General features: G+C 72.3%; 53 protein-coding genes, 2 tRNA genes and 1 pseudogene (1 of these 56 only partly in view). 24 read left to right on the plus strand and 32 right to left on the minus strand.

The annotated features are described in order from the left end of the window. A partial coding sequence (locus tag ACIQFU_RS33820) for a thiamine pyrophosphate-dependent enzyme (protein ID WP_402556762.1) occupies nt 1-779 on the minus strand: 779 nt, incomplete at its 3' end. A 323-nt stretch (nt 780-1,102) separates the two neighbouring features. On the opposite strand from ACIQFU_RS33820, the gene ACIQFU_RS33825 reads away from it, so the two are divergent. Continuing rightward, a complete protein-coding gene (locus ACIQFU_RS33825; protein ID WP_402556764.1) occupies nt 1,103-1,759 on the plus strand; it encodes a response regulator in 657 nt (218 codons plus the stop codon). 108 nt (nt 1,760-1,867) lie between these two features. Beyond that, nucleotides 1,868-2,275, plus strand: coding sequence for a pyridoxamine 5'-phosphate oxidase family protein (locus tag ACIQFU_RS33830; protein WP_402556766.1), 408 nt, complete (start codon nt 1,868-1,870; stop codon nt 2,273-2,275). A 72-nt stretch (nt 2,276-2,347) separates the two neighbouring features. Here ACIQFU_RS33830 and ACIQFU_RS33835 read toward each other — a convergent pair whose 3' ends face one another. Then, on the minus strand, nt 2,348-3,988 hold the full coding sequence (locus ACIQFU_RS33835) for a protein kinase (RefSeq protein WP_402556768.1): 1,641 nt from the start codon (nt 3,986-3,988) through the stop codon (nt 2,348-2,350). 346 nt (nt 3,989-4,334) lie between these two features. Between ACIQFU_RS33835 and ACIQFU_RS33840 the strand changes: the two genes are divergently transcribed. Further along, a complete protein-coding gene (locus ACIQFU_RS33840) occupies nt 4,335-5,996 on the plus strand; it encodes a protein kinase (RefSeq protein WP_402556770.1) in 1,662 nt (553 codons plus the stop codon). Nucleotides 5,997-6,085: 89 nt separating this feature from the next. Here the strand turns inward: ACIQFU_RS33840 and ACIQFU_RS33845 are convergent, their stop codons facing one another. Further along, the gene (locus tag ACIQFU_RS33845; RefSeq protein ID WP_003975113.1) at nt 6,086-6,625 is read right to left on the minus strand and encodes a bacterial proteasome activator family protein; all 540 of its coding nucleotides are present in this window, start codon (nt 6,623-6,625) and stop codon (nt 6,086-6,088) included. A 181-nt stretch (nt 6,626-6,806) separates the two neighbouring features. Here ACIQFU_RS33845 and ACIQFU_RS33850 point away from each other — a divergent pair, with 181 nt between their 5' ends. Further along, nucleotides 6,807-7,553 carry a hypothetical protein gene (locus tag ACIQFU_RS33850; RefSeq protein ID WP_402556771.1) on the plus strand — a complete coding sequence of 249 codons (747 nt, stop codon included), beginning with the start codon at nt 6,807-6,809 and terminating at the stop codon, nt 7,551-7,553. Nucleotides 7,554-7,618: 65 nt separating this feature from the next. Here ACIQFU_RS33850 and ACIQFU_RS33855 read toward each other — a convergent pair whose 3' ends face one another. Then, the gene (locus tag ACIQFU_RS33855) at nt 7,619-8,599 is read right to left on the minus strand and encodes an NAD(P)H-quinone oxidoreductase (RefSeq protein WP_402556772.1); all 981 of its coding nucleotides are present in this window, start codon (nt 8,597-8,599) and stop codon (nt 7,619-7,621) included. Between the two features lie 141 nt (nt 8,600-8,740). Here ACIQFU_RS33855 and ACIQFU_RS33860 point away from each other — a divergent pair, with 141 nt between their 5' ends. Further along, a complete protein-coding gene (locus ACIQFU_RS33860) occupies nt 8,741-9,769 on the plus strand; it encodes an ATP-binding cassette domain-containing protein (protein ID WP_402556773.1) in 1,029 nt (342 codons plus the stop codon). Further along, on the plus strand, nt 9,766-10,614 hold the full coding sequence (locus ACIQFU_RS33865; RefSeq protein ID WP_402556775.1) for an ABC transporter permease: 849 nt from the start codon (nt 9,766-9,768) through the stop codon (nt 10,612-10,614). Before ACIQFU_RS33860 ends, ACIQFU_RS33865 begins: the two co-directional genes overlap by 4 nt. Nucleotides 10,615-10,696: 82 nt before the next feature. Here the strand turns inward: ACIQFU_RS33865 and ACIQFU_RS33870 are convergent, their stop codons facing one another. From ACIQFU_RS33870 to pdhA, 6 genes are all read right to left on the minus strand, one after another. After that, the gene (locus ACIQFU_RS33870; RefSeq protein ID WP_402556777.1) at nt 10,697-11,794 is read right to left on the minus strand and encodes a potassium channel family protein; all 1,098 of its coding nucleotides are present in this window, start codon (nt 11,792-11,794) and stop codon (nt 10,697-10,699) included. Beyond that, nucleotides 11,791-13,155, minus strand: coding sequence for a molybdopterin molybdotransferase MoeA (locus ACIQFU_RS33875; RefSeq protein WP_402556779.1), 1,365 nt, complete (start codon nt 13,153-13,155; stop codon nt 11,791-11,793). The genes ACIQFU_RS33870 and ACIQFU_RS33875 overlap by 4 nt, the downstream gene beginning before the upstream one ends. Continuing rightward, on the minus strand, nt 13,152-14,186 hold the full coding sequence (locus ACIQFU_RS33880) for an NTP transferase domain-containing protein (protein WP_402556781.1): 1,035 nt from the start codon (nt 14,184-14,186) through the stop codon (nt 13,152-13,154). The genes ACIQFU_RS33875 and ACIQFU_RS33880 overlap by 4 nt, the downstream gene beginning before the upstream one ends. A gap of 103 nt (nt 14,187-14,289) precedes the next feature. Next, nucleotides 14,290-15,777, minus strand: a complete 1,488-nt coding sequence (locus ACIQFU_RS33885) for a dihydrolipoamide acetyltransferase family protein (RefSeq protein WP_402556783.1) — start codon at nt 15,775-15,777, stop codon at nt 14,290-14,292. Then, the gene (locus ACIQFU_RS33890) at nt 15,777-16,781 is read right to left on the minus strand and encodes an alpha-ketoacid dehydrogenase subunit beta (RefSeq protein WP_402556785.1); all 1,005 of its coding nucleotides are present in this window, start codon (nt 16,779-16,781) and stop codon (nt 15,777-15,779) included. Before ACIQFU_RS33890 ends, ACIQFU_RS33885 begins: the two co-directional genes overlap by 1 nt. Next, nucleotides 16,778-17,944, minus strand: coding sequence for a pyruvate dehydrogenase (acetyl-transferring) E1 component subunit alpha (gene pdhA, locus ACIQFU_RS33895; RefSeq protein ID WP_402556786.1), 1,167 nt, complete (start codon nt 17,942-17,944; stop codon nt 16,778-16,780). The genes ACIQFU_RS33890 and pdhA overlap by 4 nt, the downstream gene beginning before the upstream one ends. A gap of 190 nt (nt 17,945-18,134) precedes the next feature. Between pdhA and ACIQFU_RS33900 the strand changes: the two genes are divergently transcribed. Further along, nucleotides 18,135-18,638, plus strand: coding sequence for an Lrp/AsnC family transcriptional regulator (locus tag ACIQFU_RS33900; RefSeq protein ID WP_402556788.1), 504 nt, complete (start codon nt 18,135-18,137; stop codon nt 18,636-18,638). 40 nt (nt 18,639-18,678) lie between these two features. Here ACIQFU_RS33900 and ACIQFU_RS33905 read toward each other — a convergent pair whose 3' ends face one another. Then, nucleotides 18,679-19,281, minus strand: coding sequence for a TetR/AcrR family transcriptional regulator (locus ACIQFU_RS33905; RefSeq protein WP_402556790.1), 603 nt, complete (start codon nt 19,279-19,281; stop codon nt 18,679-18,681). Further along, nucleotides 19,278-20,795 carry a 3-hydroxyacyl-CoA dehydrogenase gene (locus tag ACIQFU_RS33910; protein WP_402556792.1) on the minus strand — a complete coding sequence of 506 codons (1,518 nt, stop codon included), beginning with the start codon at nt 20,793-20,795 and terminating at the stop codon, nt 19,278-19,280. Before ACIQFU_RS33910 ends, ACIQFU_RS33905 begins: the two co-directional genes overlap by 4 nt. Before the next feature lie 193 nt (nt 20,796-20,988). Between ACIQFU_RS33910 and paaN the strand changes: the two genes are divergently transcribed. Continuing rightward, on the plus strand, nt 20,989-22,680 hold the full coding sequence (gene paaN, locus ACIQFU_RS33915) for a phenylacetic acid degradation protein PaaN (protein WP_402556794.1): 1,692 nt from the start codon (nt 20,989-20,991) through the stop codon (nt 22,678-22,680). 10 nt (nt 22,681-22,690) lie between these two features. Here the strand turns inward: paaN and ACIQFU_RS33920 are convergent, their stop codons facing one another. The 6 genes from ACIQFU_RS33920 to ACIQFU_RS33945 form a co-directional block, all read right to left on the minus strand. Continuing rightward, entirely contained in the window at nt 22,691-23,461 is a 771-nt protein-coding gene (locus ACIQFU_RS33920; protein WP_402556796.1) for a TrmH family RNA methyltransferase, read from the minus strand. Beyond that, nucleotides 23,458-24,774, minus strand: a complete 1,317-nt coding sequence (locus tag ACIQFU_RS33925) for an HTTM domain-containing protein (RefSeq protein WP_402556797.1) — start codon at nt 24,772-24,774, stop codon at nt 23,458-23,460. The genes ACIQFU_RS33920 and ACIQFU_RS33925 overlap by 4 nt, the downstream gene beginning before the upstream one ends. After that, nucleotides 24,771-25,775 carry a DUF5819 family protein gene (locus ACIQFU_RS33930; protein ID WP_402556799.1) on the minus strand — a complete coding sequence of 335 codons (1,005 nt, stop codon included), beginning with the start codon at nt 25,773-25,775 and terminating at the stop codon, nt 24,771-24,773. The genes ACIQFU_RS33925 and ACIQFU_RS33930 overlap by 4 nt, the downstream gene beginning before the upstream one ends. A 195-nt stretch (nt 25,776-25,970) precedes the next feature. Continuing rightward, the gene (locus ACIQFU_RS33935; RefSeq protein WP_402556880.1) at nt 25,971-26,300 is read right to left on the minus strand and encodes a rhodanese-like domain-containing protein; all 330 of its coding nucleotides are present in this window, start codon (nt 26,298-26,300) and stop codon (nt 25,971-25,973) included. Nucleotides 26,301-26,349: 49 nt separating this feature from the next. Beyond that, nucleotides 26,350-27,165 (minus strand): hypothetical protein, encoded by an 816-nt coding sequence (locus ACIQFU_RS33940; protein ID WP_402556801.1) that lies wholly within the window; start codon nt 27,163-27,165, stop codon nt 26,350-26,352. Nucleotides 27,166-27,223: 58 nt separating this feature from the next. Further along, on the minus strand, nt 27,224-28,726 hold the full coding sequence (locus ACIQFU_RS33945) for a DUF2252 domain-containing protein (protein ID WP_402556803.1): 1,503 nt from the start codon (nt 28,724-28,726) through the stop codon (nt 27,224-27,226). A 450-nt stretch (nt 28,727-29,176) separates the two neighbouring features. Here ACIQFU_RS33945 and ACIQFU_RS33950 point away from each other — a divergent pair, with 450 nt between their 5' ends. Beyond that, on the plus strand, nt 29,177-30,061 hold the full coding sequence (locus tag ACIQFU_RS33950; protein ID WP_402556805.1) for a carbohydrate-binding protein: 885 nt from the start codon (nt 29,177-29,179) through the stop codon (nt 30,059-30,061). 85 nt (nt 30,062-30,146) lie between these two features. Here the strand turns inward: ACIQFU_RS33950 and ACIQFU_RS33955 are convergent. Continuing rightward, nucleotides 30,147-30,233: transfer RNA gene (locus tag ACIQFU_RS33955), tRNA-Leu, on the minus strand. A gap of 542 nt (nt 30,234-30,775) precedes the next feature. Between ACIQFU_RS33955 and fhaA the strand changes: the two genes are divergently transcribed. The 6 genes from fhaA (at nt 30,776) to pknB (ending at nt 38,990) form a co-directional block, all read left to right on the plus strand. Beyond that, a complete protein-coding gene (fhaA, locus tag ACIQFU_RS33960) occupies nt 30,776-31,645 on the plus strand; it encodes an antibiotic biosynthesis regulator FhaA (protein WP_402556807.1) in 870 nt (289 codons plus the stop codon). Between the two features lie 10 nt (nt 31,646-31,655). Further along, on the plus strand, nt 31,656-32,174 hold the full coding sequence (gene fhaB / locus ACIQFU_RS33965; protein WP_003975090.1) for an antibiotic biosynthesis regulator FhaB: 519 nt from the start codon (nt 31,656-31,658) through the stop codon (nt 32,172-32,174). Nucleotides 32,175-32,315: 141 nt separating this feature from the next. Beyond that, complete coding sequence (locus ACIQFU_RS33970; RefSeq protein ID WP_402556809.1) at nt 32,316-33,854, plus strand: Stp1/IreP family PP2C-type Ser/Thr phosphatase; 1,539 nt, start codon at nt 32,316-32,318, stop codon at nt 33,852-33,854. Nucleotides 33,855-33,881: 27 nt separating this feature from the next. Then, nucleotides 33,882-35,318 carry an FtsW/RodA/SpoVE family cell cycle protein gene (locus ACIQFU_RS33975; RefSeq protein WP_402556810.1) on the plus strand — a complete coding sequence of 479 codons (1,437 nt, stop codon included), beginning with the start codon at nt 33,882-33,884 and terminating at the stop codon, nt 35,316-35,318. Next, complete coding sequence (locus ACIQFU_RS33980) at nt 35,315-36,787, plus strand: peptidoglycan D,D-transpeptidase FtsI family protein (RefSeq protein WP_402556812.1); 1,473 nt, start codon at nt 35,315-35,317, stop codon at nt 36,785-36,787. Before ACIQFU_RS33975 ends, ACIQFU_RS33980 begins: the two co-directional genes overlap by 4 nt. Before the next feature lie 190 nt (nt 36,788-36,977). Continuing rightward, a complete protein-coding gene (gene pknB, locus ACIQFU_RS33985; protein ID WP_402556814.1) occupies nt 36,978-38,990 on the plus strand; it encodes a Stk1 family PASTA domain-containing Ser/Thr kinase in 2,013 nt (670 codons plus the stop codon). An 81-nt stretch (nt 38,991-39,071) separates the two neighbouring features. Here pknB and ACIQFU_RS33990 read toward each other — a convergent pair whose 3' ends face one another. The 5 genes from ACIQFU_RS33990 to ACIQFU_RS34010 form a co-directional block, all read right to left on the minus strand. Next, on the minus strand, nt 39,072-39,860 hold the full coding sequence (locus ACIQFU_RS33990; RefSeq protein WP_402556816.1) for a class E sortase: 789 nt from the start codon (nt 39,858-39,860) through the stop codon (nt 39,072-39,074). A 13-nt stretch (nt 39,861-39,873) separates the two neighbouring features. Then, entirely contained in the window at nt 39,874-40,932 is a 1,059-nt protein-coding gene (locus ACIQFU_RS33995; protein WP_402556817.1) for a class E sortase, read from the minus strand. Continuing rightward, a complete protein-coding gene (locus ACIQFU_RS34000; RefSeq protein ID WP_402556819.1) occupies nt 40,929-41,567 on the minus strand; it encodes an aminodeoxychorismate/anthranilate synthase component II in 639 nt (212 codons plus the stop codon). Before ACIQFU_RS34000 ends, ACIQFU_RS33995 begins: the two co-directional genes overlap by 4 nt. Continuing rightward, nucleotides 41,564-41,725: a hypothetical protein gene (locus ACIQFU_RS34005; RefSeq protein WP_402556820.1), complete on the minus strand. Its 162-nt coding sequence runs from the start codon at nt 41,723-41,725 to the stop codon at nt 41,564-41,566. The genes ACIQFU_RS34000 and ACIQFU_RS34005 overlap by 4 nt, the downstream gene beginning before the upstream one ends. An 81-nt stretch (nt 41,726-41,806) precedes the next feature. Continuing rightward, nucleotides 41,807-42,586: a DUF881 domain-containing protein gene (locus ACIQFU_RS34010; protein WP_402556821.1), complete on the minus strand. Its 780-nt coding sequence runs from the start codon at nt 42,584-42,586 to the stop codon at nt 41,807-41,809. A 143-nt stretch (nt 42,587-42,729) separates the two neighbouring features. On the opposite strand from ACIQFU_RS34010, the gene crgA reads away from it, so the two are divergent. Then, nucleotides 42,730-42,984 (plus strand): cell division protein CrgA, encoded by a 255-nt coding sequence (crgA, locus tag ACIQFU_RS34015; protein WP_402556823.1) that lies wholly within the window; start codon nt 42,730-42,732, stop codon nt 42,982-42,984. Nucleotides 42,985-43,250: 266 nt separating this feature from the next. Here the strand turns inward: crgA and ACIQFU_RS34020 are convergent, their stop codons facing one another. Then, entirely contained in the window at nt 43,251-44,144 is an 894-nt protein-coding gene (locus ACIQFU_RS34020; protein ID WP_402556824.1) for a rhomboid family intramembrane serine protease, read from the minus strand. A gap of 103 nt (nt 44,145-44,247) precedes the next feature. Then, the gene (locus tag ACIQFU_RS34025) at nt 44,248-44,781 is read right to left on the minus strand and encodes a peptidylprolyl isomerase (RefSeq protein WP_402556826.1); all 534 of its coding nucleotides are present in this window, start codon (nt 44,779-44,781) and stop codon (nt 44,248-44,250) included. A 320-nt stretch (nt 44,782-45,101) separates the two neighbouring features. Here ACIQFU_RS34025 and ACIQFU_RS34030 point away from each other — a divergent pair, with 320 nt between their 5' ends. Next, the gene (locus ACIQFU_RS34030) at nt 45,102-45,803 is read left to right on the plus strand and encodes a DUF5324 family protein (protein WP_402556827.1); all 702 of its coding nucleotides are present in this window, start codon (nt 45,102-45,104) and stop codon (nt 45,801-45,803) included. A gap of 107 nt (nt 45,804-45,910) precedes the next feature. Here ACIQFU_RS34030 and ACIQFU_RS34035 read toward each other — a convergent pair whose 3' ends face one another. Continuing rightward, entirely contained in the window at nt 45,911-46,687 is a 777-nt protein-coding gene (locus tag ACIQFU_RS34035; RefSeq protein WP_402556828.1) for an isoprenyl transferase, read from the minus strand. Nucleotides 46,688-47,094: 407 nt separating this feature from the next. Beyond that, nucleotides 47,095-47,167, minus strand: a tRNA-Ala gene (locus ACIQFU_RS34040). Nucleotides 47,168-47,347: 180 nt separating this feature from the next. On the opposite strand from ACIQFU_RS34040, the gene ACIQFU_RS34045 reads away from it, so the two are divergent. Beyond that, the gene (locus ACIQFU_RS34045; RefSeq protein WP_402556830.1) at nt 47,348-47,896 is read left to right on the plus strand and encodes a helix-turn-helix domain-containing protein; all 549 of its coding nucleotides are present in this window, start codon (nt 47,348-47,350) and stop codon (nt 47,894-47,896) included. 84 nt (nt 47,897-47,980) lie between these two features. Beyond that, nucleotides 47,981-49,831 carry a protein kinase gene (locus ACIQFU_RS34050; RefSeq protein WP_402556832.1) on the plus strand — a complete coding sequence of 617 codons (1,851 nt, stop codon included), beginning with the start codon at nt 47,981-47,983 and terminating at the stop codon, nt 49,829-49,831. A 23-nt stretch (nt 49,832-49,854) separates the two neighbouring features. Here ACIQFU_RS34050 and ACIQFU_RS34055 read toward each other — a convergent pair whose 3' ends face one another. Beyond that, nucleotides 49,855-51,255, minus strand: coding sequence for a hypothetical protein (locus ACIQFU_RS34055; RefSeq protein ID WP_402556834.1), 1,401 nt, complete (start codon nt 51,253-51,255; stop codon nt 49,855-49,857). 137 nt (nt 51,256-51,392) lie between these two features. Then, the gene (locus ACIQFU_RS34060) at nt 51,393-51,521 is read right to left on the minus strand and encodes a DLW-39 family protein (protein ID WP_003999697.1); all 129 of its coding nucleotides are present in this window, start codon (nt 51,519-51,521) and stop codon (nt 51,393-51,395) included. 338 nt (nt 51,522-51,859) lie between these two features. On the opposite strand from ACIQFU_RS34060, the gene ACIQFU_RS34065 reads away from it, so the two are divergent. From ACIQFU_RS34065 to ACIQFU_RS34075, 3 genes and pseudogenes are all read left to right on the plus strand, one after another. Then, a complete protein-coding gene (locus ACIQFU_RS34065; RefSeq protein ID WP_402556835.1) occupies nt 51,860-52,237 on the plus strand; it encodes a DUF6344 domain-containing protein in 378 nt (125 codons plus the stop codon). 192 nt (nt 52,238-52,429) lie between these two features. Beyond that, nucleotides 52,430-53,217: pseudogene (locus tag ACIQFU_RS34070) on the plus strand (GntR family transcriptional regulator). Further along, nucleotides 53,214-53,999 carry a glycosyltransferase family 2 protein gene (locus ACIQFU_RS34075; protein WP_402556836.1) on the plus strand — a complete coding sequence of 262 codons (786 nt, stop codon included), beginning with the start codon at nt 53,214-53,216 and terminating at the stop codon, nt 53,997-53,999. The pseudogene ACIQFU_RS34070 and the gene ACIQFU_RS34075 overlap by 4 nt, the downstream one beginning before the upstream one ends. 101 nt (nt 54,000-54,100) lie before the next feature. On the opposite strand, the gene ACIQFU_RS34080 is transcribed toward ACIQFU_RS34075, so the two are convergent. Next, entirely contained in the window at nt 54,101-54,976 is an 876-nt protein-coding gene (locus ACIQFU_RS34080) for an FkbM family methyltransferase (RefSeq protein ID WP_402556882.1), read from the minus strand. Nucleotides 54,977-55,038: 62 nt separating this feature from the next. Beyond that, entirely contained in the window at nt 55,039-55,251 is a 213-nt protein-coding gene (locus ACIQFU_RS34085) for a ferredoxin (RefSeq protein WP_402556838.1), read from the minus strand. Here ACIQFU_RS34085 and ACIQFU_RS34090 point away from each other — a divergent pair. Next, entirely contained in the window at nt 55,250-55,621 is a 372-nt protein-coding gene (locus ACIQFU_RS34090; RefSeq protein WP_402556839.1) for a hypothetical protein, read from the plus strand. The genes ACIQFU_RS34085 and ACIQFU_RS34090 overlap by 2 nt on opposite strands. Next, on the plus strand, nt 55,576-55,803 hold the 5' portion of the coding sequence (locus ACIQFU_RS34095) for a hypothetical protein (RefSeq protein ID WP_402556841.1). It continues 48 nt past the right edge of the window; only the first 228 of its 276 coding nucleotides appear in the window; it begins with the start codon at nt 55,576-55,578; its stop codon lies off the right edge, out of view. Before ACIQFU_RS34090 ends, ACIQFU_RS34095 begins: the two co-directional genes overlap by 46 nt.

Raw genomic sequence — 55,803 nt, forward strand, 5'->3', positions numbered from 1 at the left:
TGCTTCTCGTTGGACTCGGAGATCGCCCACTGGTTGTTCTGGCAGAAGAACACCACCGGGGCGTTGTAGACGGCCGCGAAGTTGAACGCCTCGCTGACGTCGCCCTGGCTGGAGGCACCGTCGCCGAAGTACGCGATCACGCCCGAGTCGGCCCCGTCCTTGGCCACACCCATCGCGTACCCCGTGGCGTGCAGCGCCTGCGAGCCGATGACGATGGTGTACAGGTGGAAGTTGTTGCTGTTGGGGTCCCAGCCGCCGTTGTTCACCCCGCGGAACATGCCGAGCAGGTTGGTCGGGTCCACCCCGCGGCACCAGGCGACGCCGTGCTCGCGGTAGGTCGGGAAGACGTAGTCGTCCTCGCGGGTGGCGCGGCCGGAGCCGATCTGGGCGGCCTCCTGACCGAGCAGGGAGGCCCAGAGGCCCAGCTCGCCCTGACGCTGCAGCGCGGTGGCCTCGGCGTCGAAGCGCCGGGTGAGCACCATGTCGCGGTACAGGCCGCGCAGCTCGTCGGGGGTGATGTCGGCGACGTACGAGGCGTACTCGGCGTAGGCCGAGTCCTTGGCGGTCTCGACGCGCTCGCCCTCGGGCGTCAGCAACTGCACCAGCTCCGTCTCGGAGCCCTTCGGTGCAGCGGCACGGGTGGTGCTGGTGGTGCGAGTGGTGCGCTTGCCGGTGCCGGCCTTGGTGCCGGTGGTCCCGGCCGCCTTGGTGCCGGTGGTGCCGGCCGCCTTGCTTCCGGCGCTGCGTCGCGGCTTGCGCGCGGCAGTGCTCTCGGTCACGTGTGCTCCTCCGTCGGTCCGGCCCCCGGGTTCGCCGGAAGCCAGTGCGGCTCACCTGCGGCCCGGCGGACGCACAAGGGTGGGTGCGGCCCGATCGGGAACAGGCGTGACAGGTGCCCCGGCGAGCGCCCTGCGAACAGCACGTTACCCAGTGCTCCACATTTCTGTGAAACCCCTCCTGACCTGCGTTTTTACTCGGATTTCCAAGTAAATCGACGTAGGGCGGAAGTTTTACTGGTCACAGCCTTGCAGGGGGCCGGAACAACGGCACGTTATCCCGGCCACCCCGGGCACGGGAAGAGTCGGTGTGTGACACTGACCGCGTGCGCGAAGACGGAAAAATCCGGGTATTCCTCCTCGACGACCACGAGGTGGTCCGGCGCGGGGTGCACAATCTGCTCGCCGGCGAGGCCGACATCGAGGTGGTGGGCGAGGCCGGCACGGCCGCCGAGGCGCAGGCCCGGGTCGCGGCCACCCGCCCGGACGTCGCGGTGCTGGACGTGCGGCTGCCGGACGGCAGCGGCGTGGAGGTCTGCCGCGACATCCGTTCCCGGGACGAGTCCATCCGCTGTCTGATGCTGACCTCCTTCGCCGACGACGAGGCCCTCTTCGACGCGATCATGGCAGGCGCCTCGGGCTACGTCCTCAAGGACATCCGCGGCGCCGAGCTGCTCGGCGCCGTACGGGAGGTGGCGGCCGGGAAGTCGCTGCTCGATCCGGCGGCCACCGCGCGCGTGCTGGAGCGGCTGCGCGACGGCGGGGCGAAGACCGACGACCGGCTGGCCCGCCTCACCGACCAGGAGCGCCGCATCCTGGACCTGATCGGCGAGGGCCTGACCAACCGCGCCATCGGCGAACGGCTCCACCTTGCGGAGAAGACGATCAAGAACTACGTGTCGAGCCTGCTGGGCAAGCTCGGCATGCAGCGGCGCTCGCAGGCGGCCGCATTCGTGGCCCGGCTGGAGGCCGAGAACCGCTGACGGGCCCCGGGCGCGCGGGTCGGCCGCGGACTTATTCGGGACTTACGTCCCTGCCTGCCGGGGCGGGCGACTCTGTTCCGGTGCCCGCCGCTCCCGCACAGTGATGCCATGCCCTCCGACGAACAGCTCGCCGTCGGCCTGCTCGGCCGTACCGCCTACGGCCGGGCGGCCACCACCATGCGCGCCCTGCCCTTCCTCGCCCTCGCGCGCCACATCGTGGCCGACGGCCGGGTCCTCCTGCGGATGCCCAGGAGCTGGGGGTACCACCAGGTGTGCGCCGGGAGTGTGGTCGCGTACGGAGCGGACAACCTGACCTCCGCGCGGCCCGGCGAGCGCCATTGGACCGTGCAGGTCGTGGGCCGGTGCGAGGCCCACGAGCCGAACGCCGCCGAGCTGGAACGGTTCGGTCCCGCACCGAGCCGGGTGGACGGCGAACCGTTCGAGCCCGCCTACCTGCGCGTCGACCCGCAGTTCGGCACGGTCCACTTCTCGGACGGGGCGGCGGGACCCGCCTAGGCAAACGCAACGCGCGCGTGGAGCCCGTTTCCGGGCCGCACGCGCGCGGGGAGCACTCAGATGAGTACGGGGTCAGCTGTCGCCACCCTCGGAACCACCCGGGTTGCCGGTCGCGCCGCCACCCTCGGTGTCGCCGCCACCGCCCGGCGGGGTCTCGCCCCCGCTCGGATCGGTACCACCGGTCGGCTCACCGGTCGGATCGCCACCGCCCGTCGGCTCACCGCCACCGGTCGGCTCACCGCCGCCCGTCGGCTCACCGCCACCGGTCGGATCGCCCGTCTCGGGCTGCGACGGCGTGTACGACGGCGTGTACGGCCGGTTCCAGTCGCCACCGCCGTTGCCGCCGCCGCCCGAGCCCTGCTCCGTGCCCGGGTCCGTGTTCTCCTCGGTCTGCTCGTCGCTGGGCGACGAGCTGGGCGACTTCTCGCCGGTGCTCTGGGAGGTGGTCGCCGACGGGCTCTTGTCCGTCTCGGTGCCGCCCTTGCCGCCGTCGCCGTTGTTCAGGGCCAGCGCGACGCCGGCCGCGATGGCGATCACCGCGAGGACGGCCAGTATCCACAGCTTGCCGCGGCCGCTGCCCTTGTTGCCGCTGCCCTCGAAGCCGCCGTCGTCGCCCCCGCCGTAGCCGTTCGGCAGGATCGGCTGGGGGATCTGCTGCGTGCCCGACGCCCCGTGGTGATCGGGGTGCGGCAGCACCGTCGTGCCCGCGAGGCCGGCCGAGGGGGTGTGCCGGCCGTCGTGCGCGGCGACCGGGCCGGTGTTCCAGGTGCCGGTGTGACCGCCCTGCTCGTACAGCATCTGCAGGCCGTACTGGACCAGGCCGCGCATCTCCTCGGCGGTCTGGAAACGGTCGTCGGGCTCCTTGGCCAGCGAGCGCATCACCAGGCCGTCCAGCTCCGGCGGGGTGGCGTCGGAGACCTCGGACGGGGGCGTCGGGATGTCCTGCACGTGCTGGTAGACCACCGACAGCGGGGTCTCGCCGGTGAACGGCGGGCGCAGCGCGAGGAGTTCGTAGAGGAGGCAGCCCGTCGCGTACAGGTCGGAGCGGTGGTCGACGGCCTTGCCGAGCGCCTGCTCGGGGGAGAGGTACTGCGGGGTGCCCATGACCATGCCGGTCTGCGTCATCGTCGACTGGGCGCCGTGCAGGGCGCGCGCGATGCCGAAGTCCATCACCTTCACCGCGCCGGCGTTGGTGATGATGACGTTGGCGGGCTTGATGTCACGGTGCACGATGCCGTGCTGGTGGGAGTAGGCGAGCGCCTCCAGGACACCGGAGACGATGATCAGCGCCTGCTCGGGGCCGGGCGCCTCGGCGTTGAGGAGGAGGTCGCGGATGGTGCGCCCCTCGACGATCTCCATCACGATGTACGGCACGGACTGGCCGCCGACGACGTCCTCGCCCGAGTCGTACACGGCCACGATGGCATGGTGGTTGAGACCGGCGACCGACTGTGCCTCGCGCGTGAAGCGGGCCTTGGAGACCGGGTCCTCGGCGAGATCCGCGCGCAGCAGCTTGACCGCCACGGTGCGTCCCAGGCGGACGTCCTCGGCGGCGAACACCTCGGCCATGCCGCCCCGCCCGAGCCTGCGGGTCAGCCGGTACCGGCCGTCGCCGACCAGGCCGCCGTTGCCCCAGTTCTCCGGCGCGTCAGACATACCGCCGCCAGATGCCTCGGGTTCGGACGGGCCCTGGGCGCGCTGCTGCTGTGCCATCAGTCCTCGCCGTCGTTTCTGCCCGCGGTACGCGCGGTGTTGTTACGGTCTCCGTCGGCCACGCTACAGCCTTCGCGGGGGCCTCCGGTCCGAGATGGGCGCCGGGACCGGACATGAGACGGACCGGTCATGAAACCCTGGTTCCGTACTCTCGTGCAAATTCCGTGTACCGGCGGTAGGCCGGCTGTAACGCTTCCGCGACGCTTCTTTCGCGTACGGTCACGGAACGGGCACCGCGCTTGACGTGTCAGTGCCCTGGGGCAGACTTGGCCGGGAATAGCACTTTCGATCGCGAGCGCGCGTGCCGCTGCCACCGGCGCCCGCCGCCTATGGGGGACGCAGAGACATGAGCCAGGACGCCGGACAGGGACGGTATGCGGGGCGGGCGCTCGCCGGCGGCCGTTACCAGCTGCGCGACTTGCTCGGCGAGGGCGGCATGGCCTCGGTGCACCTGGCGTACGACTCGGTTCTCGACCGCCAGGTCGCGATCAAGACGCTGCACACCGAGCTGGGTCGCGAGCAGGCCTTCCGCGAGCGCTTCCGCCGCGAGGCCCAGGCCGTGGCCAAGCTCACGCACACCAACATCGTCTCGGTCTTCGACACCGGCGAGGACGAGCTGAGCGGCCTGACCACTCCGTACATCGTCATGGAGTACGTCGAGGGCCGGCCGCTGGGCTCCGTGCTCGACGAGGACGTGCGGCAGCAGGGCGCCATGCCCGCCGACAAGGCACTGAAGATCACGGCGGACGTGCTGGCCGCGCTGGAGATCAGCCACGAGATGGGCCTGGTCCACCGGGACATCAAGCCGGGCAACGTGATGATGACCAAGCGCGGCGTGGTCAAGGTCATGGACTTCGGCATCGCGCGCGCCATGCAGTCCGGCGTGACCTCGATGACGCAGACCGGCATGGTCGTCGGCACCCCGCAGTACCTCTCGCCGGAGCAGGCCCTCGGCCGCGGCGTCGACGCCCGCTCCGACCTCTACTCGGTCGGCATCATGCTGTTCCAACTGGTCACCGGGCGCCTGCCATTCGACGCCGACTCACCGTTGGCGATCGCGTACGCGCACGTGCAGGAGGAGCCGGTGGCCCCCTCCACCGTCAACCGCGCCCTGCCGCCGGCGGTGGACGCGCTGGTGGCCCGCGCGCTGAAGAAGAACCCCAACGAGCGCTTCCCCAGCGCCGAGGCGATGCGCGACGAGTGCCTGCGCGTGGCGGCCTCCTTCCAGGCCGCCCCGCCGAGCATCGTGCCCGGCGCCCAGACGGCGAGCGGCGCGGGCGTCGGCTCCGCGGTCTTCCCGCCGGTCGACCAGGGCACCCCGGCGCCCACCGGTCCCGTCCAGACGCCGTACCAGCCGACGCCGGCCCCCGGCCCGAACCCGTACGGCACCCCTGCCCCGGCCGGCCACCCGCCGGCGTACGGCTATCCGCAGCAGGGCGGCTACCAGACGCCCGTCCCCTCGCCGTACGGACAGCAGCAGGGCGCGTCCACGCCGCCGCCGTACAACATGACGCCGCCGGCCTCGGGCTCCGGTCCCGCGGGCGGGGGGAAGAGCAACAAGCCGGTGATCATCGGCTCGGTCGTGGTCGCCCTCGTGGCCGTCGGCGGACTGATCGCCGCGCTGCTGATCAACGGCGGCGGGGACGACGACCCGGAGGCCGGCGGTGGCGGCTCCGCGAGCGTGTCCGCGTCGCCGTCGAAGGCTGAGGGCTACCGCGGGCCGGACAAGACGAAGACGATCGAGTCGGACAAGTGCACCGAGCCGGAGGAGTCGTACAACGACCCGGACAAGATCAAGGTGCCGGACTTCACGTTCAAGTACATCGGCTCGGTCAAGGAGTGCTTCAACGCCGCGGGCTGGCAGATGCAGGTCGTCAACGTCGACGAGAACACGTACGGCCAGGGATCGGTCCGGGACCAGTTCCCCGTCGCCGGCACGGACGTCGACCCGGACAAGATGCCGAAGATCCAGCTCAAGGTCTCGACGGGCAACCCGGCCGGCGAGTGAGCCGGTGACGGTGTGACGGCCGGCTGACGACGAGGGGCCCGGCAGCGAGTGCTGCCGGGCCCCTCGCGGTCTTCAGGGTCTACAAGGGTTTACAGGTAGGGACCGCCGGAGCGGCCGCCCGGGTGCGGGGGCTCCTCGCCCTCCGGGACCGCGCCCGGCGGCAGCGCGCGGCGCATCTGCTCGAGCTGGGCCCGCGCGGCCATCTGCTGGGCGAACAGCGTGGTCTGGATGCCGTGGAAGAGGCCCTCCAGCCAGCCGACCAGCTGTGCCTGGGCGATCCGCAGTTCGGCGTCGGTCGGGGTGCCGTCGTCCGTGAAGGGCAGGGAGAGCCGCTCCAGCTCCTCCACCAGCTCCGGAGCCAGACCGTCCTCCAGCTCCTTCACCGAACTGGCGTGGATCTCCTTGAGCCGGACCCGGCTCGCCTCGTCCAGGGGCGCGACCCGCACCTCTTCGAGCAGCTGCTTGATCATGCTGCCGATCCGCATGACCTTGGCAGGCTGCTCCACCTGCTCGGTCACCGGAATCTCGCGGGAGTCGTCGTCCCCGCCGCCACTGAGCGCCATTCCGTCCTGGCCGACGACCAGGATCTGGGGGTTCTCCGGCGACCTGTCGTTCCTCGGCATTTCCATGCCGCCATTGTCTCCCACCCGTGGGCCGCGAACGGGTGCTGCCCCCGGGGAAACCGCCCCGCACGCGTTCGGCGGTGCCCGGAATGCCGGGATCGCCGACCGGTGTGAGGCTTGTTCCGTCGATTTCCACGACTGCTACGACGCTTTCCACGACTGGTATCACCGGGAGGGGGTCACGGACGTGACTCCATGGCTGCGCACACTGCGGACGACAGGGCTGGTGGGGGCCCTGGGGGTCGGCGCCCTGGTGTCGCCGTACGGGGCGGAGCCGGCCCAAGCCGCCGGCCCGGGGCAGACGGCGGTGAGGGCCCCGTCCCCGGCGTCCTCCGCGCCGGGGCACGACGCGGCGCCGGACGCGGCCGTCCCGGACGGCCCGGCCACCCATGACGGGCGGGGCGGTCACGAACGCCCCCGGCGCCCCGCCGGTTCCGACCGCCCGGAACGCCCGGACGCCGGGCCCGCCTCCAGGCCCGCCACGGAGTCCGCGCCCCCGGACGGTGCGGGGCGCGGTTCCGCCGAGCCCTCCCCCGCTTCCCCCGTTCCGTCGGCGTCCCACGCCCCGGCCGATCCCGAGCCCTCCCGGGCCGGGAACCCGCCCGGCAAGGGAAAGCAGCGGCCCGGTCACGCCGAGGAGCGTGAGCAGGACCACGACGGCACGGACGAGAACGTCGGCCGGCGCCAGGAGGGCGGCACCGCCGACGGTGTCCCCGAGGAACCGGCCACCGCCGCCACCGCCGCCCCGCCCGGACCGGCCGACTCCGCCCGGGCGCCCTCGGTCTCCCCGTCCCGGTCCGGCTCGCAGACCGGCACACCGACCCAGGGGACCGCCGAGCCCGTACTGCGGGTACTCCCGCTGGGCAGCGGGCTGGTCCTCATCGGACTCGGCCTGGCCCTGGGCCTCGTGGGGCTGCGCCTGCGCCGGGCGTAGGCCCCGCCGGTGCACCGCCCGCGATCCGTCCACGCACCCACCACAGGTGACCGGCAGCCCCTCGTCTACGCGGTGACCAGCAGCACCTTCCCGATGTGCCCGCTCTCCTCCACCACCCGATGTCCCTCCGCGGCCTCGCTCATCGGCAGCTCGCGGTCGACGACCGGGCGGACATGCCCCCCGGCGAACAGCGGCCAGACGTGCTCCCGTACGGCCGCCACGATGGCCGCCTTCTCCTCCAGGGGCCGGGCCCGCAGCGAGGTCGCGCTGACGGCGGCGCGCTTGGCGAGGAGCATGCCGATGTTCAGCTCGCCCTTCCGGCCGCCCTGCATGCCGATGATCGAGAGCCGGCCGTTCACGGCGAGGGCCTGCACGTTGCGGTCGAGATACTTCGCGCCCATGTTGTCGAGGACGACGTCGGCGCCCGCGCCGTCCGTCGCTTCCTTCACCTCGGCGACGAAATCCTGCTCCCGGTAGTTGATCAGAACGTCCGCGCCCAGCTCGGCGCAGCGCTCCAGCTTCCCCTTCGTCCCCGCCGTCACCGCGACCTTCGCGCCGACGGCCTTGGCCAGCTGGATCGCCATGGTGCCGATGCCGCTGGAGCCGCCGTGCACGAGCAGCGTCTCGCCGGGGCGCAGGTGGGAGACCATGAAGACGTTCGACCAGACCGTGCAGACCACCTCGGGCAGCGCCGCCGCCTCCTTCAGACCGACGCCCTGCGGCACCGGCAGCAGCTGGCCGGCCGGGACGACGACCTTCTCGGCGTAGCCGCCGCCCGCGAGCAGCGCGCACACCTCGTCGCCGACGGCCCAGCCGGACACCCCCGGGCCCAGCGCGGCGACCCGCCCGGAGCACTCCAGGCCGGGGTGGACGGAAGCGCCGGGCGGGGGGTCGTAGAAGCCCTGGCGCTGCATGATGTCGGCGCGGTTGACGGCGCTGGCCGTCACCTCGACCAGGACCTCGCCCTCGCCGGGCTGCGGGTCGGGGACCTCGGCCCACACCAGCGCCTCGGGGCCTCCGGGTTCGGAAATCGTGATCGCATGCATGAGGGCGACGCTACTCCTGTGCCCCGTCGTGGCCCTCCGCCGGAAAACCCCCGTGCGTCGCCGATGAGTTTGCGCGACGGTAAAGGTCTCCCCATGCGTAGCCCAAGAACGCGTACTCCAGCTCGCGGAAGGACCCACAGCATGAGCACGCACACGTCCGGACTCGCCATCGAGACCGCGGGACTGGTGAAGACGTTCGGTGAGACCCGGGCCGTGGACGGGGTGGACCTCGCGGTGCCCGCCGGCACGGTCTACGGCGTCCTCGGTCCGAACGGCGCCGGCAAGACCACCACGGTGAAGATGCTCGCCACCCTGCTGCGCCCCGACGACGGCCAAGCCCGCGTCTTCGGCCACGACGTCGTGCGCGAGGCGGACGAGGTCCGCGGCCGGGTGAGTCTCACCGGGCAGTACGCGTCCGTGGACGAGGACCTCACCGGTGCCGAGAACCTGGTCCTGCTGGGCCGGCTCCTCGGACACGGCAAGGCCGAGGCCCGCGAACGGGGCGGGCAACTGCTGGCCGCCTTCGGGCTGACGGACGCCGCGGAGAAGCAGGTCAAGCACTACTCCGGCGGCATGCGGCGGCGCATCGACATCGCCGCGTCCATCCTCAACACCCCGGACCTGCTCTTCCTCGACGAGCCGACCACCGGACTCGACCCGCGCAGCCGCAACCAGGTGTGGGACATCGTGCGCGCGGTCGTCGCCCAGGGCACCACCGTGCTGCTGACCACGCAGTACCTGGACGAGGCCGATCAGCTGGCGTCCCGGATCGCCGTGATCGACAAGGGCCGGGTGATCGCCGAGGGCACCAAGGGCGAGCTGAAGGCCTCCGTCGGCGCCGGCTCCGTCCATCTGCGGCTGCGGGACGCCGAGGAGCGGCCCGAGGCCGAGCGGGTCCTGCGGAACCTGCTGGTCGCCGAGGTGCAGCCGGAGCCCGACCAGGTGGCGCTGACCGCGCGCCTCGGGGTGGCCACCAGTGACACCGCCGCCGACCAGGCCGCCAAGGCACTCGGTGAGCTGGCCCGGACCGGCATCACCGTCGACAGCTTCTCCCTGGGACAGCCCAGCCTCGACGAGGTCTTCCTCGCGCTGACCGGGCACGACACCGGCCAGAGCGCCGGGCACGACGCCGGCCCCGGCACCGACGCGAAGGACGAGGTGGCGGCATGAGCACGGCCACGAGCACCGAGGACAAGGACCTCTCGCCGGTCAGCACCGAGTCGCTGGCGGCCCTGCTGGTCACCGGGGAGCGGCCGCCGCGCCCGAGCGCCCTGTCCACGTCCCTGACGTTCGGCTGGCGCGCGGTCCTCAAGATCAAGCACGTGCCCGAGCAGCTCTTCGACGTCACCGCGTTCCCGATCATGAACCTCCTGATGTTCACGTACCTCTTCGGCGGTGCGCTGGCGGGTTCGCCCGGTGACTACATCCAGTTCGTACTGCCGGGCATCCTCGTGATGTCGGTCGTGATGATCACGATGTACACCGGGGTCTCGGTGAACATCGACATCGAGAAGGGCGTCTTCGACCGCATCCGCTCGCTGCCGATCTGGCGGCCCTCGGCGATGGTCGGCTACCTCCTCGGCGACGCCCTGCGCTACACCATCGCGTCCGTCGTCATGCTCTCCGTCGGGCTGCTGCTCGGCTACCGGCCCGACGGCGGGTTCGTCGGCGTGGTCGCCGGGATCGCGCTGCTGCTGCTCTTCTCGTTCGCCTTCTCGTGGATCTGGACCATGTTCGGGCTGATGCTGCGCACCGAGAAGTCGGTGATGAGCGTGAGCATGATGGTGATCTTCCCGCTCACCTTCCTGTCCAACGTCTTCGTCGACCCGAAGACCATGCCGGGCTGGCTGCAGGCCTTCGTCAACAACAGCCCGATCACCCACCTGGCGTCCGCGGTGCGCGGCCTGATGGCGGGCGGCTGGCCCGGTGTCGAGATCGCCTGGACGCTGGGCTGGGCGGGTCTGCTCCTGCTGGTCTTCGGCCCGGTCACGATGCGGCTCTACAACCGCAAGTAGCGAGAGGCGGGGAGCGGGCCCGCGACCGGGTCGCGGCAAGCGGCTCGGTCGCACGGCAGCGGCTCAGTCGCGGGGCAGCGGCTCAGTCGCGGGGCAGCGGGCGGGCGTCGGGTGCCACGTGGGTGGCCGGGGTCGCCCGTACGATCGTGATCAGGCGGTCCGTCAGCTCCAGGCCGCCGACGGCCGGGTCGTCGTAGCCCAGGACCCGGTGCCCGCGCAGCACGCTGACCACGAGATCGTCCATCTCCCGCGGGTTCCTGCCCACCTCGGCCTTTATGACGGGCCGTTCGATGAGGTCGAGGCCGCTGCCCTGGCTGATGAGGTCCTCCATGACCATGCCCGCGGCGGGGCTGAGCACGGAGAGCCCGAGCAGCCGCCCGGCGGCACTGGCGCTGGTGATGACGGCATCGGCGCCGGACTGCTTCAGCAACGGCGCGTTCTCCTCCTCGCGGACCGCGACCACGATCTTCGCGCCACGGTTGAGCTGCCGGGCCGTCAGCGTGACCAGCACGGCCGTGTCGTCGCGCTGGGTGGCGATGATGATCTGCTTCGCCCGGTACACCTCGGCCCGGTTGAGCACGTCGCTGCGGGTCGCGTCACCGATCACGCCGGCGTAGCCGTGGGCCGTCGCGGCCTCGATGGCCTTTCCGCTGGGGTCGACCACGACCACCTGGTCCTTGCGCAGCCCGGTCGCGCAGACGGTCTGGATCGCCGACCGGCCCTTGGTTCCGAAGCCGACGACGACGGTGTGATCGCGCAAGGCGGACCTCCAGCGGTTCAGGCGCCACTCCTCCCGAGTGCGCTCGGTGAGGGCTTCCAGCGTGGTACCGACCAGGATGATCAGGAACAGCACGCGCAGGGGCGTGATGACGAAGATGTTGGTCAGCCGGGCGGAGTCGCTGACGGGTGTGATGTCGCCGTATCCGGTGGTGGAGAGGGTGACGGTGGCGTAGTAGAAGGAGTCGAGGAGGTCGACGGAACCGTCGGAGTTGTCGGTGTAGCCGTCGTGGTCGACGTACACGACGAAGGCCGTCACCACGAGGACCACCAGGGCGACGGACAGCCGCTTGGCGACCTGGCGGAACGGGTGCTCCACCAGTTTCCTGGGGAGTTTCACCTTGTGGGTCACCAGGTGCTCGTCCGCCTGGCGGGCGATCGCGTCCTGGCCCGGAAGTTTCACGTGAAACACACCCCGATTCCGCCGCTCGCCCAGGGCAGGTCGAGCAGCTCGGCCTCCTGCCCCGGCCGCGCTCCGCCCGGGGCCACCACCGCCAGCGCGTCGGCGGCCGCGACACCGCGCAGCATCGCCGGACCGTTGTAGTGCAGCGGCACGGCGCCCTCGCCACGCAGCACGACCGGCACGAGCCGGGTGTCGTACGGGTGCCCGTGCACCGCGTCCCGCAGCGGCAGCGTGTACGGCTCGGGCGCCGGACGGGCGGCGAGGGTGCGCAACAGCGGCTCGGCGAGGGTGAGCAGCCCGGAGACGGCGGCGAGGGGGTTGCCGGGCAGGCCGACGAGGTGCTGGTCGTCCTTGAGGCGGGCCAGCAGCATGGGGTGGCCGGGGCGTGCCTTGACTCCGTCCACGAGGAGTTCGGCGCCGATCCGGCGCAGGGTCGGGTGGACGTGGTCGACCGGGCCCGCGGCGGTGCCGCCGGTCGTGACGATCAGGTCGGCCTCGGAGTTCGTGACGGCGCGGTGCAGGGCCTTGGCGTCGTCGCCGATCCGGCGGACGGCGACGACCTCGGCGCCCAGCGCGCGCAGCCACGGCGGCAGCATCGGGCCGAGCGCGTCCCGGATGAGGCCGTCGTGCGGGAGGCCCTCGGTGAGCAGTTCGTCGCCGAGGACGAGGACGTCGACACGGGGGCGGGGGACCGCGGTGAGCGTGTCGTATCCGGCGGCCGCCGCCAGCCCGAGGACCGCCGGGGTCGCGAGGGTGCCGACGGGCAGTAGCTGGTCACCGCTGCGGCACTCCTGGCCGCGCGGGCGGATGTCCTGGCCGTGGACGACCTCGCGGGTGGGGTGCAGACGGCCGCGTTCGTCGGTGCGGCCGTGCTCGGTGCGCAGTACGGCGGTGGTGTCCGGGGGGATCCGTGCGCCGGTGGCGATACGGACGGCCTCGCCGTCGGTGAGGCGCCCCGGTTCCGCGTGTCCGGCCAGGACGCCCTCGTCGCGCACCGCCCAGGGGCCCGGCCCCGCGACGGCCCAGCCGTCCATCGCGGAGGTGTCGAAGGACGGCAGGTCGGTTAGGGCGGCCAGGGGAGCGGCCAGGGTGAGGCCGAGGGCCGCGTCGAGGGGCACGGAGACCGGGGTGCGGCGCACGGCGCGGGCGGCGGCGCGGGCGGCACGCTCGGCGGTCGTCCGGGCCTCGGACCACGGGGTCGCGCGGTGGTGGGAGCCCGCCGGGTCGTGCGCGGTGGGCGCGCCGTGACCGTCGTGGCCGCGGTGGGCGGCGGGGCCGGGCTTCTCCCTCACGAGGGCGAGCGCCTCCTCGACGTCGAGGTCCTCGGTGTCCGCGTCGGCCCGCGTGCCGGGGGAGGTCATCGCGTGTCCGGGCGGGTGTCGGGGGTGGCGTCCGGGGCCACGTCGGGCTCCCCCTGCGCGGGGGCGGGCGCGGCGTCGGCGGTCTCCTCCGCCCAGCGCACGGCCAGGGCCGCGGCCTTGCGGGCGGTCTCGGCGACGGCCTCGGGGCCTCCCTGGGCCCGCCCGGCCGCGTAACCGACGAGGAAGGTGGTCAGCGGGGCGGCCGGCCTGGCCACCCCGTGTGCGGCGTCGCGTGCGAGATCGAGCAGGACCTTGATGTCGACGTCCAGGTCGATGCCCAACTCGTCCTTGGCTGCGGAAATCCATTCATCCAACACGTGACCATGCTCCCTGATGCGTGCCCTAGCGGTGGCGATGTCGTCCCAGGTGTCGCAGTCGAAGGAGGCGACGGCGTCCGGGAGGCGGGTGAGGCGCAGAGCGCCGGTCAGGCGGCGCAGCGGCAGCCCGATCAGATGTGCCCCGTCCGCCGGTGCGCTCCGGTCGGCGCGGTCCCCCGCGAGAGCGGCCAGTTCGCGGCGCAGCGCGGAGGCGCGGTAGGCGGCGACGAGAGGCTGGTCGCGGCCGTCGGCGTCGGTGAGCAGGACCCCGTCGGCGTCGCCCGCTGCGAGGGCGGACAGCAGCCGCCCCACGGTCGGTCCGGCCAGGAACGGCAGGTCGGCGGAGACGACGACGACGTGCTCCGCGGTGGTGTGCCGCAGCCCGGCGGCGAGGGCGGCGAGCGGCCCACCGCCGGGCGGATCCTCGCGCGCCCAGGTCACGGGGCGCGCGGTGGGCCGGACGTCGGCGACGACGACGGTGGTCCGGGCTCCGGCGCAGGCGGCGAGCACCCGGTCGAGAAGGGCGCGGCCGCCCACCCGCAGGCCGGGCTTGTCCGCGCCCCCGAGTCGCCGGGCGGCCCCGCCGGCGAGCACGACGGCGTCGTACCGGGCGGGGCCGGAACCCGGCGCGGGATCCCGGCCGGGCGCGGGATCGGTACCCGGCGCGGGGTCGCGGCCGGAGCCTGGGTCGCCGACGGGCTCGTACGCGGTCACCCCCCGAGTATGGGCCCCGGCACGATCACAGGGAACGCAGGGGAGCCCGCGCAATCGGAGTGTGCGCGGACGCCCCGTCACCCAGGGGGCGGCGCCGGCTCCGTCACAGGGTCCGCAGGAGCACCGCCGGCTGTTCCACGCAGTCCGCCACGTACCGCAGGAATCCGCCCGCCGTGCCGCCGTCGCACACCCGGTGGTCGAAGGTGAGCGACAGTTGTACGACCTGACGCACCGCCAACTCGCCCTCGTGCACCCACGGCTTGGGGACGATGCGGCCGACGCCGAGCATGGCCGCCTCGGGGTGGTTGATGATCGGCGTGGAGCCGTCGACGCCGAACACGCCGTAGTTGTTCAGCGTGAAGGTGCCGCCCGTCAGTTCGCCCGGGGTCAGCCGGCCGGTGCGCGCCGCCTCGGTCAGCCGGGCGAACTCCGCGGTGAGCGACTCGGCGTCCCGCGCGTGCGCGTCCCGGACGACCGGCACGACGAGACCGCGGTCCGTCTGGGCGGCGAAGCCGAGGTGGACGCCTTCCAGCCGGACGATCTCCCGGGCCTCCGTGTCGACCGTCGAGTTCAGCTCCGGGAAGCGGGCCAGGGCGGCCGTGCAGATCCGGGCCAGCAGGGCGACCAGGGAGATCTTCGGCCCCCCGGAGGCGTTCATCGCGGTGCGCGCGCGCATCAGCTCGGTCGCGTCGGCGTCCACCCAGCAGGTGGCGTCCGGGATCTCGCGCCGGCTGCGGGAGAGCTTGTCGGCGACGGCTCCGCGCATTCCCTTGAGGGGGACGCGGGCGCCGTCCGCGACCGGGGCGGCGGAGGTGACGGACGCGGCCGGCACCCCGGTCGTCCCCGGCCGCCGCTCCGCCGTACGGCCGCCCTGCGCGGCGGCGGCCCGCAGCGCGTACTCCACGTCCGCCCGCAGGATCAGGCCGTCCGGGCCGGAACCGGCCAGCTCGCGCAGGTCCAGACCGTTCTGCCGGGCCAGCCTGCGCACCAGCGGGGAGATGACCGGAACCGGGCCGTCCACCGGGTCGGCCGTGCGGACCGGGCCGGCCACCGGGTCGGCCGTGCGGACCGGGCCGTCCACCGGCTCGGCCGTGCGAACCGGGCCGTCCACCGGCTCCACCGCACGGGCTCGGCCGTTCGCCCGACCGGACGGGCCGGTGGCCGCCGGCAGGCCGGGCCGCACCCTGCGCCGCCGCGCGGGCGCCTCGGAGGTGCCGTATCCGACCAGGACGTTGCCGGAGCCCTCCGTCCCGCTCTCCGTCTCCGCGACGGGCTGCTCGGCGGCCGGGGGCCGTGCGGCGCCCGCGGGCCCGCTGGCGACCGCCTCGTCGTCCCCCACCGCCACCGTCACCAGCGGCGCCCCGACGGGCAGTTCCGTGCCCTCCTCGCCGAAGCGGGCGGTGACCACACCGCCGTAGGGGCAGGGCACCTCGACCATCGCCTTGGCCGTCTCGACCTCGACGACCGGCTGGTCGACGGCGACCGTGTCGCCGACCTCGACCAGCCAGCGCACGATCTCCGCCTCGGTGAGCCCCTCACCGAGGTCGGGGAGCCTGAACTCCAGGCTGCGACCGTCACAAGCGTGTGCCATCAGCTCTCGGCCTCCCACTGCAGGCGCCCCACGGCGTCCAGGATGCGGTCCACACCGGGCAGGTGGTGACGCTCCAGCATCGGCGGAGGATACGGGATGTCGAATCCGGCCACCCGCAGCACCGGCGCCTCCAGGTGGTGGAAGCAGCGCTCCGTGACCCGGGCCGCGATCTCCCCGCCCGGGCCACCGAAGGAACCCGACTCGTGGACGACGACCGCGCGTCCCGTCCGCCGCACCGAGGCGCACACCGTCTCGTCGTCGAACGGCACCAGGGAGCGCAGATCGACGACTTCGAGGTCCCAGCCCTCGGCCCGGGCCGCCTCGGCCGCCTCCATGCAGGCGGCCACCGACGGCCCGTACGTGATGAGCGTGGCGCTCCGGCCGGAGCGCCGCACCACCGCGCGGCCCACGGGCTCGACGGGTGCCGGCTCCTCGGGGTTCCAGGTGTCCTTCGACCAGTACAGCCGCTTGGGCTCCAGGAAGACCACCGGGTCGTCGGAGGCGATGGACGCGCGCAGCAGCCCGTAGGCGTCGGCGACGGTCGCGGGCGTGACGACATGGAGCCCCGGAGTCGCCATGTAGTACGCCTCGGACGAGTCGCTGTGGTGCTCGACGCCGCCGATGCCGCCGCCGTAGGGGATGCGGACGGTCAGCGGCAGGGGCATCTTCCCGCGTGTGCGGTTGCGCATCTTGGTGACATGGCTGACGACCTGCTCGAACGCCGGGTAGGCGAAGGCGTCGAACTGCATCTCGACGACCGGGCGCAGCCCGTACATCGCCATGCCGACGGCGGTGCCGAGGATGCCCGCCTCGGCGAGCGGGGTGTCCGTGCAGCGGTCCTCGCCGAACTCCGCGGCGAGCCCGTCGGTGATCCGGAACACGCCGCCGAGGGTGCCCACGTCCTCGCCCAGGACGTGCACGCCCGGGTCGGCGGCCATGGCGTCGCGCAGCGCGCGCGTGAGGGCCTGCGCCATGGTGGCCGGCTTGACGGCGACGGTCGTCATCGACGTCCCCCTTCCGGTGTTCCGGTCTGCTGTGCCGCGGTCTCGGCCTCCGCGTCCAGCTCCGCGCGGAGCTGGTCCCGCTGCTCGCGCAGCTGCGGTGTGGGCTCGGCGTAGACGTGGTCGAACAGGTCCAGGGGGTTCAGCTCCGGGTCCTCGTTCATCCGGGCGCGCAGGTCGGCGGCCATCGTCTCGGCGTCCTCGCGGGCGGAGCGGATGCCGTCCTCGTCGAGCAGGCCGCGCTCGGTCAGCTCCCGCTCCAGCAGCTCGACCGGGTCGTGCCGGCGCCAGGTCTCCACCTCGGCGTCGCCCCGGTAGCGCGTGGCGTCGTCGGCGTTGGTGTGCGCGTCGACGCGGTACGTCACCGCCTCCACCAGTGTGGGGCCGCCGCCCGCGCGCGCGTGCCGTACGGCGTCGGACAGGACCTCGTGCACCGCGGCGGCGTCGTTGCCGTCGACCAGGCGGCCGGGCATGCCGTAGCCGACGGCCTTGTGGGCCAGCGACGGGGCGGCGGTCTGCTTGTCGAGGGGGACGGAGATCGCGAAGCCGTTGTTCTGCACCAGGAAGACGACCGGGGCCTGCCAGACGGCGGCGAAGTTCAGCGCCTCGTGGAAGTCGCCCTCGCTGGTGCCGCCGTCGCCGACCATGGCCAGCGCGACCACGTCGTCGCCCTTGAGGCGGGCGGCGTGCGCGAGACCGACGGCGTGCGGCAGCTGGGTGGCCAGCGGTGTGGACAGCGGGGCGACCCGGTGCTCGTAGGGGTCGTAGCCGGTGTGCCAGTCGCCGCGCAGCAGGGTGAGGGCCTCGACCGGGTCGACGCCGCGCGAGACGACCGCGAGGGTGTCCCGATAGCTGGGGAAGAGCCAGTCCCGCTCCTCGAGGACCAGCGCGGCGGCGATCTCGCACGCCTCCTGACCGGTGCTGGAGGGGTAGACGGCCAGCCGGCCCTGCTTGGTCAGCGCCGTGGCCTGCGCGTTGTAGCGGCGGCCACGCACCAGACGGGCGTACAGCGTGCGCAGCAGCTCGGTGTCGGCGCGGTCCGCGGCCTTCGTGCCGAGAACGCGGTGCGGCTCCGCGTCGGGCAGCAGCGGAGCGGGGTCGGTACGGGGCTGCCAGGCGGGCGGCGGTGTGGGCCGGTACGCGCCCCGCTGCTCCATGACCGTCATGACGGCACCTCCTCGTGGGAGACGGCTTCGGGCTCGCCACGGGTGTGACGGGCCTCACCTACCGATTGTTCGGTCGCCGGCACATTTTGGCTACAGGCGGCCCCAGGCTGTGGACAAACGGTTCTCCACAGCCTGTGATGGACGCAGTACGTCCATCGGGAGAAGGCGGGGGCACGTGGCATCTGAACAAATGGCCGATCGCCCCGGTGAAGGCGGCGGCGCGGACGAGGCCGGTGCCCCGCCGCCCCCGCGTCCGCTGGACGCCATCGACCAGGACATCCTGCGCATGCTCCAGGCGGACGGCCGCGCCTCCATACGGTCGGTCGCGGAGCGGGTGCACGTCTCGCGCGCGAACGCCTACGCGCGCATCAACCGGCTGGTCGAGGACGGTGTCATCCGCGGATTCGGCGCCCGCGTCGACCACGAACGCGCCGGGCACGGCACCTCGGCGTACATCACCCTGAAGATCGTCCAGAACTCCTGGCGCACGGTCCGCGCCGAACTGCGGAAACTGCCCGGGGCCTCGCACATCGCCCTGGTGGGCGGCGACTTCGACGTGCTGCTGCTGGTGCACACCCCCGACAACCGGGCGCTGCGCGAGCTGGTGCTCAGCCGCCTGCAGGCCATCCCGGAGGTGCTCAGCACCCGCACCCTGCTGGTCTTCGAGACCGAGGACCTCGAACCGCAGGGCTGACCGGCCGGGCACGCCGTCCGGCCCGGGGCGGCGCCGGGAGTCAGGACACCTTGCGCAGCCCACCGAACACCAGCCGCGCCACGGCGTCGACCACCTCGCGCTCGCCGGCGCCGGACCGGCCGTCCGGACCGTCGGGGCGGTACCACTCGACGATCGAGTTGATCATGCCGAAGACCAGACGGGTCGCGAGCCGCACCTCCACGTCGGCGCGCACGTCCCCCTCGGCGGCGGCGTCCTTGAGCAGGGTGGCGACCCGGTGGTCGAACTCGCGCCGCCGCTCCAGCGCCCACCGCTCGGTGGCGGTGTTGCCGCGTACCCGCAGCAGCAGCGTCACATAGGGCAGCTCCGCCATCAGCACCTCGACCATGCGCCGCACGACGTACTCCAGGCGCCCGGCGGCGGACCCCACGCGCGCGTGCTCCTCGTCGAGGATCCCGAAGAGCTCGTCCAGGGCCCGGCTCACGGCCCGGCGCAGCAGCTCCTCCTTGCCCGTGACGTGGTGGTATATCGACGACTTGGAGATCCCCGCCGCCTTGGACAGGTGCTCCATGGAGGTGCCGTCGTAGCCGCGCTCGATGAAGACCTGCACGGCGACGGACAGCAGCGTCTCGGGCGTGTACGTGTCGCGCTTGGCGGTGGTCATGGGCGGCTGCCTCCGGTTGCGTCGACTGCGTGCGCGTGGCGGTACAGCGCGAGGGACGGTGCGCAGCGGCCCGTGACGTCGCGCCGGTGCAGCTCGACGAGGAGCGCGTGAGCCCAGGAGCGCCCGAGCGTGCGGCCCCATTCGAGCGGCCCCAGCGGGTAGTTGACGCCCAGCCGCATCGCGGTGTCGACATCCTCCTCGGTGGCGGCTCCCTTGGCGACGGCGTCGTGCGCCAGGTCGACGATCCGCGCGACCGTGCGGGCGACGATCATGCCGGGGACGTCACCGATGACGCTGACCTGCTTGCCGAGCGCCTGGAAGAGGCCCGTGGCCCCGGCGAGCGTCCCGCGCGGTGTGCCGGTGCCGGCGGACAGGGCGACGCGGGTGGCGCGGCGGTAGTCGAGGGCGAGGTCGAAGTGGACACTGTCGCCGAGTTCCGCGGTGGTGCGGCCGTCGGCGAGCAGGAGCTGTCCGCCGCCGGGCAGGACGAGCCGCCCGCCGGTGCCGGTGGCCTTCTCACGGACCTCGACGCCCGCCTCGCGGATCAGCGCGGGCAGCTCGGCGGCCGGGCCCAGGTCACCCTCCACGACGACGTACGCGGGCGGATCGGCCGGTTCCGCGGTGTGCGGGCGCGGGCGCTCGGCGCCGTCCCGGTAGTCGTACCAGCCCTGTCCGCTCTTGCGGCCGAGCCGGCCCGACTCGACCAGGCGGCGCTGGGCCAGCGACGGGGTGAAGCGGACGTCCTGGAAGAACGCCTGCCACACGGAGTGCGTGACGGACTCGTTGACGTCCTGCCCGATGAGGTCGGTCAGCTCGAAGGCGCCCATCCTGAAACCGCCGGACTCGCGCAGCACGGCGTCGATGGTCGCCGGGTCCGCACCCTGGTCCTCGAAGACCGCGAGGGCCTCGGCGTAGAAGGGGCGGGCGATGCGGTTGACGACGAAGCCCGGGGTGTCGGCGCAGGCGACCGGGGTCTTGCCCCAGGCGCGGGCGGTCTCGTACGCGCGCGTGGCCGACGCGGGGTCGGTGGCGTATCCGGAGACCACCTCGACCAGCGGGAGCAGCGGCGCGGGGTTGAAGAAGTGCAGGCCGACGAAGCGGCCGGGCTCGCGCAGGGCGCCGCCGACTGCGGTGACGGAGAGGGACGAGGTGTTGGTGGCGAGCAGGCAGTCGTCGCCGACGACGTCCTCCAGGGCGCGGAACAGCTCCTGCTTGACGTCCAGCCGCTCCACGACCGCCTCGACGACGAGCGCGCAGCCGGCGAGGCCCGCGAGGCTCTCGGCGGGCGTGAGCCGGGCGCGGGCGGCGTCGCGTTCGGCGCCGGTGAGGCGGTCCTTCTCGACGAGCCGGTCGAGCCGGGCGCCGATCGCGTCGGCCGCTTCCCGGGCCCGTCCCGGGGCGGCGTCGTACAGCCGCACGGGATGGCCCGCGACCAGCGCCACCTGGGCGATGCCCTGGCCCATGGTGCCGGTGCCGACGACGGCCACGGGGCTGCTGAGGTCGAGTGCTGTCATGTGCGCGATCCTCCCGCACGGCGTTTTCCACAGATGCGGCGGACCCCCTTGTCCCGACCGATCGTTCGGTTACTCTAGCCGTGTCCGCCTGTATCTGCCCAGGTTTCCCCCCAGGTCCACGGACTCGACGAACGGCCGGCGGAGCGCCGGCGGGGAGTCGGCGGGTCCGTGAGAAACGAGGAGTTGGTCCCGCATGGCCGCCGAACTCACCGCACACCAGCTGATCGCCCAGCACCGGCCGACCCTGGACCTGGCGCTGGAGACGATCCGCACGCGCGCGTACTGGTCCCCCCACCCCGAGCACCCCAAGGCCTACGGGGAGAACGGCAGCCTGGACATGGCGGCGGGCAAGGCCGCCTTCGACGCCCTGCACGGCACCCGCCTCGACCTCGGTCAGCCCGGCACCGACGGCTGGGTCGGCGGCGAGGTCTCCCCGTACGGCGTCGAGCTGGGCGTGGAGTACCCGCACGCGGACCTCGACGTGCTGCTGCCCGCCATGAGGGCCGGACAGAAGGCGTGGCGGGACGCGGGCGCGGAGCTGCGCGCGATGGTCTGCCTGGAGATCCTGCGGCGGGTCTCCGACCGGACCATGGAGTTCGCGCAGGCGGTCATGCACACCTCCGGGCAGGCCTTCATGATGGCCTTCCAGGCCGGCGGCCCGCACGCCCAGGACCGCGGCATGGAGGCCGTGGCCTACGCGTACGTGGAGCAGTCCCGCACGCCGGACACGGCGGAGTGGACCAAGCCGCAGGGCAAGCGGGACCCGCTCGCGCTCACCAAGCAGTTCACGCCGGTCCCCCGCGGCATCGGCCTGGTCATCGGCTGCAACACCTTCCCCACCTGGAACGGCTATCCGGGCCTGTTCGCCTCCCTCGCCACCGGCAACGCCGTCCTGGTCAAGCCCCACCCCCGCGCGGTGCTGCCGCTCGCCCTCACCGTCCGGGCCGCCCGCGAGGTCCTCACCGAGGCCGGCTTCGACCCGAACCTGGTCGCGCTGGCCGCCGAGCGCCCCGGCGAGGGCATCGCCAAGACCCTGGCGACCCGCCCGGAGATCCGGATCGTCGACTACACCGGCTCCACCGCCTTCGGGGACTGGCTGGAAGCCAACGCCCGCCAGGCCCAGGTGTACACGGAGAAGGCCGGCGTCAACACGGTGATCGTGGAGTCGACCGACGACTACAAGGGCATGCTCGCCAACCTGGCCTTCTCGCTCTCGCTGTACAGCGGCCAGATGTGCACCACCCCGCAGAACCTGCTGATCCCCCGCGACGGCATCCGCACCGACCAGGGCGACAAGTCCTACGACGAGGTCACCGCCGACCTGGCCCGCGCCGTCGACGGCCTCCTCGGCGACGACGCCCGCGCGAACGCCCTGCTCGGCGCCATCGTCAACCCGGACGTCAAGGCCCGCCTGGAGGCCGCCGCCGGGCTCGGGGAGGTCGCCCTCGCCTCCCGCGAGGTGACCAACCCGGAGTTCCCGGACGCGGTCGTGCGCACCCCGGTGATCGTCAAGCTGGACGGTGCCAAGCCCGAGGACGAGGCCGCGTACACCAGCGAGTGCTTCGGCCCGGTCTCCTTCGCCGTCGCCGTCGACTCCGCCGGCCACGCGGTGGAGCTGCTGCGCGGCAGTATCCGCGAGAAGGGCGCGATGACGGTGGGCGCGTACACCACCGACCCGGAGGTCGAGGAGGCCGTGCGGGAGGTCTGCCTGGACGAGGCCGCCCAGCTCTCCCTCAACCTCACCGGCGGGGTGTACGTCAACCAGACGGCCGCCTTCTCCGACTTCCACGGCTCGGGCGGCAACCCGGCGGCCAACGCGGCCCTGTGCGACGGCGCCTTCGTGGCCAACCGCTTCCGCGTGGTGGAGGTCCGCCGCCAGGCCTGAGCCGACTCCCCTACGGCACCTGCGGTGCGCCCCCTGTGGCGCTCCAGTGGTACAGCGTCATGGCCACACTGGTCGCGAGGTTGTAGCTGGAGACCTGGGGGCGCATCGGCAGCGCCACCAGGTGGTCGGCCCGTGCCCGCAGCTCCCGCGAGAGCCCGCTGCGCTCGGAGCCGAACGCGAGGAGCGCGTCGTCCGGCAGCTTCAGCCCCCGGATGTCCTCGCCCTCCGGGTCCAGCGCGAACACCGGCCCCGGCGGCAGCTCGGCCGCCTCCAGCCGCTCCACGACGGTCGCGAAGTGCAGCCCCGCCCCGCCGCGCACCACCGTGGGGTGCCAGGGGTCGAGCGTGCCGGTGGTGACCACGCCGGTCGCCCCGAAACCGGCGGCCAGCCGGATCACCGCCCCCGCGTTGCCGAGGTTGCGCGGCTGGTCGAGGACCACGACGGGAGCGCGCCGGGGCAGGTGCGCCAGCGCCTGGAGCCCGGCCGCCCGCGCGGGCCGCACGGCCAGGGCGGCCACCGCGGTCGGGTGCGGCCGCGCGACGAGCGACGCGTAAGCCTCCTGCGACACCTCGGTCAGCAGCCCCGCCAGCACCCCGCGCAGGTCCGGCGCCAGCTCGTCGGCGAGGGCCAGGGCGCCCGAGCGGTCGCTGGTGACGGCCACCGGCACCTCGGCACCGAAGCGCAGGGCGTGCTTGAGGGCGTGGAAGCCGTCCAGCAGCACGCACCGGCCGGCGTGCGAGTGCCAGGCGGCCGGCGGGCCGGGGTCGGCGGGGTGGGTCATGTGCGGAAGCCTACGTGCGTGGGGCCGGGGTCCTTCCCGTCCACCGCGTCCGCTCCGGCCGCGGTGGACGGGACCTCGCCCTCCGGGGCCCGGCTCCGGGTGCGAGGCCCGGGCACCGTCGCCGTACGACCGGCGCCGTGCCCCTCCGCCGCCCCCGCGGGCACCAACGCGGCCCACCGGCCCGGCAGCCGGCCGCGCACCCGTGCCGCCCGGCCGCCCAGCCGGCGCAGGAACGAGGCCGGCAGGAAGACCGCGTCGGCGGCGATCATCGCCAGCGAGAAGAACGGCAGTCCCAGCGTCACCGCGATCACCGCGTGCTCGGTCATCATCACGGCGAGGAGCACGTTCTTGACCCGCCGGTTGAAGAGCGTGAACGGGAAGGCGACCTGCACGGCGACCGTGCCGTACGTGATGAGCATGACCAGCGTGCCGTTGGCGGCCAGCGCGTCGGACAGCGCGGGCCACGGCGAGAAGTAGTCCAGGTGCAGCGGGTAGTAGACGGCCGTGCCGTCCTGCCAGCGCGAACCCTGGATCTTGTACCAGCCGGCCGTCGCGTAGATCAGACACGCCTCGGCCATGATCACGAGCAGCGCGCCGTTGTGCACGATGTTGGTGATCACGTCCAGCAGGATCCGCGGCTGAGCGCCCTCCCCGCTCCGCCCCACGAGCCACCACAGGCCCAGCGAGACCCACACCATCCACAGCAGCGCCGGGACGAACCAGTCGCCGTCGAGCAGACCGGCCGTCGTCACCGCCACCAGCAGAAACCCCAGGGCGCACCAGAGCACCGGCCCGGCCCGGTCCACGACACGCTCTCCACGCGCGCGTGCGGCCGCAACGCGCCGGGCGCGGCGCGCGTCCAGCGACCACACCTGGCCGCACCGGGTGAGGACCAGATAGATGCTCATGAGGTGCACGACGTTGTCGCCGCCGTCCCCCATGAAGACGCTGCGGTTCTGCAGCGAGAGCACGCCGACCATGAACAGCACGGACATGGTGCGGGTGCGCCAGCCCAGCAGGAGCAGGACGCTGCTCAGGACGGCCAGTGCGTAGACGGTCTCGAACCAGGCCCGCCCGTCCGACCACATCAGTGCCGTGAAGGCGCCGTTGTCCGCGATCATCTGCTCGGCGAGGTCGTGGCCCCAGGGCCCGTCAGGACCGTACAGCTCGTTCCGGTGGGGCAGTTCGCGCAGCAGGAAGAGCAGCCAGGTGGCGCTGAAGCCGATGCGGACCACGGCGGTCTGGTACGGGCCGAGCGCGGCCTCCGTGACGCGGGCGATGGAGCGGGAGACCGAGAGGACGATGCCGTTCACGCGGCGCCACCTCCCTTCCCGGTCTTCCCGGCCGCCCCGGCCCCGGCGTCCGCGGTTTCCGGGGACACGGACCACCAGGGCAGCTCGCGGAGGGTCGGCCGGCCGGAGACCTTCTCGCCGCTCCACGAGGGCGGCTCGACGTTCGTGGTCCGGGAACGGTACTGGACGCGCTCGATCACGCCGCCGGGTGCGGCGGCGGGCTCGCGGTCCAGGCGCAGCAGCGCGATGCGGCGCAGATACGTCTCGGACAGGGAGCCCCTCAGGCCCACCGGGCGGTTCTCGGAGTCGTGGGTCGCGACGAAGAAGTCCCAGGCCCGGCGCAGTTCGTTCTGCTGGGTGTGGCTCGGCAGCGGATTGCCGTCGATGGCCCGGCCGTCCTCGGCGGACAGGTCGTACCAGCCGGTCGTCCGTATCCCGCCGTCCGCCGTGCCGACCTCGGCACGGACCTGGACGGAGACGTTCTGCTGGAGCGGGTTGGGCGCGAAGAGCTTCCAGTTCTGCTCGAACTCCGGGAAGACCCACTCGTCCACCGCGGCGCCGTGCTGCTTGGTGAGCGTGTTGGACGGGGCCACGTGCAGGAACACCAGGCCCATGTGGGCGCAGACGGCGACCGCGACCACCGCGAGGGCGACCACGGCACCGATCTGGTAGCGCGGGGAGAGCGCGGCGACGCCGGTACGGGGCTCGGGTGGCCGGGCGGCATGTGGTGCGCCGGCCTCCCCGGAGGCGGAGACACCGCCGGCCACGGCACCCTCGACCTCTCCGGACTCCCCGGACTCCCCGGACTCCCCGGACTCCCCGGACTCCCCGGCAGCCTTCACCGGCTCTTCCGGAACCTCGGCGGACCCAGCGGACCCAGCGGACCCAGCGGTCTCGGCCGACCCGGCCGACCCGGCGGACCCGCCAGACTCCTCGGCACCCGCTTCCCCGTCCGGCACGTCCTGCCCGTACGGCCCGCCCTGCCCCTGCCGGGCGTCCGAGTCCTTGTCGTGCGCGTCCATTCCGCCCCGTTCGGTCCCGATCCGTCCATCCGCCCGTCCCGTCACGGGACGCCCAGCGCCACCCGTGCGGCTGCTCGGCGACGTTCGAACGGGAACGGTACTCAGGACCGGCCGCCCGCACAGCCCCCCGGCGGACCGGCCGCACCGTGGCCGTCGCCACATCGGGCCGGACGGCAGGGCGCCGGCGGGGACGGTCTACAGAACGTGCCCGGGCTCTCCCTTGTCGTCGACCACGGGACGCCCGGCCGCGGCCCACTCCTGCATGCCGCCGTCGACGTTCACCGCGTCGACGCCCCGCTGGACCAGGTACATGGTGGCCTGTGCCGAACGGCCCCCGACGCGGCAGAGCACGTGCACCCGGCCGTCCTGCGGCGCGGCCTCGGCCAGCTCGCCGTAGCGGGCCACGAACTCGCTGAGGGGAATGTGCAGCGCCCCGGCGGCATGACCCGCCTGCCACTCGTCGTCCTCACGGACGTCCAGCAGGAAGTCGCCGTCCTTGAGGTCGTCGATCCCGACCGTGGGCACACCAGCTCCGAAACTCATGCCCCAGACGCTACCGGAGCCGCCACCGCGCTCAGTCCTCCGCGAGCGCCCCCGCCAGCTCCGCCTCCCGCTCGCGCACCTGGGTCGCCAGCTGCTCGGCGATCTCGTCCAGGAGCCGGTCGGGGTCGTCCGGGGCCAGCCTGAGCATCGCGCCGATCGCGCTCTCCTCCAGCTCCTTGGCGAGCAGGGTCAGCATCTCCTTGCGCCGGTCGAGCCATTCGAGCCGGACGTACAGCTCCTCGCCGCGGCTCGGGCGGCGCTCGGACACCGGCCCGGCGGCCCACTCCTCGGCCAGCTCCCGCAGCTCCGCCTCGTCACCGCGGGCGTAGGCGGCGTTGACACGCGTGATGAACTCCTCACGCCGGACCCGCTCGGCCTCCTCCTGCGCCAGGTCGGGGTGTGCCTTGCGGGCCAGCTCGCGGTAGAGCTTGCGGGCCTCCTCGCCGGGCCGGACCCGCTGCGGGGGCCGCACCGCCTGGTCCGTGAGCATCGCGGTCGCCTCGGGGAACAGCCCGTCCCCGTCCATCCAGCCGTTCAGCAGCTCCTCGACCCCGGGAATCGGCATCAGCCGGGCCCGCGCCTCGTCGGCCCGGCGCAGGTCCTCGGCGTCACCCGTGCGGGCCGCCCTGGCCTCGAGGATCTGCGCCTCCAGCTCCTCCAGCCGGGCGTACACCGGGCCGAGCCGCTGCTCGTGCAGCCGCGAGAAGTTCTCGACCTCCACGCGGAAGGTCTCCAGCGCGATCTCGTACTCGATGAGTGCCTGCTCGGCGGCCCGTACGGCCTGTTCCAGCCGTTCCTCGGGACGCGGCGCACCCTCCTGCTCGGGCTCAGCTTCCGGCGTCGTCACCCGACCAGCCTAGGGCCTGCGGGCAAGGGGGCCGCCCACGCGATCGCGGCCGCTCCCGTCACACCCCCGGCTCCGCCGCGACCCGTCCGGCCCGCACCGCGGCCACCAGCTCCGCGTGATCCGCCTCCGTACGGTCGGCGTAGGCGACGGCGAAAGCGGCCACGGCCTCGTCCAGCTCGCCGTTCTTGCCGCAGTAGCCCGCGATCACCCGCGGGTCGGCGCTGTGCGCGTGGGCGCGGGCCAGCAGGGCGCCGGTCATGCGGCCGTAGTCGTCCAGCTGGTCGGCGGCCAGGGCGGCGGGGTCGACGCTGCCCTTGCGGTTGCGGAACTGCCGCACCTGGAAGGGCCGCCCGTCGACCGAGGTCCAGCCCAGCAGGATGTCGCTGACCACCTGCATCCGCTTCTGCCCCAGGACCACCCGGCGGCCCTCGTGCGCGGTCCCGGGTGCCTCGAACCCGGCGGCGGCGAGGTGGGGCAGCAGTGCGGAGGGCCGGGCCTCCTTGACCTGGAGCACGAGCGGTTCGCCCCGGTGGTCCAGGAGCAGCACGACGTACGACCGCGTGCCGACGCTGCCGGTGCCGACGACCCGGAAGGCCACGTCGTGCACCGCGTACCGGGCCAGCAGCGGCAGCCGGTCCTCGGAGAGCGTGCCCAGGTACGCCTCCAGGGCCCCCGCGACCGTCGCCGCCTCGGTGTCCGTCACCCGGCGCAGCACGGGCGCCGCGTCCACGAAGCGCCGTCCGCCGTCCTCGGTGGACTCGGTCGACTTCGCGGCGAAGCGCCCGCTGGTGTTGGCCCGCGCCTTCTCGGACACCCGCTCCAGCGTGCCGAGCAGGTCGTGGGCGTCGGTGTGGGAGACCAGTTCCTCGTCCGCGATGGCGTTCCAGGCGTCCAGTGCGGGGAGCTTCGCAAGCAGCCGCATGGTGCGCCGGTAGGCGCCGGTCGCGTCGTGGGCGGCCTCGCGGCAGGTGTCCTCGTCGGCCCCGGCCTCCCGGCCCGCGAGGACGAGGGAGGCGGCGAGCCGCTTGACGTCCCACTCCCAGGGGCCGCGGACCGTCTCGTCGAAGTCGTTCAGGTCGATGACCAGGCCGCCGCGGGCGTCGCCGTAGAGGCCGAAGTTGGCGGCGTGCGCGTCGCCGCAGATCTGGGCGCCGACCCCGGTCACCGGCGTGCGCGCCAGGTCGTACGCCATCAGGCCCGCCGATCCGCGCAGGAAGGCGAACGGCGTGGCCGCCATCCGCCCGGCCCGGATCGGGGCGAGCCCCGGTATCCGGCCGCGGTTGGACTCCTCGACCGCGCTCACCGCGTCCGGCCGGGCGGCGTCCAGGTCGAGCGCGGCGTGCGCGGACCGCGGGACGCGCGTGCGCAGCGCCTTGCCCTCCGCCTTCGGGGAACCGGCCGCGGGCCACCGCGCGAACCCGGGAACGACCGGCATCCGCCCGCCCCGCGCCGCCCCGCCCGTTCCTCCCGCGTCCCCGCCCGCACGGGCCGCCGGCACCTCCGCGGCCACCGCCTCCCCGCTCGCCGCCCGCGTGCCCGTCCCCGCCGTCGCCCCGGTCATCCCGGCCGCCCTCCCCGTGCTCGTCGTACTCGTCCCGTACCTGCGTCTTCGTACCGCGTCGTTCGCTACCGCCGCCGTGCCCGTGCGGCGGGCGTACCCGCGCCCCGCACCCGAGTCCGCGCACTCCGCGCGCCAGTACGCACCCGCGCCCCGCGCGCCGAGCCGCTCCCCGCCCCGGCGCGCCACGACCGTACCCCCGGCCGCACCGCCCGTACACGGGCCCCTGCCCGCCGCCCGCATAACGCCGGGCAGGGGGCGGAACAGGAGGTGCCCCCGCCCCCCGCGGCGCGCCTACGGTAGCCAGCGATCACCACGGAGCGCGTCCGCCGAAGCAACCACAGCAGCCTGCCCCGCGCCGGCGGGCGCGCTCCCTGTCCCCGACGTCCCGGATGTCGCACGTCCCGTTCAGCTTCCCCAGGGACCACCCACCGAGGAGACCGAGGAACCGCCATGACCTCCGACACCCCCACCACCCCCGACGCGCCCAGGCCCGGCCCCGGGCCGGGACCCGGTCCGGGTTACGGCGGCGACCGCGGCATCAGCCGCAAGACGCTGCTCAGGGCGGCCGTCGCCGCCGGCGCCACCGTCCCGCTGCTCGCCACCGGCGGCATCGCGCTGGCCCGGGACGCCGCCCGCTCCTCCGACGGGCAGCGGCTGACGCCGACGCCGTACTGCGACGACGGCGACGACCTGACGCCCGACCAGATGGAGGGCCCGTACTTCAAGCCGAACTCGCCGCTGCGCACCAGCCTGGTCACGCCCGGCACCCCGGGCACCCCGCTGACCGTCGGCGGCTACGTCTTCGGCCGGAACTGCGTCCCGCTGTCCGGCGTGCTCCTCGACTTCTGGCAGGCCGACGACGACGGCGACTACGACATGGCCGGCTACACCTTCCGCGGTCACCAGTTCAGCGACGCCACCGGCGCCTTCGCCCTGCAGACGATCGTCCCCGGCCTCTATCCCGGCCGGACCCGGCACATCCACGTCAAGGTGCAGGCCCCCGGCGAGCCCGTGCTGACCACCCAGCTGTACTTCCCGGGCGAGCCCCGCAACAGCACGGACACGATCTTCGACCCGGCCCTGCTGATGAACGTCCGCGGGGCCGGCAACGGCAAGGAGGGCACCTACGACTTCGTCCTGAACGTGGACGGCGGCACCGGACCCACGGATCCGCCCACCGACCCGCCGGGCGGCACCTGGGCGAGCGGCCACGCCTACACCGCCGGCGACCGGGTCACGTACGGCGGACGCTCCTACCGCTGTCTCCAGGCGCACACCTCGATGACCGGCTGGGAACCCCCCAACGTGCCGGCCCTGTGGCAGCCGGAGCCCTGAGACCTTCCTCACAGCATCGCGTCACGGGTCACCGCCCCCGGACATGCGAAAGCCCCCCAGGTCCGAGACCTGGGGGGCTTCCGGCTGGTGCGCGAGGGGGGAGTTGAACCCCCACGCCCTTGCGGGCACTGGAACCTGAATCCAGCGCGTCTGCCTATTCCGCCACCCGCGCATTGGGTGTGTCTTCCGGGCTTTTCCTTGCGGTCCGGCGCCTTCCGACACGAGAACATTAGCACGCTGGAAGGGGGCGATTCACATCCCTTTCCCAGGGCGGACCGGGGCGGACCGGGGCGCCCGCCCTTCTTCGGGCACTCGTCTCGGTCCGTGTCCGTTCACGTATCAACCTCGTACCGGTCCGGCCCGTCTCCCCAGGAGCCGGTAGGGGACCGCAGCCAGGTGCGGGACACTGGTCTGCGGCCGCCTCTACGATCCTGGGCATGAGTACCTGAGGGAGCACATCCCGAAGTGCCCGCGGGAGTTCGAAGGGGAGCCCCGGCGGGAACTCCGAGAGGCGTCGACACCCGTCGACCGGGCCGACAGGGGGAACCAGCCGATCGACCGGCGCGTGGATACGATCAGTAAGCAGTACCAGGTGGGCAGTGCGCGCACGCACCGCACGACGCGGAGCGGCACTGCGCAAGGCAGCAGTACGCAGCACAGCACTACGCAGGACAGTGGAAGCGGACAGGACGGCAGCGACGGAGGAGGTGCCCCATGGGAGTCCTGAAGAAGTTCGAGCAGCGGCTCGAAGGCCTGGTCAACGGCACCTTCGCGAAGGTCTTCAAGTCCGAGGTGCAGCCCGTGGAGATCGCGGGAGCGCTTCAGCGTGAATGCGACAACAACGCGACCATCTGGAACCGCGACCGCACCGTCGTGCCCAACGACTTCATCGTGGAACTGAGCACGCCCGACTTCGAGCGCCTCAGCCCCTACTCCGGACAGCTCGGCGACGAGCTGGCCGGCATGGTCCGCGACTACGCCAAGCAGCAGCGCTACACCTTCATGGGACCGATCAAGGTCCACCTCGAGAAGGCGGACGACCTCGACACCGGCCTGTACCGGGTGCGCAGCCGTACGCTCGCCTCCTCCAGCAGCCACCAGGGCGGCCCGGCCCCCGCCGCGCCCCCGGCACCCCCCGCACGGCCCGGCGGACCGGGCGGCGGATACGGCTACCCGCCGGCCGCCCCCGCAGGCGCCCCGCCCATGCCGGCCGCGCCGCCGCCCGGCGGCCGCACCGGCGGCTACGGCTACCCGCAGCCCGCCGGCGGCCAGCAGCCGCCTCCCGCGCCCGCCCCCGGCGGACGCACCCGCCACTGGATCGAGATCAACGGCAACCGCCACCAGATCTCCCGCGCGACGCTCGTGCTGGGCCGCAGCACCGAGGCCGACGTGCGGATCGACGACCCCGGCGTCTCCCGCCGGCACTGCGAGATCCGGACCGGAACGCCCCCGACGATCCAGGATCTCGGCTCCACCAACGGCATCGTGGTGGACGGGCAGCACACCACCCGCGCTACGCTCCGCGACGGCTCGCGAATCGTCGTGGGCAGCACCACCGTTATCTACAGGCAAGCCGAAGGGTGATCCGGGGGCAATGTCAGAGCTGACCCTCACGGTCATGCGGCTGGGTTTTCTCGCCGTACTGTGGCTGTTCGTGATCGTGGCCGTGCAGGTCATCCGCAGCGACCTCTTCGGTACGCGGGTCACCCAGCGCGGCGCGCGGCGCGACGCCGCCCGACCGCAGCAGACCGCCACGCGCCAGGGCCAGGCGCCTCCGCCGCAGCGCCAGCAGTCCGGCGGCGGCCGCGGGCGCCGTGGCGCGCCCACCAAGCTGGTCGTGACGGAGGGCACCCTCACCGGCACCACCGTCGCCCTCCAGGGCCAGACCATCACGCTCGGCCGGGCGCACGACTCGACGATCGTGCTGGACGACGACTACGCCTCCAGCCGCCATGCCAGGATCTACCCGGACCAGAACGGCCAGTGGATCGTCGAGGACCTGGGCTCCACCAACGGCACCTACCTGGACCGGGCCCGGCTGACGACCCCGACGCCGATCGGCCCCGGGGCGCCGATCCGCATCGGCAAGACCGTCATCGAGCTGCGGAAGTAGTGCTACACCAATGAATGAGCGCGAGCGGAGCGAGCACGCAGCGGTGGCCGGCACCCCGGGCCCCGGCGCGCTCCCGACCGGAGGGTGGGCAGTGTGGCTCGACACGACCGGCTGCAGTCGGAGCCGACGGGCGAGGTGCGCATGAGTCTGTCACTGCGCTTCGCCGCCGGTTCCCACAAGGGCATGATCCGGGAGGGCAACGAGGACTCCGGCTACGCCGGTCCCCGCCTGCTCGCCATCGCCGACGGCATGGGCGGCCAGGCCGCCGGTGAGGTCGCCTCCTCCGAGGTGATCTCCACCATCGTCGCCCTCGACGACGACGTGCCCGGCTCCGACGTCCTCACCTCCCTCGGCGCCGCCGTGCAGCGCGCCAACGACCAGCTGCGGCAGATGGTCGAGGAGGACCCCGCCCTGGAGGGCATGGGCACCACCCTGACCGCGCTGCTGTGGACCGGCCAGCGCCTGGGCATGGTCCACGTCGGCGACTCCCGCGCCTACCTGCTGCGCGACGGCGTCCTCACCCAGATCACGCAGGACCACACCTGGGTGCAGCGCCTCGTCGACGAGGGACGCATCACCGAGGAGGAGGCGGACACCCACCCGCAGCGCTCCCTGCTGATGCGGGCCCTGGGCAGCGGCGACCACGTGGAACCCGACCTGTCCATCCGCGAGGTGCGGGCCGGCGACCGCTACCTCATCTGCTCCGACGGACTCTCCGGCGTCGTCTCCCACCAGACGATGGAGGACGCCCTCGCCAGCTACCAGGGCCCCCAGGAGACCGTCCAGGAGCTGATCCAGCTCGCCCTGCGCGGCGGCGGCCCGGACAACATCACCGTCATCGTCGCCGACGTCCTCGACCTCGACACCGGCGACACCCTCGCCGCACAGCTCTCCGACACCCCCGTGGTCGTCGGCGCCGTCGCGGAGAACCAGGCCCAGTCCAGCGACAACGGCATCATGCAGACCCCGGCCGGCCGCGCCGCCGGACTCGGCCGGCCGCGCGGCGGGGGCGGCGAGTTCGGCCCGCCCGGCAGCGGCGACACCACCGGCTTCGTCCCCACCGGCGGCTTCGACGACTACGGCCCCGACGACTTCGTCAAACCCCGCAAGAGCCGCAAGTGGCTGAAGCGGTCCCTCTACACCGTCCTCGCCCTCGCCGTCATCGGCGGCGGCACCTACGGCGGCTGGCGCTGGACCCAGACCCAGTACTACGTCGGCACCAACGACGACCACCTCGCGCTGTACCGGGGCATCAGCCAGGACCTCGCCTGGGTCTCGCTCTCGAAGGTCCAGAAGGACCACCCCGAGATCGAACTCAAGTACCTGCCGCCCTACCAGCAGAAACTGGTCGAGGCCACCATCCCCGAGGGCGACCTCAACGACGCCCGGGCCAAGATCGAGGAGCTGGCGGTCCAGGCCTCCGCCTGCAAGAAGCAGGCCGACCGGCGCGCGGCGGAGACCGAGGAGAACGCGAAGACGGGCGAGGGCGAGGCCGGAGGCACCACGGGAACCAGTGCCGCCTCCTTCACGTCCAAGGCCTCACCCAGCCCGAACCCGTCGGGCTCGCCCGAGGCACCCGAATCGTCCGAGTCCCCGTCCACGACCGCACCCACTCCAGGCTCAGGACCGACCCTCTCGGAGGAAGAGCAGAAGGTCGTCTCGCTGTGCGGTAAGCAGTAGGCAAGCCGTGAGAGGCCCTTTCACACGATGAGCAGTACTACCAACCCGTCGACGCAGCACACGTCCACGATCGGCGCCATCGGCGCCCCGAGCCGGCGCAACACCGAGCTGGCTCTGCTCGTGTTCGCCGTCCTCATCCCGGTCTTCGCCTACGCCAACGTGGGCCTCGCCATCAACGACGAGGTGCCCGCGGGCCTGCTGAGCTACGGCTTCGGCCTCGGCCTGCTGGCCGGCGTCGGCCACCTCGTCGTGCGCAAGTTCGCCCCGTACGCGGACCCGCTGCTGCTGCCGCTGGCCACCCTGCTCAACGGCCTCGGACTCGTCGCCATCTGGCGCCTGGACCAGTCCGAACTGCTCCAGAGCATCCACCAGGCCGGCAACGCCGCACCCCGCCAGCTGATCTACACCGCGATGGGCATCGCCCTGTTCGTCGCCGTGCTCGTCTTCCTCAAGGACCACCGCGTCCTGCAGCGCTACACCTACATCTCCATGGTCGGCGCCCTGTTCCTGCTGCTGCTCCCGCTCGTACCGGGCCTCGGCAAGAACATCTACGGCGCCAAGATCTGGATCCAGGTCGGTTCCTTCTCCATCCAGCCCGGTGAGTTCGCCAAGATCGTCCTCGCGATCTTCTTCGCCGGCTACCTGATGGTGAAGCGCGACGCGCTCGCCCTGGCCAGCCGCCGCTTCATGGGCCTCTACCTGCCGCGCGGCCGCGACCTCGGCCCCATCCTGGTCGTCTGGATCGTCTCGATCCTGATCCTCGTCTTCGAGACCGACCTCGGCACCTCGCTGCTGTTCTTCGGCATGTTCGTGATCATGCTGTACGTCGCCACCGAGCGGACCAGCTGGATCGTCTTCGGCATGCTGATGTCCGCCGTCGGCGCCGTCGGCGTGGCCACCTTCGAGCCGCACATCCAGCAGCGCGTCGACGCCTGGCTCGACCCGATGCGGGAGTTCATGCTCTCCCGCGCCAACCAGGTCGGCCACTCCGAGCAGGCCATGCAGGCCCTGTGGGCCTTCGGCTCCGGCGGCACCCTCGGCACCGGCTGGGGCCAGGGCCACTCCGAGCTGATCCGCTTCGCCGCCAACTCCGACTTCATCCTCGCCACCTTCGGCGAGGAACTCGGCCTCGCCGGCCTGATGGCCCTGCTCCTGCTCTACGCCTTGATCGTGGAACGCGGTGTGCGTACCGCCCTCGCCGCCCGCGACCCCTTCGGCAAGCTCCTCGCCATCGGCCTCTCCGGCGCCTTCGCCCTCCAGGTCTTCGTCGTCGCCGGCGGTGTCATGGGCCTCATCCCGCTCACCGGTATGACCATGCCCTTCCTGGCGTACGGCGGCTCCTCCGTCATCGCCAACTGGGCCCTGATCGGCATCCTGCTGCGCATCAGCGACACCGCGCGGAGACCGGCACCCGCCGCACCCGCCAGCCCCGACGCCGAGATGACCCAGGTGGTCCGACCGTGAACAAGCCCCTGCGCCGCATCGCGCTCTTCTGCGGTCTGCTCGTCCTGACCCTCCTCATCCGGGACAACTGGCTCCAGTACGTCCAGGCCGACGAGCTCAAGGAGGACGAGCACAACCGCCGCGTCGCCATCGAGCGGTACGCCAGCCCGCGCGGCGACATCATCGTCGACGGCAAGGCCATCACCGGACACGCCACCACCGAGGGCGACTTCAAGTACAAGCGCACCTACAAGGACGGCGCCATGTGGGCGCCCGTCACCGGCTACGTCTCCCAGGCCTTCGGCGCCACCCAGCTGGAGTCCATCGACGACGGCATCCTCACCGGCAACGACGACCGGCTGTTCTTCCGCAACACCCTCGACATGATCACGGGCAAGAAGCGCGAGGGCGGAAACGTCGTCACCACCCTCAACGCCGCCGCCCAGAAGGCCGCGTACGACGGCCTGAAGAAGCAGGGCGCCAAGGGCGCCGTCGTCGCCATCGAGCCGTCCACCGGCAAGATCCTCTCGATGGCCTCGTACCCCTCGTACGACCCGACCTCCATCGCGGGCAGCAACGACGCGGCCGGCGAGGCCTGGAACAGGCTCCAGAAGAAGAACAACCCCGACGACCCGATGCTCAACCGCGCCCTGCGCGAGGTCTACCCGCCCGGCTCCACCTTCAAGGTGGTCACCGCGGCGGCGGCCCTGGAGCACGGCAAGTACGACTCGGCGGACGAGAAGACCGACTCCCCGCTGCCCTGGACGATGCCCGGCACGACCACCGAGCTGAAGAACGAGGGCGACATCCCCTGCGAGGACGCCACCCTCCGCGAGGCCCTGCGCGTCTCCTGCAACACCGTCTTCGGCAAGCTCGGTTACGACCTCGGCAACGACAAGATGCTGGAGACCGCGAAGAAGTTCGGCTTCACCGAGGAGCAGTTCGTCCCGGTGCGCTCCAGCGCCTCCGTCTTCTCCGACGGCATGAACGACTCGCAGGTCGCGCTCTCCTCCATCGGCCAGTTCAACACCGCGGCCACCCCGCTGCAGATGGCCATGGTCACCTCGGCCATCGCCAACAACGGCACCCTGATGAAGCCGTACATGGTCGACGCGCTCCAGGCCCCCAACCTCGACACCATCGAGAAGACGGACCCCGAGGAGATGAGCAAGCCGCTGTCCGCGGACAACGCCCAGATCCTCCAGTCCATGATGGAGACCGTCGTCAAGGACGGCACGGGAACCAACGCCCAGATCGACGGCGTCACGGTGGGTGGCAAGACCGGTACCGCACAGCACGGCGAGAACAACAGCAAGAACCCCTACGCCTGGTTCATCTCGTACGCCAAGACCGACGACGGCAGCGCGCCCGTGGCGGTGGCCGTGGTGATCGAGGACGAGAACGCCGTGCGCGACGACATCTCCGGCGGCGGCCTCGCGGCACCGATCGCGAAGAACGTCATGGAGGCCGTCATCGACAGCAAGAAGTGACCGCGCCCTGAACGGGACGTGACTCCGGTCACGTCCCCTTCACATCGGCGCACGTTGCGATACCGGTCCTGTATCGGCTGCCCGGCTCGGCCAAGGGGCCACGAGCGAGCCGGGTACGGTAGGCCGGACGGCAGCCTCCGACCGTACAAGCATGCCGGTCGGGACCGACGGAGAGGGCTGGTAGGTAACCATGGAAGAGCCGCGTCGCCTCGGCGGCCGGTACGAGCTGGGCCCCGTGCTCGGCCGTGGTGGCATGGCGGAGGTTTACCACGCTCATGACACCCGGCTCGGACGCCAGGTGGCGGTGAAGACGCTCCGCGCGGATCTCGCTCGCGACCCGTCCTTCCAGGCCCGCTTCCGCCGGGAGGCCCAGTCGGCCGCCTCGCTCAACCATCCCGCGATCGTGGCGGTCTACGACACGGGCGAGGACTACATCGACGGGGTCTCCATCCCGTACATCGTCATGGAGTACGTCGACGGCTCCACGCTCCGTGAGCTGCTCCACTCCGGCCGCAAGCTGCTGCCGGAGCGGACGCTGGAGATGACCATCGGCATCCTCCAGGCCCTGGAGTACTCGCACCGGGCCGGCATCGTCCACCGCGACATCAAGCCGGCCAACGTCATGCTCACGCGCAACGGCCAGGTCAAGGTCATGGACTTCGGCATCGCCCGCGCCATGGGCGACTCCGGCATGACGATGACCCAGACCGCAGCCGTGATCGGCACCGCCCAGTACCTCTCCCCGGAGCAGGCCAAGGGCGAGCAGGTCGACGCCCGCTCCGACCTGTACTCCACGGGCTGCCTGCTCTACGAGCTGCTCACGGTCCGCCCGCCCTTCGTCGGCGACTCCCCGGTGGCCGTCGCCTACCAGCACGTGCGCGAGGAACCGCAGGCGCCGAGCGTCTTCGACCCCGAGATCACGCCCGAGATGGACGCGATCGTGCTGAAGGCCCTGACCAAGGACCCCGACTACCGCTACCAGTCGGCCGACGAGATGCGCCTCGACATCGAGGCCTGCCTCGACGGCCAGCCCGTCGCCGCCACCGCCGCACTGGGCGCCATGGCCGCGGGCGGCTACGGCGCCTACCCCGACGACCAGCCGACCACCGCCCTGCGCTCGGACGCGGGCGGCGGTGCCACGACCATGCTGCCGCCGATGAACCCGGACGACGGCGGCTACGGCTACGACGACCGCCCCGACCGGCGCCGCCAGCAGCCCCGCAAGAAGAACACCTCCACGATCCTCCTGGTTCTGGCCGGCATCCTCGTCCTGGTCGGCGCCATCCTGATCGGCAAGTACGTCGTCAGCGGAGGCGGAGGTCCCGGTGACAGCACCGTCTCGGTGCCGAACCTGGTCGGTCAGACGCAGGACGACGCCGAGAAACTGCTCACCAACTCCGACCTCAAGCTGGGAACGGTCGAGCAGAAGCCCTGCGAGGACCAGAAGAAGGGCAGCATCTGCGACCAGGACCCCAAGCAGGGCACCGAGGTCGACAAGGAGTCCACCGTCAACCTGGTGGTCTCGACGGGCGCGCCGAAGGTCGCCGTCCCGAACGTCATCGACAAGAACATCGACGAGGCCAAGCAGCAGCTCGAGGACAAGGGCTTCGACGTCGAGACCAAGAAGACCGAGTCCTCCCAGGACGAGGGCACGGTACTCAGCCAGAACCCCGACCCGGGCAAGGAGCTGGAGAAGGGCTCCACGGTGACCCTGGAGGTCGCCAAGGCCGAGGAGAAGGCGACGGTGCCGGACGTCGTGGGCCGGTCCTGCGACGAGGCCAAGGCCCAGGTGGAGAGCGGCGGCGACCTGACGGCCGTCTGCGCGGACCAGCCGACGAACGACCCGAACCAGAACGGCAAGGTCATCTCCACGACGCCCACGGCGAACACGAAGGTCGACAAGGGCTCCAAGGTGACGATCTTCGTTGGCAAGGTCGCGGAGAAGACGAAGGTGCCCGAGATCAAGCTCGGTACGCCCCTGGCCCAGGCCCAGCAGACCCTGAACCAGGCCGGCTTCACCAACATCCAGGTCTCCGGTCCCAACGACGACAACGCCGTCGTGATAGGGCAGAACCCGCCGGCCAACAGCGAGGTCGACGACCCGGCCGCCACCCAGATCACCCTCACCACGGTGGGTGGCAACGGCGGCAACAACGGGGGCGACAACGGCGGCATCATCGGCGGCCTCCCCGGCCGGGACTGACCCGCCCGCACAACGACCGGAGCCCCGGCCCCTCGACCGAGGGACCGGGGCTCCGTGGTGTCCGTGCTCTGCGTCAGGTGGTCAGCGCAGTTCCTCGGGCGGCGTCCGGTCGCCGTCCACCTTCTCCGTGCGGACCAGCTCGCCCCAGACCACGTACCGGTAGCGGCTCGTGTAGACCGGGGTGCAGGTCGTCAGCGTGATGTAGTGGCCGGCCTTCTTCTTGCCGGACTCGCCGGGGACCGCGTCCAGGACGTCGACGTTGAACTTCGAGGTCTCGGGCAGGACGGCGTACGTCTTGTACACGTACCAGGTGTCCTTCGTCTCGAAGACGATCGGGTCGCCCTTCTCGATCTTGTCGATGTTGTGGAACCTCGCCCCGTGCCCGTCGCGATGGGCCGCCAGCGAGAAGTTCCCCTTCTTGTCCGAGGTGGGCAGCGTCGCCTTGACCGGGTCGGTGTAGTAGCCGGCCACGCCGTCGTTGAGGATCTTCATCGACGTGCCCTTCTCCACCAGGACGTCGCCCTCGCCCATCGCCGGCACGTGCAGGAAGCCGATGCCCGCCTTGGTGTCCAGCGCCCCCGGGCCGTCCGGGCCGTCGCCCACCCGGTCCTGGGCCCAGTTGTCCCGGACCTTCTCCGCCTGCTTGTCGGCCGCGCGGTCGGCGACCACGTTCGTCCACCACAGCGAGTAGACGACGAACAGGCCCATCACCAGGCCCGCGGTGATGAGCAGTTCGCCGAAGACGCTGACCGCCTGCGCGACGATCCGTCCGGGACCCCGGCCGCGCCGGCGGCGGCGTGCCGCCCCGGACTCCGGTGGGCCGTCCTCGCCGGCGTGCTCCTGGTGCTCCGTGTCGGTGGTCGCTGCCACTGGTCATCCGCCCTTAACTGACGAGCGCATCCGGCTTGCCCTTGCTGCGCGGCCGTTCCTCGACCATCTTGCCCCAGACGATCATGCGGTACTTGCTGGTGAACTCCGGCGTGCACGTGGTGAGGGTGATGTAGCGGCCGGGCCCCTTGAAGCCCGACTGCTTCGGGACCGGGTCCAGCACGCTGACGTTGCTCGGCGACGTCACCGGCAGGATCGACGCCATCTTGTAGACGAAGTACTTGTCCTGCGTCTCCACGACGATCGGGTCGCCCGGCTCCAGCTTGTTGATGTACCGGAAAGGCTCGCCGTGCGTGTTGCGGTGCCCCGCGAGCCCGAAGTTGCCGGTCCCGGCGTCCGGCATCGCCGTCTTCAGCCCGTCCTCCGCGTAGTGCCCGACCATGCCCCGGTCCAGCACCTTCTTGCTGCTGATGCCCTCCGCGATCGGCACGACCACGTCCAGCTTGGGGATGTGCAGCAGCGCGAAACCCTGGCCCGGTTCGAACGTCCCCGGGTTGCGCTTGCCGTTCGCCCAGTCGTCCTGGAGGTTGCTCGCGGCCTGGTTCGCCTGCGCGTGCGCCCGGACGTTCGTCCACCACAGCTGGTAGGTGACGAACAGCAGCATCAGCACGCCGGTCGTGATGAAGATCTCACCTATGGCCCGGCTCGCGATCACCGCTGCGCCGGGCTTGCGCGCACGGGCCTGCCGACGGGCCTCCACACGCGACAGAGGGGCCTTCGGGGTCTCTTCGGCCTCCACCTCCGCCGAGTGGCCCCTGGACGCCCCACGGCGCCCGTGACGCCGTTTCGCGGCCTTCCTGCGGGCCGCGCGCCCGCCGCCGGCCGGGCCGTCCCCGGCGGAGCCCGTCTCGGTGGCCGTCCGTCGCACCGGCGGCTCGGGAATCCGCAGCGCCACCGTCTCGTCGTCGGCGAGCGGCACCCGGTACTCCGCCCCGGAGGCGAAGTCCTCGTACCAACCGTCCCCGAACGCACCGGAATCCCCGTACGGCTGCCCGTACGAGGATCCCTGGTCACCGGCCGTGCCGGAGTCGCGCTCGGGGCGCAGCGCGGTCACGCCGTGGCCCTGCCCACCACCGGGGCGAGCCCCGCCGACCTCGCCACCGCGCCCTGGTCGCCGCACTCCACCAGCCAGTTGGCCAGCATCCGGTGCCCGTGCTCGGTGAGCACCGACTCCGGGTGGAACTGCACGCCCTCGACGGGCAGTTCCCGGTGGCGCAGGCCCATCACGATCCCGTCCGGCGTACGGGCCGTCACCTCCAGCTCCGGCGGCACCGTGTCCGGCTCCGCCGCCAGCGAGTGGTACCGGGTCGCCGTGAACGGCGAGGGCAGGCCCGCGAAGACGCCCTTGTCCGTGTGCTCGACGGGCGAGGTCTTGCCGTGCAGCAGCTCCGGCGCCCGGTCCACCACACCGCCGTACGCCACCTGCATCGACTGCATGCCCAGGCACACGCCGAAGACCGGCACCCCGGTCTCCGCGCAGTGCCGGACCATGTCGACGCACACGCCGGCCTGCTCCGGAGTTCCCGGGCCCGGCGACAGCAGCACGCCGTCGAACCGGTCCTGGGCGTGTGCCGTCGACACCTCGTCGTTGCGCAGCACCTCGCACTCGGCGCCGAGCTGGTAGAGGTACTGGACCAGGTTGAAGACGAAGCTGTCGTAGTTGTCGACGACGAGGATGCGCGCGCTCACTGGTTGTCCACCGTCACATCGTTGAAGGGCAGCAGCGGTTCGGCCCAGGGGAAGACGTACTGGAAGAGGACGTAGACCACGATCGTCGCCAGCATGAGCGAGAGCAGCGCCTTCACCCACGCGTTTCCCGGCAGATGCCGCCAGATCCAGCCGTACATGCCGTCCCTTCCGTCGCACCACGACGCCACACACACGCCGTACCGCACCAGACTAGCGGCGCCGAGCCCTCCGGAACGGCCCTAATCCACAGGCTGGGCATACTGCAGGTCCGCCGTGCCCGAGTAGCCCGGCAGCGTCACCCGCCCGTCGTCCTCGACCTTCCAGCCGAGCCCGTACACGTTGACGTACACCATGTAGTTCTGGATCGCCGGCGACTTCGCCAGCGTGTTCTTGAGCCGCTCCGGGGCGCCGACCGCCTGGATCTTGTACGGCGGTGAGTAGACGCGGCCCTGCAGGATCAGCGTGTTGCCCACACAGCGCACCGCGCTGGTGGAGATCAGCCGCTGGTCCATCACCTTGATGCCCTCGGCACCGCCCTGCCACAGCGCGTTCACCACGGCCTGGAGGTCCTGCTGGTGGATCACCAGGTAATCGGGCTGCGGCTCCGGGTAGCCGGGGAGCTTCGCGGTGGCGTCCGGCGGGGCGTCGTCGAGCGTGACGGTGATCGCCTCGCCCTTCAGCTTCTGCGTACCCGCCTTCTCCTCCAGCGCCGCGAGCTTGTCGTCCTCCGACTTCGTACGGCCGTCGTCGCGCTCGGCGAACGATTCGACCTCCTCGCGCAGGGCCCCGTTCGACTCCTCCAGATCGCCGTTCTCCCGGCTGCGCTCATGGACGAGATCGGACAACTTGAGCAAAGAGGCGTCCGTACGGATATTGGTGCCCTTCGCGGTATTGAAGCTGGTGAAGAAAATAAGTCCCGCGAGTGCGAAGACGGCCGCCGTGAGTACCCGCACGGGCCGGAAACGGCGTCGGCGGACAGGGCTGGACCCCGTTCCGGGGGAGTCGGCAGAATTGCTCAACGTACCCTTATCTCCTTCGGCGCCACGGAAGGACTACGCTAACGGACGCCCGGGGGAGCGTTCAGAGTCCCCATGTACACCCCCTTCGAGACCGAACCCCGTTCCCTGCGCGGCCACGCAGCGCATCGACAGGAGAGACCCTCGTGCCGAAGTCACGTATCCGCAAGAAGGCCGATTACACGCCGCCGCCCTCGAAGCAGACGGCCAGTATCAAGCTGACCAACCGCAGCTGGGTCGCGCCGGTCATGCTGGCCATGTTCATCATCGGCCTGGCGTGGATCGTCCTCTTCTACGTCACCGACGGTTCACTGCCCATCGACTCCCTGGGCAACTGGAACATCGTGGTGGGCTTCGGTTTCATCGCCGCGGGGTTCGGCGTCTCCACGCAGTGGAAGTAGCCCCGGCGGCGGCTCCGCAGTAGCTCTACCCAGGGCTATCCACGGAGTTATCCACAGGCGTTATCCACATGGGGAAAAGAAAGACGATCTGTGGATAACCCACTGGGACATTGACGCCGGTGTGACGGAAGTACCGGCTCCCCCCAGGTTCCGAAAACACGTTCGCCCCCTGGCTGACCTGCAGAAACACTGGTCAGCGACAGGGGGCACATGTGTTCCCGCACGCTGTGCACAAGATCCGCCACCTACTGTGGACAACGGATCGCTCAGGTGAGCTGCGTCGTCCTCAACAGGGTCAGCCCGACCACGACCAGGAGGACCAGCGCACAGCTGCCGTACTGGACGAGCGTGCGCCGCTCGCGCGGGGCGTGGAGCATGGCGAAGCCGATGACGCCGCCGGCGACGAGGCCGCCGATGTGTGCCTGCCAGGCGATGTTGGCCCAGGTGAAGGTGAAGATCAGGTTGATCACCAGCAGGACAACGACCGGCCGCATGTCCGCGTTGAGGCGTCGGACCAGGGCGGCGGTGGCACCGAAGAGGCCGAAGACCGCACCGGAGGCACCGAGGGTGGCCGTGGTGGGTGCGGCCAGCAGGTAGGTGAGGGCGCTGCCGGCGAGACCGGAGACGAGGTAGAGCGCCAGGTAGCGGGCTCTGCCGAGGGCTGCTTCCAGGGGGCCGCCGAGGAACCAGAGGCTGATCATGTTGAAGCCGATGTGCCAGATCTCCTGGTGGGTGAACATCGTGCTCACCAGGCGGTACCACTCGCCGTCCGCGACGCCCTCGGTCGGGGCGAAGGGTGCCGGGGGCCAGCGTCCGATGAGCACCATGTCGCTGAGGAAGGACGAGGGCAGCGCCTGGACGGCGATGAACACCGCCACGTTGATCCCGATCAGGATCTTGGTGAGGAGGTGGGGGTCGGCGGCGACCGTGCCGCCCGCGAGGGTGCGGGGGCGGGAGGCGGCGGGCGCCGGTCCCTTGTCCCCCGGTGTGCGGCCGGCGGCGCAGTCGGGGCAGTGGAAGCCGACGGAGGCGTTGACCATGCAGTCCGGGCAGATGGGGCGCTCGCAGCGGGTGCAGCGGATGCCGGTTTCACGGTCGGGGTGGCGATAGCAGCCGGGCAGGCTCTGCGCTCCCGGTGGGCCGGCGGCCGCGTGGTCCATGACATCCCCTCGGTCGTCCTGCGGGCGGTGGGTGCAGATGCACCGCCCCGCCCTTCTCTACGGATGAGCGGGGCGTTTGGTTCCTGCCCGGTGTGCGGGGGACTCAGGCGTCGCGGGTCTCGACGACGACCGACTCGATGACGATGTCGTTGAGGGGGCGCTCGGTGCGGGGGTTGGTCCGCGCGGCGGCGATGGCGTCGACGACCTTCTGACTGGCCGCGTCGGTCACTTCGCCGAAGATCGTGTGCTTGCGGTTGAGCCAGGTGGTCGGGGAGACGGTGATGAAGAACTGCGAGCCGTTGGTGCCGGGGCCCGCGTTGGCCATGGCCATCAGGTAGGGCCTGTCGAATCCGAGGTCGGGGTGGAACTCGTCCGGGAACTGGTAGCCGGGGTCGCCGGTGCCGTTGCCCAGCGGGTCACCGCCCTGGATCATGAAGCCGCTGAGGACCCGGTGGAAGACGGTGCCGTCGTAGAGCCGGGCCTTGGATTTCTCCCCGGTGGCGGGGTGGGTCCACTCCCGCTCGCCGCGGGCCAGCTCGACGAAGTTCTTGACCGTCCTGGGTGCGTGGTTCGGCAGCAGCCGGACCTCGATGTCACCTTGGTTGGTCTTCAGGGTGGCGTAGAGCTGCTCGGCCACGGTGTGCCTTCCGTCGTCCTGTGGTGCCCACCGATCCTCGCACGGTCGGGGGCGCGTTCGGCGCTCGTACCGCTGGGTCACGAGCGTGGGGCGCCGATCCGTGGCATGGTCGGGGTCAGGCTCGTGTTGCCCGGTATTCATCGGTTATTGACGTTGATCAGCTCTTGTTCGCAACTTCATCACCACTTGTTCCAGAGGTCACGGCGGCATCGTCCGTGACCCGGATGCCCGCCCTCACATGCCTGGCGGTGCGTCCCCAGGCATGATCCGTAAAAGGGTGGAAAGTCGAATTACCGTACGCCACCGAGGAGGAGGAACCCGTGACCCGCATCGACAGCGTGCGCGCCGCGACCGGTTCGGCGAAGGACAGCGTGCTGCACGCCGCGGAAGTGGTGGCGCCCTACGCCGACACGGCCAAGGACAGGGCCGCTCACTATGCACAGGAGGCGCGCGTACGGCTGGCGCCCAAGGTGTCGCAGGCCACGTGCCAGGCGCGTCATCAGTACGGCACGCATGTCGCGCCGCGGCTGGAACAGGCCCGTACGCATGTGCCGCCGAAGATGGACGCCGCCGCGCAGGAGGCCGCGATCCGTACCCGGCTGGCTGCCCGGCAGGCGGCCGACTACTCACGTCCGAGGATCGAGCAGGCGGTGGCCGCGGCCGGCCCCGTGCGGGACCAGGCCACCGCGCGGGGTGTCGCCGCGCTGGCCGCGCTGCGTGGCCAGGTGACGGCGAAGGAGATCCAGAAGCTGACGCGCAAGCACCAGCGTCGGGCCAGGGCGGGTCGTGTCGCCAAGGTTCTCGCGGTGGTGGGCGTCGTCGCGGGCGGCGCCTTCGCCGCGTGGAAGTGGTGGGACAAGCAGGCCAACCCCGACTGGCTGGTGGAGCCCCCGGAGGCCACGGAGGTCCCCGAGTCGGGCCGGCTGACGTCGGTGGACGGTACCGGCGAGGCGATCCTCGATCCGGAGGTGCAGGCCAAGCAGGCCCAGGACGAGGCGGCTGAGGGCGACGAGCCCCGCTGAATCCCCGGTCGCCGTACCGGCACCGACTGCTGTTTTCCTACCGACCGCCGCGGGGCGGGAGACGCCGGGTCTCCCGCCCCGCGGCGATGTTTCACGTGAAACCGCGCTCAGCGGCCGTAACGGCGTTCCCGCAGGGAGTAGGAGCGCAGGGCTCGCAGGAAGTCGATCTCGCGGAAGTCCGGCCAGTAGGTCTCACAGAAGTGGACCTCCGCGTAGGCGGACTGCCAGAGCAGGAATCCGGAGAGCCGTTGCTCACCCGAGGTGCGGATGATGAGGTCGGACTCGGACCGTGTCTTGGAGTACAGGTGCTTGGAGATGTGCTCCATGGTGAAGGTCTCGATGAACTCGTCGATGTCGCCGCCCTGAGAGCTGTGCTCGGTCAGGGCGGAGCGCACGGCGTCGACGATCTCGCGCCTGCCCCCGTAGCCCACCGCCACGTCGACCTTGGTGCCGCCCTTGCGGTCCTGGGTGGCCGCGGTGGCGGTCTTGAGGCGGCTGGCGGACTCCGCGGGCAGCAGGTCCAGGGCGCCGACGGCTTCGACGGGCCAGGGATTGCCCGATGCGGCCAGCTGCTCGACGACCTCGGCGATGATGTCGATGAGCGGGTTCAGCTGCTCCTCGGGCCGGTGAAGGTTGTCGTCGGAGAGCATGAACAGGGTGACGTGCTCGATCTTGGCGGAGTCGCACCAGCGCAGGAAGTCCAGCACCTTGGCACCGCCGGCCCGGTAGCCCTCGCGGGGGTCGTCGATCCCCGACATCTTGGCCCACCGGCGGTTGCCGTCGAGCATGATGCCGATGTGCTGGGGGCGTGGGCGTCCCTCCAACTCCCTGACCAGCCGCTTCATGTAGAGCGCGTCCAGAGCGGCTCGTACCTTCGCCCGCATGGTCTACCCCTTCCACCTCGTCGGTAGTGACCGGACGGCTCCGACGGCGATGAGCCACGTGGCACCGCCCCGCGGGGGTGTGCCGCTGATGCCCTGTGGGGTGACGATATCAAGAGCAGACAGCCCTGCCCGGGCGCCGAGAGGGGCCCGTCCACGGGCCCCGTCCGGTGACGGAGCGGGCGTCGGAGCGATGTTCCAGGCGGTCAACTGGCCTTTTCCCTCCGGTCGTTGTTGATCACCGGGCGGAGCATGGGGTGTCGGGCACGGTGTGGGGGCGACGACGGTGAGGAACGTCTCCACCCGCCCGGGGCGGGCCGGCGGGACCACAGGGGCCCGCCCAGCGGCACCCTGGAGCGAACAGAGCGCCTCCGATCTACGTTTCCGCAGGTCGGAGGCGCTCTTCACGGTGGAGCCTAGGGGAGTCGAACCCCTGACATCTGCCATGCAAAGACAGCGCTCTACCAACTGAGCTAAGGCCCCTCGGGAGGTGTCGCCGGTCCTGGTGTCGCAGACCGCCGGTCACCGCGGACAAGAGTACCGGGTCGCCCCCCGTATCTCACAAATGATTGGGGCTCCCGGCGAACGACCACGCTCCGTAAGATGCTCGGCGTGGTTCGCTGGAGCGAACTGCGGTTTTTGGGGAAGCGATGGGGAGACGCAATGGACGCCGCACAGCAGGAAGCCACCGCAAGAGCGCGGGAACTGCAGCGGAACTGGTACGGGGAGCCGCTGGGGGCGCTCTTCCGCAGGCTTATCGACGACCTCGGTCTCAACCAGGCTCGTCTCGCGGGGGTCCTGGGGCTGTCCGCACCGATGCTGTCGCAGCTGATGAGCGGCCAGCGGGCGAAGATCGGCAATCCCGCGGTGGTGCAGCGGGTGCAGCTGCTGCAGGACCTGGCGGGTCAGGTCGCCGACGGCAGTGTGAGCGCGGCCGAGGCGACGGAACGCATGGACGAGATCAAGAAGTCACAGGGGGGCTCGGTGCTCAGCAACACCACCACGACCACGAGCAGTTCGGGTGCGCCCACGGTCAAGCGGGTGGTCCGTGAGATCCAGTCGCTGCTGCGCTCGGTGGCGGCCGCCGGGGACATCATCGACGCGGCGGACGCTCTCTCCTCCTCGCATCCGGAGCTGGCGGAGTTCCTGCGGGTGTACGGCGCGGGCCGCACCGCGGACGCGGTCGCGCACTACCAGGCCCACCAGAACTGATCCCGGGGCCCGCTCGCCGAGGGGTCGGCGGCCGGGCCCGCGGAAGTGGCGCGACAGGTCCCAGGGGAGGAGCGGCGCACAGCCATGGGTGAGGTCTTCGCGGGCCGGTACGAGCTGGTCGACCCGGTCGGCCGGGGCGGGGTGGGTGCCGTCTGGCGTGCCTGGGACCACCGGCGCAGGCGTTATGTGGCCGCGAAGGTGCTCCAGCAGCGGGACGCGCACTCGCTGCTGCGGTTCGTCCGTGAGCAGGCGCTGCGGATCGACCACCCCCATGTACTCGCGCCCGCGAGCTGGGCAGCCGACGACGACCAGGTCCTGTTCACCATGGACCTGGTCACGGGCGGTTCACTGGTCCATCTGGTCGGGGACTACGGCCCCCTGCCTCCCGACTTCGTGTGCACGCTGCTCGACCAGCTCCTGTCGGGCCTCGCGGCGGTGCACGGGGAGGGTGTGGTGCACCGTGACGTCAAGCCCGCCAACCTGCTCCTGGAGGCGACGGGGACGGGCCGCCCGCGTCTCAGGCTGTCCGACTTCGGCATCGCGATGCGGCTGGGTGAGCCCCGGCTGACGGAGACCAACCTGGTGGTGGGGACGCCTGGTTATCTCGCGCCGGAGCAGATGATGGGCGAGGAGCCGGACTTCCCGGCGGACCTGTTCGCGGTGGGTCTGGTCGCCCTGTACCTGCTGGAGGGAGCGAAGCCGGACGCCAAGGCGCTCGTGCAGCACTTCGCCGAGCACGGTACGCCGCCCGCGCCGCGGGGGATGCCGGAGCCGCTGTGGCAGGTCGTGGCGACGCTGGTGCAGCCGGATCCGTCGGCGCGGTTCCGTACCGCGACGGGGGCGCGCAAGGCACTGGCCGCGGCGCAGGAACTGCTGCCGGAGCCCGGGCCCGACGACGAGCTGATCGAGATATTCGACCAAGTGGGCCCGCTGCCGGCGGGATTCGGCCCAGACGGCCCGCTCAAGAGGGCGTCCGGACTGGACGACGCGGCGACGGACCCCCGCGGACCGACGGGCCCCGGCCCGGCCTCGCACACCGCCCTTCCACCGCCCCGATGGGCGTCGACGCCCCCGTCCGGCGCACCCCCGGCCCCGACCGGCGCGTCTCCGGGCCCGTACCCAGCCCCGCCACCCCCCTCCGGCGTACCTCCGGCCCCGGACCGGACGCCGGCCTCGCCCCCGGCACCGTCGGGCCCGCCGCCCGTGCCGGACTGGCCCCGCACCGGCACCGGCACGCCCTCGACGGGCACGACGTCGACGCCCGCCGGCGCCCTGCCGGCCCTCGACGGCAACACGCCGGCCGCGCAGACCGGCGCCCCGGCCGCCCCCGGCGGGACCCCACCGGCCCCGGACGGCACACCGGCCGGCCAGGACCGGGCCCCCTCCGCCCCCGCCGGACACACACCGACCCCGACCGGCGCGCCGTCCGCCGGGGACCGGCTCCCCTCCGCTCCCGCCGCACCGCCCTTGCCCCCAGGCAGGGTCCACCCCTCCCCGGACGGCACCCCGCCGACGGCGGCTCCCGGGGGCGAGTGGCCGGGTGCCGTGTCGGAGACCGGGAGTTTCCACCTGCCGCCTCCGCGGCCGACCACCATCCCCGCCGCGCACCCGGCGGACGACACGGCCCAACCCTCCGTGCAGCGCCCGGCGTTCACCGGCGGTCCGGAGTACCGGCCGCCGGGTCCGGCGCAGTACCCGGAGCCGCACGTCCCACCGCTTCCCGGCCGGGCCCTCGCGCCCTCCCCGCCGCAGGGCGCCGACGTTCCCACCGCCCCGTACACCGCCCGGAACCCGCGGTCCGCCCCGCCGCCCGCCCAGCGCCGTGGGTCACGGCGGCGCCGCCGCTCCGGTCCCCCGGCGAAGGTGGCCCTGCCGCTGCTGTTGCTCGCACTGGCCTGCTACGCCGTGGGCTTCTGGGCACTGACCCGTGTCTGAGTCCGGCGCGCCCTGAGCCCGGGTCAGGTCCTGCGCCGGGCGGCCGCCGTCCACACGGCCAGGCCGAACAGCAGCAGGCTGCCGGTCCCGATCCCGCCGACGGCGACCGCCTTCATGGCCACGTCCTCGCCCGCGGCCCCGCCGCCGCTCCCGCCGACGGGGGCGGTGATCCGGTCCTGTGCGGACACCTCGAAGAGGCCCTGCGGCCGGGAGTCCCCCGCGTAGTCGGGACCGCTCTGTGCCGCTCCCCCGAGCCGCAGGCGCAGTGTCAGCCCGAACGGGCCCCGGCCGAAGTCGTCGGCCACCTGCGCCGCGAGGTGGACGACGACGTAGTAGTCGCCGGCGAACCGCAGCGCGCCGACCTGCCCCGCGGTGGCGTACCGGTTGGCGTACGCCACGGGCGGCAGGGCGGCGAGGCCGACGGTGGCCCGGCGGCCGGTGTACCCCTTCGCGGCGTCGTCGACCTCACCACGCACGGGGTTGTGCAGGGCCAAGTGCAGGGCGCCGGTGGCATAGCCGGAGGCGTCCGCGGAGCCGGCGAGTTCGGCCGTGGCGTGCACCTGGCGGCCCCAGTCGACCGGAACCTTGTAGTAGAGGGTCTGGCCCGGCCGGATGTCGTCGCTCCAGACGCCCTGCCCGACGGGGGTGGCGTGGGCGAATCCGCTGCCGCCCGGCCGGCGTTCCGGCTCGCCGGCCAGGGGCTCGGGCGAGGCGGAGTCCCAGGCCTCGGGCGCGCTCGTCGGGCCGGTCCGTTCCGGGCGGGGTTCGGTGGCGGCGGTGAGTTCCAGGTCCCAGTCGTCCGGCGGGGAGTCCTGCGGCCGGGTCCGCTCGACACCTACGTAGTAGGTGCCGGGGTCCTGGCACCGGCCGGCGCCTCGTTCGATCTCGCGCATGCCCCAGGCGGTGACCGGACGGGGGCTGTGGGAGGCGCCGAACGTCGCGCTGTGCACGGAGCAGGAGCCGCCGTCGGCGTCCCGCACGAAGACCCGGATGCCGTCGACGGCGGTGACCACGCCCTCGGTGCCGGGCACGGCGGTCACGGAGACGTAGGCGTCGGAGACGGCGTCGAGTTCGAGGCGGTAGTAGAGGACGCCGTTCCTCGGCAGTGAGCTGCGGTAGGTGGAGCCGGCCGCCAGCGTTTCGGCGTCCGCGGTGGCGCTCGCGCCCGCGATCCGCACGGCGTCGTCGGCGAAGTCGTACCCGGCGCCGGGTCCGGCCGTGCCGTCCGCGAAGGCGGTGGCACCGGGCAGGGCGGCCGTCGTGGCCCCCACGACCGCCAGTACGGCGGTCACCGCGGCCGTTCGCGCGAACACCGTGGGCGGTACGGGACCCGTCTGCGGTGCGGGGCCCTTCGGCAGTAAGGGACCCGCCGGCCGTGCACGCCCCGTTCCGGCGCGCCACCGAGCCGTACACCACCGTCCCATGACCCGCCACCCCTCGCGTTCACCGGCTCAGTCGCTCTGTCGCCGCCCGCCCCGAGCGGACCGTGCCCCTTCAGGGCAACACAAAACCCCGACCGTTTGACGGCCGGGGTCTGCTCAAGACCGGATTTCGGTCGTACTCACGAACCCGTGGGCACGGAGTCAGTCGCCTCCGTCCACAGATCCTGCTCGGCGCGATCCGCCTGGATCTGGCGGTACACGAGGAGCCCGCCGATGGCGGCCAGTGCGACCAGGAGAAGCTTCTTCACCGCGCGACCTCGTCTTTCCTTGACGTAGGGGACCTCTGGCGCCCGACTATACACACCGGCCGATACCGATCGGTGACCTGCGCCGGTGGTCAACTGCCCGTCGCAGGGACCCTTTAGAAGCGGACGAAGCCATTCTGATCGGAGGGTGATCACACCCTCACGTGCGGTGACTTTTGCCCCCCTCTCTCCCGTATGCACAGCCTTTCTGCCCCCTTGCAGCCATTCGGGTGGTGTTCATCTGAACATCGACGCGCCACGGGCGCAGGTCCACCACTTCGCGGTCCACATACACATCATGAGGAAAGTACGCAAATCGCCCAACCCGAAAGTGAGGGGCCATGGCCCGGAACAAGGTCCTGACGCTGTGGACCAGCATCGTCACCGCCTTCCTCGCGCTGTGCACGGCGCTCGGACTCATCACGACGACGGCCGCCGCGGCCGTACCGCAGACCGGAACGCACAGCAACACCGAGAGCGCCTCTCCCGAGGCGGCACCGGCGGCCGCGGCCCCCCGGCCCGTGTCCCGAACCGGGTCCCTGCCCCCCACGATGAAGCAGCGCATCCGCGCCGAGGCGCACGGTGCGGCACCCAGCTGCCGCCACCACCCGCTGGCCGGCACCTCCACGGCAGCCACCACCACCGCGGCCATCGGCCTCCCGTGCGACGAGACCGCCACCGGGACCCTGACCCAGCACTCCATCCCGCTCCAGCGCTGAGCGGACCGCGCCACCCCCGGCCCCGACGTAACGGCGATCTGCGTACAGCACCGCACGCGAGAAACGGCCCGGCCGCTCGACAGAGCAGCCGGGCCGCCGCCGTGTGCGGGCGGGAACGCGCGGTTCCGGGCCGATCCCCACCCGATCGGGGCCCACTCCTCAAGTCCTCATGAGGAGTTGTAGCCTGCGACCGTGCCCAAGGCGTACGAAGTGATCGCTGACGGCCTCCGCCGCTCGATCCGGGCGGGTGAGCGCGTGCCCGGCGACCGGCTGCCCTCGGAGGCGGACCTGGCCCGGCACTACCGGTGCAGCGTACCCACCGTGCGGAACGCGCTCCGGCTGCTGAGCGACGAGGGCCTGATCGACAGGCGGCACGGCCTCGGCACCTTCGTGCGGCGCCCGGGCACCCCGGCGGTGCGGGACAACCGCCGGCACCAGTGGGAGAAGGACCGGGCCCGCCGGCCCCTCGCCGCGCGGGCCGAGACCGGTGCCACGGAGCGCGACACCGGCCTGCGCGCCGACGACCTCGTCTTCCACGCGGAGTACCGCGAGCGGGAGGCGTCCGGCGAACTGGCCGGGCCTTCGGCGTACCCGAGGGCACCGTGCTCCTCCAGCGCGACTTCCGGACGCGGTACTCGGCCGAACCCGCCCCCTTCAGCCTCGTGACCTCCTACCTCGTCCGCGACATGATCGCGGCCAACCCCGACCTCCTGGACGCGGCGGGCGAGCCCTGGCCGGGAGGCACCCAGCACCAGCTCCAGACCGTGGGCATCGAACCGGACCGCGTGGAAGAGCGTTTCACCGCCCGCCCGCCGACCCCGGAGGAGGCCGCGGCGCTGGACCTGCCGCCGGGCACGTCGGTGATCCTGCTCCGCAAGACCTCGTACGACACCGAGGGCCGGGTGGTGGACGTCTCCGACGTCACGCTGCCCGGCGACCGCACCGAACTGCTCTTCACGACCCGTCTGGAAAGGTGGTGAGTGCCGCCGTGAACCGGCGCGTCATCGTCGTCACGGCCGTCCACGGCCCCTCCGCCCCCTTCCTGTCCGAGGCCTACGCCTCGTTGTGCGCCCAGGAGCTGCCCGACGGCTGGGAGTGGCGCTGGGTGATCCAGGAGGACGGCCGTACCGAGGACGTCCGGCCGTACGTGCCCGACGACCCGCGGGTCCTCTTCCACCAGGGGCGCCGCGGCCGGCAGGGCGGGCCGGGAGTGGCGCGCACCATGGCCCTGGCCCACGCGGACGGCCCGTACGTGAAGGTCCTGGACGCCGACGACCGGCTGACCCCGGGCGCCCTGGCGCGCGACCTGGCCGCCCTGGAGGCCGACCCGTCGATCGGGTGGGCCACCTCGCGGGTCCTGGACCTCCTGCCGGACGGTTCGACGGCCGGCTTCCCCGGCGATCCGGCGCACGGGCCGCTCGAGCGCGGCGAGGTGCTCGGCTTCTGGAAGGCGAACGGTTTCCGCGCCCAGGTCCATCCGGCCACCCTCCTGGTCCGGCGGGACCTGCTGCTCGCCCTCGGCGGCTGGATGGCCCTGCCCGCGTCCGAGGACACCGGCCTGCTGCTGGCGCTCGGCGCCGTGAGCCGGGGGTGGTTCTCGCAGGAGGTGGGCCTCCTCTATCGCAAGTGGGAGGGGCAGGAGACCGGCCAGGCGTCCCATGTGGAACCCGCCGAACGCGATGCCCGGATGGCGGTGGTGGAGGCCAGGGCGCGCGCTCTGGCGTCCTTCGGGTGGCAGCTGCCGGAGGGCGGACAGCAGTAGTGGGTGGGCCGCGCAGTACGGCGGATGGTCCGTAGAACGGGCGGGCGGGCCGTGAAAGGGCGGGTGGTCCGTGAAAGGGCGGGCGGCCGGGCGGCGGTCGTTCAGGGCAGCCGCTCCGCGTCGATCCGCGAGAAGATCAGGTCGCTCTCCCCGGTCAACGGCCCGCGCTGCCGGACCGGGGCCCGGGGCTCACCGGCCAGCGCCGGAGGATAGCTCCCGGGCGCGTAGTCGTTGGCCAGCCGGTAGGCGTGGAACCCGGCGTTCCGCATCGCTCCCAGCAGTTCGTCGGCACGGTCCCCGAGCCGGGCCATGCGCTCGGGTGCCACCTCGACCGTGATCTCCGCGTCGGGCCGCAGCGCGCCCAGCACCGGTGCGAGACCGCGCACGACGCTTCCCTCCGCGCCCTCGACATCGATCTTGATGACCCGGGCGGTCGCGATCTCCACCGGATCGAGGAGTTCCGGCAGCGGCCGGGCCGCCGCCTCGAAGCCGGACTCCACCGGACCGTCGTAGGGGACGATGCTGTTCGCGCCCGTGTTCCGTGAGCTGGCGAGTGTGAAGGTCAGCGTCCTGGCGCGGTCCGAGACCGCGGCGTTGAGCGCGCGGAGGTTGCCGAGGCCGTTGAGCCGGGCGTTCCCCTCCAGGCGGCGGTGGAGGTCGGGGGACGCCTCGATCGCGACGACCCGGCCACGCTCACCGACGAGCCGGGCCGCCAGGACGCTGAAGACGCCGATGTTGGCCCCGACGTCGACGAAGCAGTCCCCCGGCCTCAGCCGGCGCCGCAGCCAGCCCGTCAGATGCGGCTCCCAGGCGCCGAACAGGTACAGATACCGCTGGATGAGGTCCTGCGTGTCCACGGCGAACCGGTCACCGGAGCGCGCTGCGACGACGGCCCGGCGTGGGTGATCGCGCAGGTGCGGGTTCAGCCAGCGCGCGGCGAGGGGCGCCTTCCCGAAGGCGCCGGGGCCGTGCCGCACGTACCGGGCGGCGAGGCCGACCAGGGCCTCCGTGACGGCGACGCCCGGTCCGCCCCGGCCGCTCAGTCCCGGGCCTCTTCCGCGTCCGTGCGGGTGATGGTGATCGCGGCGGACGGGCATCCCTCGGCCGCCTCGCGTACCCGCGGGGCGTCGACGTCGTGCTCCCGGCCGGGTATGACGGCGCCGAGACCGTCCACCTTGGTGAACACGGACGGGGCCCGGTGGACGCAGTCGCCGGAGCCGTAGCACTGCTCGGGGTCGAGGGAGATCCTCATGCGCACTCCAGCGGCGGTCGGTGTCGGAGCCTTCACGACCTGCCTTCCCACCGATCGGCGCACTGAATCCGCCCTGCCCGCAAGCCTGTTGGCCGTCCCGCTCCTACGCTCATCGGATCATCCGGCATTCGCGGGGACGCGGTGCGACGACAAGAAGGTCGACGCCTACGGGGAGTACGTCGACGCCGCCAAGACGCGGATCGCCGCCGTCGTGCCGCTGTACGAGACGCGGGAGGAGCTGCGCGAGAGCCACCGCAGCGAGGAGGACCTCCGCGACGAGCCGGCGGAGGCGAGCCGCCGCTGGGGGCGGCCTTCGAGCGGGTCATGCTGCTCGGCGGGGACGACGCCGTCGAGGCAGGGCACGAGCTGAACGTGCTGCTCGCCGAGATCGACTGGCAGGCGACCGGCCGGGTCGACGGCACCCTGGAGGAGTGGCGGGAGCGGCACCGGGCCGCGTTCCGGGCCGTCAACGCCTTCCACGAGGAGGCGAGGGCCGATCTCGGCATCCGGGGCCGCGTCACCGGTGAGAGGCACCCGGAGCGGGATCTGCTC

This window comes from Streptomyces sp. NPDC093065, from assembly GCF_044754585.1.
Taxonomy (GTDB): Bacteria; Actinomycetota; Actinomycetes; order Streptomycetales; family Streptomycetaceae; genus Streptomyces.

Excerpts from the sequence above, each read along its gene's own strand:
- ACIQFU_RS33830 (WP_402556766.1), top strand. The coding sequence starts at position 1,868 with ATGCCCTCCGACGAACAGCTCGCCGTCGGCCTGCTCGGCCGTACCGCC.
- ACIQFU_RS33835 (WP_402556768.1), bottom strand. The coding sequence starts at position 3,988 with ATGGCACAGCAGCAGCGCGCCCAGGGCCCGTCCGAACCCGAGGCATCT.
- ACIQFU_RS33840 (WP_402556770.1), top strand. The coding sequence starts at position 4,335 with ATGAGCCAGGACGCCGGACAGGGACGGTATGCGGGGCGGGCGCTCGCC.
- ACIQFU_RS33845 (WP_003975113.1), bottom strand. The coding sequence starts at position 6,625 with ATGGAAATGCCGAGGAACGACAGGTCGCCGGAGAACCCCCAGATCCTG.
- ACIQFU_RS33855 (WP_402556772.1), bottom strand. The coding sequence starts at position 8,599 with ATGCATGCGATCACGATTTCCGAACCCGGAGGCCCCGAGGCGCTGGTG.
- ACIQFU_RS33860 (WP_402556773.1), top strand. The coding sequence starts at position 8,741 with ATGAGCACGCACACGTCCGGACTCGCCATCGAGACCGCGGGACTGGTG.
- ACIQFU_RS33865 (WP_402556775.1), top strand. The coding sequence starts at position 9,766 with ATGAGCACGGCCACGAGCACCGAGGACAAGGACCTCTCGCCGGTCAGC.
- ACIQFU_RS33875 (WP_402556779.1), bottom strand. The coding sequence starts at position 13,155 with ATGACCTCCCCCGGCACGCGGGCCGACGCGGACACCGAGGACCTCGAC.
- ACIQFU_RS33885 (WP_402556783.1), bottom strand. The coding sequence starts at position 15,777 with ATGGCACACGCTTGTGACGGTCGCAGCCTGGAGTTCAGGCTCCCCGAC.
- ACIQFU_RS33890 (WP_402556785.1), bottom strand. The coding sequence starts at position 16,781 with ATGACGACCGTCGCCGTCAAGCCGGCCACCATGGCGCAGGCCCTCACG.
- pdhA (WP_402556786.1), bottom strand. The coding sequence starts at position 17,944 with ATGACGGTCATGGAGCAGCGGGGCGCGTACCGGCCCACACCGCCGCCC.
- ACIQFU_RS33900 (WP_402556788.1), top strand. The coding sequence starts at position 18,135 with ATGGCCGATCGCCCCGGTGAAGGCGGCGGCGCGGACGAGGCCGGTGCC.
- ACIQFU_RS33905 (WP_402556790.1), bottom strand. The coding sequence starts at position 19,281 with ATGACCACCGCCAAGCGCGACACGTACACGCCCGAGACGCTGCTGTCC.
- ACIQFU_RS33910 (WP_402556792.1), bottom strand. The coding sequence starts at position 20,795 with ATGACAGCACTCGACCTCAGCAGCCCCGTGGCCGTCGTCGGCACCGGC.
- paaN (WP_402556794.1), top strand. The coding sequence starts at position 20,989 with ATGGCCGCCGAACTCACCGCACACCAGCTGATCGCCCAGCACCGGCCG.
- ACIQFU_RS33920 (WP_402556796.1), bottom strand. The coding sequence starts at position 23,461 with ATGACCCACCCCGCCGACCCCGGCCCGCCGGCCGCCTGGCACTCGCAC.
- ACIQFU_RS33930 (WP_402556799.1), bottom strand. The coding sequence starts at position 25,775 with ATGGACGCGCACGACAAGGACTCGGACGCCCGGCAGGGGCAGGGCGGG.
- ACIQFU_RS33945 (WP_402556803.1), bottom strand. The coding sequence starts at position 28,726 with ATGACCGGGGCGACGGCGGGGACGGGCACGCGGGCGGCGAGCGGGGAG.
- ACIQFU_RS33950 (WP_402556805.1), top strand. The coding sequence starts at position 29,177 with ATGACCTCCGACACCCCCACCACCCCCGACGCGCCCAGGCCCGGCCCC.
- fhaA (WP_402556807.1), top strand. The coding sequence starts at position 30,776 with ATGGGAGTCCTGAAGAAGTTCGAGCAGCGGCTCGAAGGCCTGGTCAAC.
- fhaB (WP_003975090.1), top strand. The coding sequence starts at position 31,656 with ATGTCAGAGCTGACCCTCACGGTCATGCGGCTGGGTTTTCTCGCCGTA.
- ACIQFU_RS33970 (WP_402556809.1), top strand. The coding sequence starts at position 32,316 with ATGAGTCTGTCACTGCGCTTCGCCGCCGGTTCCCACAAGGGCATGATC.
- ACIQFU_RS33975 (WP_402556810.1), top strand. The coding sequence starts at position 33,882 with ATGAGCAGTACTACCAACCCGTCGACGCAGCACACGTCCACGATCGGC.
- pknB (WP_402556814.1), top strand. The coding sequence starts at position 36,978 with ATGGAAGAGCCGCGTCGCCTCGGCGGCCGGTACGAGCTGGGCCCCGTG.
- ACIQFU_RS34005 (WP_402556820.1), bottom strand. The coding sequence starts at position 41,725 with ATGTACGGCTGGATCTGGCGGCATCTGCCGGGAAACGCGTGGGTGAAG.
- ACIQFU_RS34020 (WP_402556824.1), bottom strand. The coding sequence starts at position 44,144 with ATGGACCACGCGGCCGCCGGCCCACCGGGAGCGCAGAGCCTGCCCGGC.
- ACIQFU_RS34035 (WP_402556828.1), bottom strand. The coding sequence starts at position 46,687 with ATGCGGGCGAAGGTACGAGCCGCTCTGGACGCGCTCTACATGAAGCGG.
- ACIQFU_RS34045 (WP_402556830.1), top strand. The coding sequence starts at position 47,348 with ATGGACGCCGCACAGCAGGAAGCCACCGCAAGAGCGCGGGAACTGCAG.
- ACIQFU_RS34050 (WP_402556832.1), top strand. The coding sequence starts at position 47,981 with ATGGGTGAGGTCTTCGCGGGCCGGTACGAGCTGGTCGACCCGGTCGGC.
- ACIQFU_RS34055 (WP_402556834.1), bottom strand. The coding sequence starts at position 51,255 with ATGGGACGGTGGTGTACGGCTCGGTGGCGCGCCGGAACGGGGCGTGCA.
- ACIQFU_RS34065 (WP_402556835.1), top strand. The coding sequence starts at position 51,860 with ATGGCCCGGAACAAGGTCCTGACGCTGTGGACCAGCATCGTCACCGCC.
- ACIQFU_RS34090 (WP_402556839.1), top strand. The coding sequence starts at position 55,250 with ATGCGCACTCCAGCGGCGGTCGGTGTCGGAGCCTTCACGACCTGCCTT.
- ACIQFU_RS34085 (WP_402556838.1), bottom strand. The coding sequence starts at position 55,251 with ATGAGGATCTCCCTCGACCCCGAGCAGTGCTACGGCTCCGGCGACTGC.